Genomic DNA, 55617 nt, shown 5'->3' with positions numbered 1-55617 from the left:
ACGTACCGTTGAAGAAGATATTGTGGAGCAGGCCGATCAAATCGCGGAAGAGGACCGCGCCCAAACCGGTTACCACGCCAAGACCGAGTGCGAGCAAGGTGAGAACGAGCAGGCTAAGCCGGTGGCTTTCTTGGTCTTCCATCCCTGCTCGATGCGAGGCATCTTGCGCGGAAGGTTTGCCGTTGTCTGATTCACCGGTTTTCGACTTGCTGGGCGTTGCTGTGTCGCCACGTGCCATAAAAGATGCGCCTCGGATGGACTGAAAGATGAAGGCCTGGACCTTGCGAACCGAACCCGCTGGGTGATCAAGCTCAGCTTGATATATATGTCATCGAATGACATATATTGGGAGCATTGAAAAGAGTGACGGTGACCGATCCTCCTGCTTTTTCCGAGTCTTCCCGGAGCCTGGATGAGAATGCCTACCAGGGACTGGCTGGATTTCGATCTGCGCTTCGCCGGTTTTTGGCGTTCAGCGAAGTTGCCGCCTCGGCGGCTGGAGTCACGTCGCAGCAATACCAGGCGATGCTGGCTATCCGGGTGCATCCCGATCGGGCCATCATGATCAAGGAACTCGCATTGCAGATGTTGCTTCAACCGAATGGCGCGGTGCAACTGGTGGACAGGCTGGTCGGCGCCGGCCTTGCCGAGCGCCGGCAATCCTCAACGGACCGCCGCAGCGTGCTTGTCGTCATGACGGACAAGGGGGCGGCGCTGCTCGAACGCCTTGCCGCCGATCACCTCCAGGAGTTGTCCAAGCACGAGCCGCTGCTCGCAGAGTCCCTCAGGCGCCTGAGAAGCATGGAACGGTCAGGTGACGCCCCATAGCCATTCTCGCGACCATAACCGGCTGGAGCCCTATAGGCCGCTCGATGTCCTCAAGCCGGTGGCCACGGATGTCTGGATTGTCGACGGACCAGAAATCGAGTTCGGCCTCGGCTGGCTGAAAGTGCCGTTCACCACCCGAATGACGGTTGTTCGGCTTCGTTGCGGCGATCTGGTTCTTCATTCGCCCGTGCGCCACACAGCCGCCCTCCAGGCCGCGGTTGAGGCGTTGGGGCCAATCCGGTTTCTCATCGCACCGAATTCGCTTCACTATTGGTGGCTGCCGGACTGGAAAGCCCGTTTGCCGGGCGCAACGGTGCTCGCGGTACCCGGCCTGCAAAAGCGAGCCAAGCGCCGTGTCGTCGTCGACATGGAACTGACAGGGCAGGATACGCCCTGGCCGGACGAAATCGACATGCAGGTCGTCAGCGGCGACGTGCTCACGGAGGCGGTATTTTTTCATCGCGCTTCGCGAACCCTGATCCTCACGGACCTGATCGAGAACTTCGAGCCGAAACGCATCCATGGCTGGTTCTATCGAGCCCTGATGAAAATCGGTGGCGTTATGGACCCGGACGGCAAAGCCCCATTCGACATGCAATTGAGCTTCTTCCGGCATCAGAAATCATTGCGGTCGGCCGTTCGCCGCATGATCAACTGGCAACCCGAGCGCGTGATCATCGCACACGGGCGTTGGTACGAGGCCGGTGGCGTCAAGGAACTCAAGCGCGCCTTCCGCTGGGTTTTGTGACGGCGGACGCCCGTTCGGCAGGTGCCCGACGTTTCATTTTGGCGGAAGCCGCCGGCGTTTCGACCGCCCCTGCCGTACAAAGGCAGAACTCCATGCCGGACGAAACTATGTCATCAAGTGACATATATCCAACCAAAGTTGTATTGACGGCCACGTCCCCTTCCTGCGGTACTGGTTCGGCCACTCCTGAACAGATCGAGCGGTTGGCACACGTAAAAATCCAACAGGACGACAGAACGGCAGGGAGGAAGAAATGGGTTTCGAAATCGGGCGTACCGGCATAGGCCGGATTTCGCGCCGTGAGGCGTTGATGCTCGGCGCAGGTGCCGCTGGGAGCGCGCTGCTGGCGCCATACATGATGCTGCCTGCGCAGGCAGCCGACCATCCGGCGCTTGGCACTTATCCGGAAGGGTCATCGGGCGATTCAGTCTTCGTCGGCATCGCCGTGCCGCGCACCGGCACCTACGCCGCCCAGGGCGAGGACGAGATCAAGGGCTACGAGCTCGCGATCGAGCACCTCAACAACGGCAGCGAGTTGATGAGCAAGATCTCGTCCAACATCAAGAAGGGTGTACTGGGCAAGCAGGTCAAGTACGGCATCGCCGACAACGAAGCAAAGCCCAACACCGCCGTGCAGGCGCAATCGCGCTTCATCAGCGAGAACAAGGCTGTGATGATCACCGGGTCGGTCTCGAGCGCGGTGGCGGTGGCCATCAACAAGCTCGCCCAGAAGGAAAAGGTCATCTACCTGCCCTGCATCTCCGGCTCCAACGACACGACCGGCAAGGACTGCACGCGATATTCCTTCCGCGAATGCTTCTATGCCCAGACGGCGGCGCAGGCGATCGCGCCGATCCTGGTGAAGAACATAGGCAAGGGAAAGAAGATCGCTTTCCTGACACCCGACTACACCTATGGCCACACCGTCCGGCAATCGATGGAAGAGGCTCTCGGCAAGCAGGGCGAATGGACGGTGGCGACCAATCAGATTTCGCCACTCGGGACGACGGATTTCTCGACCTATCTGCTCAACGTCGCCAACAGCGGGGCGGACGTGATCGTCAACATCAATTTCGGCCGCGACGCCGTGCTGTCGATCAAACAGGCCAAGCAGTTCGGCATCCTCGACAAGATGACGTTGGTCATGCCCTACAACACGCCGTTCATCGCCGAGCAGGTGGATCCCGACACGATGGCCGGAGTCTATGCCGGCACCGACTATTGGTGGACGCTGGCCAACGACGAAAAATATCCCCTGGCGAAGATGTTCAACGACGCTTTCAGCGCGAAGTACGGTTCCAACCCCGAATGGGGCGCCAACGCCGCCTATATGCAGATCGCCATGTGGGCCGATGCGGTCGAGCGTGCGGGCTCCTTCTATCCGCCGGACGTCATCGCCGCCTACGAGAAAGGCGTCGAGATTCAGTCCACCGTCGGCCCGGTCAAGTTTCGCCCTGAAGATCACCAGCTCATTCGGCCGGTCATTATCGTCAAGGGCAAGAAGGCGGCCGACATGAAGGGCAAGGACGATTTCTATGACATCGTCGAGGTCGTCGACGGCGGGCCGCTGATGCAGGCACCGGATGCCTTCGGCTGCAAACTCGGTGACGCAGCCTGATTCAAAGCAGGGCCAAGCCATAGCCGCATGGCTGGCTTGCCCTGTCGGAAAACCACCCCGCTCGTCGCCGGCATTGTCCGTCGAGGGGCGGGGGTTTTGTGGTCGCGACGCCGGAATTGGGGACGGACTTGCTGAGTTGGGCTAATTTCATTTCGCAGATGTTCAATGGGCTGGTGCTCGGCGTCCTTCTGGCGCTGATCAGTTCCGGCCTCACCATCATCTATGGCACGCTCGGCGTTCTCAACCTCGCCCATGGCGCCATGTTCATGCTGGGCGGGTATGCCGGCTACGCGGCCTATCAGGCGACCGGCTCATACACGATCGCGGTAATCGCCGGCACTCTGTTCGTGGGCATTGTCGGGATCGTCATGGAGCGCGGCATCATCCGCCACTTCTACAGCCGACCCCAGGAGGATCAGATCCTCGTCACATTCGGCGTCGGCATCGTCTTCGTCGAACTGGTCCGGCACTTTTTCGGCAGCCTGGCACTGAACGTGCCGGCCCCCGGCTGGGCCTCCGGCATCACTTCGCTTGGCTTCATGATCTATCCAACCTATCGCCTTGCCGTGGTGGGGATCGTGGCGATTGCGCTCGTCGTGCTTTACATCGTGCTTTACCGCACCCGGCTTGGCTTGATCGTGCGCGCCGGCATAGAGGATGCCGGCATGGTCGATGCGCTCGGCATCGACGTCTACGGGGTTTTCATGATCGTTTTCGGTATCGGCGCGATGGCCGCTGGCTTCGCGGGCATCGTCAATGCTCCGGTCGCGCCGATAACACCCGACATCGGCGAAGCCATCCTGGTGCAGACCTTCGTCGTCGTCGTCATCGGCGGCGTTGGTTCGTTTCCAGGCGCAGTCCTTGGAGGGCTCATCGCCGGCGAAATCCTGAGCCTGACCTCGATGATCAATCCCAGCTATTCGCAGGTCATGCTGTTTGCCGTCATGACCCTGGTGCTGGTGGTCAGCCCACGCGGCCTGCTCGGCTCGCAGGGACGCGAATGACCATGGCGCGGCGTTCCTCTTCGCTCCAGTACTGGTGGCCGGACGTGCTGACCGCGATCGGGCTGCTGGTCGCACCCTATGTGCTGCCGTCGTTGGGCTTCTCCCAGGACACGATGAACCGCATCCTCGTGTTGGGCCTGTTCGGCATCGGTTTCGACATGCTGTTCGGCTATATGGGGCTGCTGTCGTTCGGACAGTCGGCCTTCTTCGGTACGGGCGGCTTCGTGACGGCATATCTGCTGACCAGCACGGGCCTGAGCAGCGTCGTGCTGGGGCTGCTCATCGGCACGATCGCCGCGGCGATCGTCGGGTTTCTCGTCGGGCTGATCGCGTTGCGGCGCACCGGCATTTATTTCGCGATGATCACCGTCGCTATCGCGGAGGTGTTCTTCTTCCTTGAGAACTCGCCGCTTTCGGCGTTCACCGGCGGCGAGAACGGATTGCCCGGCGTCCCGGCGCCGACCTTCTATCTTGGCTTCACCACGATCAAGGTCGGCAGCGGCTGGTCCATGTACGGCTTTCTCGCCGCCTGTTTTCTGATCGGCATGGTCATCGCACGGCGGATCATGGCTTCGCCAATCGGCCACATCATGGTCGCCATCCGTGACAATCCGCTTCGTGCCGCCGCGGTCGGGCATGACGTGAAGCGCTACAAGCTGCTGGTCTTCGTGATTGCCGCCGCCTATGGCGGTCTTGCCGGCGGTCTGCTCGGTGTCATGCAGGGCTACATGCCGCCCGATGCCTTCACCTTCGACACCTCGGGACAGTTGGTGATGCAGACGGTGATAGGCGGCCTCGGAACCCTGTTCGGCCCTCTGGTCGGCGCCGCCATATGGCTTTACCTGCGCGATTTCCTGCAAGGAACGCTCGGGCTCGGTGCGAGCTGGAAGCTGGCGCTCGGCGTCATTTTCGTGCTGCTGGTCTGTTTCCTGCGCCGCGGCGTCATCGGCGCCTTTGTCGATCTGGCGCGGTCGCTGCGCGGCAAGCGGACCGCTGACGATGAAGAGCCGGGGGTGATCCCGGAACAAGTCGTGACCGGCCTTGAGCAGTCCCGCCCGATGGTGGCGGCACGCTCGCTGTCGGCGGCGTCGGACGCCGCGGACCCGATCCTGCAAACCAGGGCCTTGAGCAAGCGCTACGGCGGCCTGGTTGCCAACGACAGCATCGACTTCACCGTCCGGCGCGGCGAGTTGCGCGGCATCATCGGACCGAACGGCGCCGGCAAGAGCACCTTTTTCAAGATGCTGACCTGCGAAATCCAGCCCAGCAGCGGTAGCATCGTCTTCAACGGCTCGGATATAACCGGCTTCGGCGTCACCAGGGTCTGCCAACTTGGCTTGACCAAGAGCTACCAGGTCAATCAGCTTTTCAGCGGTCTTTCCGTCCGCGAAAATCTGACGATCGCCGTCGTTGCGGAATTGCGCGGACCGTTTCGCCTCGACATGCTGCACAGGGTCGAGAATGTGCCGGGCCTCGATGAGCGGGTTGAGGAAGTGCTTACGCTCGTCAATCTTTCCCGGCGTGCGGATGTGCCGGTCTCGGGCTTGGCCTATGGCGAGAAGCGGCGTCTGGAAATCGGTCTTGCCCTGGCGACCTCGCCCAGCCTCCTGCTGCTCGACGAACCGCTCGCCGGCATGAGCCCGCAAGAGCGGGCGGAGACCGTCCAATTGCTGAAATCGATCCGTCAGGGACGAACCATGGTCGTCATCGACCATGACATGGACGCCATCTTCGAACTGGCCGAACAGATCACGGTGCTGGCCGAAGGCGCCGTGCTGGTGGAGGGAACGCCCCAGCAGATCAAGAACAACGTCACCGTCCAGGAGGCCTATCTCGGCGGGGTGCACGAAGCATGAGCTTGCTCGAGGTCAAATCGCTCAACAGTTACTATGGCGATTCCCATATCCTTTTCGACGTGGACCTGCGCGTGGAAGCGCATGAAGTGGTCGCGCTGCTTGGCCGAAACGGCGCCGGCAAGAGCACCACGCTCAAAAGCCTGATGGGGCTGGTGCGTCCGCGCACGGGAATGGTGCTTTTCGACGGCGAGGACGTGGCCGGGCGTCCCGCCCACGCCATCGCCCGGCGCGGCATGCAACTCGTGCCGGAAGACCGGCGCATTTTCGGCAGTCTCGATGTCGAGGAAAACATCGTGCTGGCGACACTGACGGCAGCCAACAAGTGGCCACTCGACCGGGTCTACGGCATCTTTCCGCGCCTGGCGGAACGCCGCCGCAGCCGGGGCACCGACCTTTCGGGCGGCGAGCAGCAGATGCTCGCGATCGCCCGCGCGCTCGTGCGCGACCCCAAGATCGTGTTGCTCGACGAGCCTTTCGAGGGCCTGGCGCCGGTGATCGTCCGCGACCTCATGGAGGCTTGCCAAAAGCTGGCGGCGGATGGCCTGACCATCATTCTGGTCGAACAGAATCTCGCCGCCACATTGGCCCTGGCGCACCGCGCCTATATCATCAACAACGGCCACGTCGTGCATGAAGGACCGGCCGACGAGATCAGGTCGACGCCGGAAATCCTCAAAAGATACCTCGGGGTCTGAATCGGGTTCCTGCTTTGTGCATTGCCGGACGCGGAACGCGTCCGTGCCTATAGCAATTCCAGGAAAAGTGCGTAGCGGTTTTCCGTCCGGAATTGCGTGGAGATAAGGAGTTAGAGCGGTTCAGCGATTCTATCAAACGTTGAACCGCTCTAGTGGTTTTGCGCCACGGCGGGACTGATTGGACTGACGTGAGCCCCGTAACGGTCGACCATGGTGCCGCTGGCTGCATTCAGACCGACGACATCGATCTCATGGCCACGCCGGCGTGCTTTCAAGAAACACGCAGGTCGTTTCGGAACAGCACGATGATCGGTGCGGGGTTTGATATCGTCATCCGGCTCGGTCCCGTTCCATGTGATCAATCCACGAACCGACCGACGAGGGAACGGACGCATGAGGAGATCGCGACTTCCAACCTGCGAAATCGCGACGACAGAGGTCACGACCATATAACAATACAGATTGTACGCATTACGCATTGCGAGCGGCTTTGGATCATGCCGGGTGAGACGTCCGCAAGCGCCGCTCGTCGAGGCCGCCACCCGCCTTTTTAACCTTCCTTGTTGGATGTCGCCCGCGCCGGGCGTAATAGTCGCCACGGAATTCGTGAGGAGGAAGAGATGACGGTGAATTTCGACCCCAGGGCGACGGCCACGACGCTCTACCACGGCGAATTCCGGCCCATGTTCATCGGCGGCAAGTGGGTTGCGGCGCGGTCCGGCCAGGAGATGCAGGCACTGAACCCGGCGACCGGCGAGGTGCTGGCGACCGTGCCGCGTGGCGGAGCCGCCGATATCGACGCGGCGGTGGCGGCAGCGCGTACGGCGTTCGAAGGGCCCTGGTCGAAATTCTCGCCCTATGAGCGGCAATGCGTGCTGCTCAGGGTCGCCGACCTGTTCGAGGCCCATTGGGATGAGCTCAGCGTCTCCGACACGCTCGACATGGGACTGCCGATCACGCGCACGCTGGCCAACCGGCGCCGCGTCATCGGCATGCTGCGCTTCTATGGCGGCATGGCAACCGCGCTGCACGGCGAGGCGATCGACAATTCCATTCCCGGCGAGATCGTCACTTTCACCAGGCGCGAGCCGGTGGGCGTCGTCGGCGCGATCATTCCCTGGAATGCGCCGACCGCGGCCTCGATCTGGAAGATCGCGCCGGCGCTCGCCACGGGCTGCACCATCGTGTTGAAACCCTCGGAAGATGCCTCGCTGACGCCGCTGCTGATCGCCCGGCTGATGCAGGAAGCCGGTGTCCCCGACGGCGTCGTCAACATCGTCACCGGTACGGGGGCCGAAGCGGGTGCGCGGCTCGCCGAACATCCCGACGTCAACAAGATCGTCTTCACCGGTTCGACGCTTACTGGTCAAGCGATCGCGCGGGCGGGCGTGGCCAATCTCAAGCGCGTTTCGCTGGAGCTCGGCGGCAAGTCGCCAATCATCGTCTGCCGCGATGCCGATATCGACAAGGCGGTTCCGGTCGCGGCGATGGCGGTGTTCGTGCATTCGGGCCAGATCTGCATTGCCGGCTCGCGGCTGTTCGTGGCGCGCGAAATCCATGACGAGTTCGTGCGTCGGCTCGCCGAGTTCGCCGGCAGGCTGCGCATCGGGCACGGCATCGAGGCGGAGACGGAGATCGGGCCGCTCATCAATGCCAGGCAAGCCGGCAAGGTGGAAGGCTACATCAAGGCCGGCAGCGACGAGGGCGCCAAACTGGTTGCCGGCGGCTCGCGGCTGACGGGCAAGCTTTATGATGGCGGCAATTTCATCGCGCCGACCGTCTTCGGTGCGGTGTCGGACACCATGACCATCGCGCGCGAGGAGATCTTCGGGCCGGTGATCTCGGCGATGCCTTTCGACACGCTGGACGAGGCCGTCGCACGCGCCAATGCCACGCCTTATGGCCTGGCGGCCGGCATCTTCACCAGCCATCTCGGCACCGCGCACAAGCTGGCGCGCCGCGTCAAGGCCGGCTCGGTCTGGGTCAACATGTACCATGCCATCGACCCGGCCGTGCCTTTCGGCGGCATGAAGATGTCGGGTTATGGCCGCGAGGGCGGGGTCGAGCATCTGCATGAGTATCTGGAGACCAAGTCCATCTGGATCCAGACCGACTGAGGGTGTGGCGAAATTCAGGTAAGGCGGCCCGCGAAGGGCGGCCTTGATGCGCTGTGGCGACACCGTTGCTCAGGAACTTTTCGTCACCTGACGATTTGGATATAAGATGAAATCCAAACAGAAGGGTTTGCCGATGACGACCAAACGGTTAGCGATCTGCGCTGTTGCCCTGGCAATGGGCTTCGGCATGTCCTCTTCGGCATTCGCCGGGGCCAGGCATCGGCACCACCACGAAGAACAGGAACGCTATGTTCCAGCCAGCGACGATCTCATCGATTTCCTGTTCGGCGGCCCGCGCTATTACGACCAGCAATTGTTCACGACGGCCGCCGGGGCCTGCTCCTACGACCGGACAGGACCGGACGGCTTTGCGATAAACAAGATCAACGATCACCACTGCGGGAAATGATCGGCTGAGCCCCGCCTGCCGGCGGGCCGGCACGTTGCGAAGGTGATCCGCTCTGCCGGCGCGGACATGCTGCGGGCGTGATTGGTAGCGTCTACGAGGGTCGTATCAGCTTGCCGTAGCGCTTGATCAACCGGTCGCGCCTGAGGCGCATCAGCCTTTGCGTCCAGAACAGCCCGTCGAGTTGATCGATCTCATGCTGGTGGCAAACCGCCAGCAGACCTTCGGCGTCCTCGAACCGCTCGTTGCCATCCAGGTCCTGATAGCGGACGCGTATGCGGGCGTGCCGCTCGATGTCCTCGGTGAAGCCGGGCATCGAAACACTGCCTTCCGCATGACGGATCATCTCGGTCGACGCCTGGATGACAGATGGATTTGCGTAGAGACCCGGCTTTGCTGCGGAAGGAAGCTGGATGACGACCAGGCGTTTCAAGATGCCGATATGCGGGCCGGTGATGCCGATCCCAGGTGCCGCGTGCATGGTGTCGATGAGATCGCCGGCCAAACCGTGCAGATCGCTGTCGAACAGGTCTATAGGCTCCGCCACGGCGCGGAGGAGGGGATTTGGGAATCTCAGGATCGGTCGAACCGCCATGAACCTTGTCCTATCCGCCAATCGTCTCGGTGGTAAGCCGCAGGTGACCGGCGAACACCGGCACAGCCTGGCACGATGCCATCACGGTCCCGCCAGGCCCGCGCGGATTTCGGCATCGTGTTCGCCGCGCGCCGGGCTTTTGGCCGACGTCTTTTGTTCCCATCCGGAAAAGCGCGGCGCTGGCGCCGCCTGCAGCACGCCGTTCGCTGTCAGCCATGTGCCGCGTGCGGACATGTGCGGATGCAGGGCGGATTCGTGTGGACCAAGCACCGGGCCGACGCAGGCGTCGGAGCTTTCGAACAGTTTGCCCCATTCGTCGCGAGGTTTCGTGGCAAAGATCGCCGCCAGCCGGTCGCCGAGTTCCGGCCAGAGATCGCGATCGAACTGGCTGGCGAATTGCGGATCGGCGGCGAGGCCAAGCCTGTCGAGGAAGAGCGCGTAGAATTTCGGCTCGACGCACTGGACGCCGATGAAGCCGCCATCGGCGGTGCGGTAGACGCGGCACCAATGCGGCCCGTCGAGTAGGCTGCGGCCGCGCCCGGCGGCAAGCGCGCCGGACTGGCCGAGCGACATCAGCAGGTTCATCATGTGGGCGGAGCCGTCGACGATCGCGGCGTCGACCACCGTGCCTTCGCCGCTGGTGCGTGCGTTCATGATCGCGGCCAGCATGCCGATCACCAGATAGAGCGCGCCGCCGCCTATGTCGCCGACAAGCGTCGGCGGCGCCATGGGCGGCTCGCCGGGCAAGGAGGCGTACCAGAGCGCACCCGACAGGCCGATATAGTTCAAGTCGTGCCCGGCGGTGGCGGCCAACGGTCCGTCCTGACCCCAGCCGGTCATGCGGCCGTAGACGAGGCGCGGGTTGACGGCGAGGCAGGCCTCCGGGCCGAGCCCGAGACGTTCCATGACGCCGGGCCGGAACCCCTCGATCAACCCGTCCGCGGTGGCGATCAGGCGTATCAGCACGGCCACGTCGTCTTCGTTCTTCAGGTCGAGCGCGATGGAGCGCTTGCCGCGATCGAGCAGCGAGCGCTCAGGCGCGCCTGGCATCGACTTGCGGTGGACGACGATGACATCGGCGCCGAGATCTGCGAGCAGCATGCCGGCGAAGGGCCCCGGCCCAAGCGCCTCGATCTCGACGATGCGGATTCCCCTGAGCATCCCATCCTCCACAGCGGTCAACCCCTTAGTGCCTTGCTAGTACGAACTTTCAGTGTCGGGAGGGCGACGGTGTGTAACCCCGCGCTTTCGCCATTGAAGCACGTGCCGCGCGCATATACTTCAGGCCCATGAAGAAAATCGGTTTCCTGTCATTCGGGCACTGGACGCCCTCGTCGCAATCGCAGGTGCGGTCGGCATCGGACGCGCTGCTGCAATCCATCGATCTCGCTGTGGCGGCCGAGCAGCTCGGTGCCGACGGCGCCTATTTCCGCGTCCATCACTTCGCCCGCCAACTCGCCTCGCCGTTCCCGCTGCTGGCGGCGATCGGCGCCAGGACCAGCCGCATAGAGATCGGTACGGCCGTCATCGACATGCGCTACGAGAACCCGCTCTACATGGCCGAGGACGCGGGCGCGGCCGACATCATCGCCGGCGGGCGGCTGCAACTGGGCATCAGCCGCGGCTCGCCCGAGCAGGTCATCGACGGCTGGCGCTATTTCGGCTACGCGCCGCAGGAAGGCAAAAGCGACGCCGACATGGCGCGCCATCACGCCGAGGTCTTCCTCGACACGCTGCGCGGCGATGGCTTCGCGCGGCCCAACCCAAGACCGATGTTTCCCAACCCGCCCGGCCTGCTCAGGCTCGAGCCGCATTCGGAGGGCTTGCGCGAGCGCATCTGGTGGGGCGCGGCCACCAACGCCACCTCGGAATGGGCGGCGAAGCTCGGGATGAATTTGCAGAGCTCGACGCTGAAATTCGACGAGAGCGGCAAGCCGTTCCATGTCCAGCAGGCGGAGCAGATCCGCATCTATCGCGAGGCCTGGAAGGCTGCCGGGCATGAGCGCGAACCGCGCGTTTCGGTCAGCCGCAGCATCTTCGCGCTGGTCGACGACCGCGACCGCGCCTATTTCGGGCGCGGCAATGAGAGCCGCGACCAGATCGGCTTCATCGAGGAAAACACGCGCGCGATCTTCGGCCGCAGCTACGCCGCCGAACCCGATGTGCTGATCAAGGAACTGGCGCAGGACGAGGCGATCGCCGAGGCCGACACGCTGCTGCTCACCGTGCCCAACCAGCTCGGCGTCGACTACAACGCCCATGTCATCGAGGCGATCCTGACCCATGTCGCGCCGGCGCTGGGGTGGCGCTGAGGGCCGCGCCGTGTAACCATCGGCCACCGCGGACAGGTCTAGGGAGATGCACGGCATGCCGAAGAAGGCCATGGTTGCCTGGGGCGGCTGGGAAGGCCACACACCTGAGCGCAGCGCCAATGTCGTGCGCGACATGCTGGAGCGCAACGGGTTCGTGGTGACGCTCGGCCACGGCACGGCGATGTTCGCCGATCCGGACCTTGCTTCATTCGATCTCATCGTGCCTGTGATCACGATGTCGACGATCGAAAAAGCCGAACTGAAGAACCTGACCCAGGCGGTTCGCCAGGGGAGCGGGCTTGGCGGCTTTCACGGCACGATGGGCGACAGTTTTCGCAACGAGCCCGACTACCAGTTGATGACCGGTGGCCAATGGGTCGCGCATCCCGGCGACATCATCGACTATCGTGTCGTCATCACCCGGCCGGACGATCCGATCACCAGCGGCATCAGCGATTTCGCCTACCGGTCGGAGCAATATTACATGCATGTCGACCCGAGCAACGAGGTGCTGGCGACGACCACCTTCACCGACGCGCATTTCCCGGGCATCGGCGGCGTCGTCATGCCGGTCGTCTGGAAGCGCAGATACGGGGCGGGGAAGGTGTTCTACAGTTCGCTTGGACACACGGCGGATGAGTTCGCCGTGCCGGAAATGGCGCGGATTGTCGAGCGCGGTTTGCTCTGGGCGGCGCGCTAGCCGTAAGCGCGGTTTCATGAAGTTCCGGGGGCTAGGGTCGGAGGAGATGCGCGGAGACGGTCATGGACAGGCGAGATAGCTGGTCAGCGTCCGAAAAGAAGATCGCGCGCCGGGCGTTCGATGCGGCGCTGGAGTTGGCGCTGGCAAAGATGATGGCCGAGTTCAAGAGCAGGGCCAGTGCAGCGACGCAACCTTCGGAGATGTGGGAGGTCGAGGATTTTTTGCGTGAACAGCGACGGAAGATCGACTGGATGTTCGACTACCGTTACTCCCAGCTTCTTGACGTGTTTACCCGTCTGATTCTCGCAGGGCATATGGACGAAGCTCTCATCGCCGGCTTGTCGCAAGACAAGCTGGAAACGATCCGCTCACACCTTGCCGATGCCGCAAAGCGTTAAATCTCGATCAGGCTATACCGGCCGGCAACGCGGTCGCTGATGAAGCGTTGCCTGGTCGAAGGCTATCGCACTACTATACGGAAAGCATGGGGGGTGGGAATGGTCGAACAGTGCACTGTGTTCCTGATTGGTGGAGGTTCTATTGGTGACGACGAGCAAGCCGTATTTACTTTGCACGTCGATGGCACCGTCTGCAGTTTGACGTGCCGCTATCGGGACAAGGTGATCAAGGCCGATGAGGAAGACTTTTTCGAAGCCCTGTTCCAGATCCGCCAAGAGCTGGAAGTCGATGGTTTGCTGCCCTTCTGTTACGGAGCAAGTGCCAACGTCTATCCCGAAAGCACGGTGATGGAGAGAAGCCGCGGATTGATTGCCTGCAAGGTGAAGATCGGGCAACTTCCTCAAAGCACCGATCTGGTCGACATATTCGATGATGGTCCCGACGTGGTGCCTGTTTTCGTGCACCTGCAACAGGAGTTTTGGGAAGAATGGCTGGCTTCGCTGCCCTCGTAGCGGCCGGCATTCACCCAATCCCGCCGGCAACCGCATACGCGCCGGCGGCGCGCCCGTCGTCCAGCCGCACCACCGCAGTCACGATCGAGCCGTACGAGCCGCGCCAGACACTATGAAACCGCCGATGCTCGGCGGTCGGGACAAGCACCCGCCCGGTGAACCGCGTGCCGTTTTGCTGCATCTCAACGGCCTGCCCATTGACATGGACCTTGATGCTGGCCGTTTCAGTTGTTTCGCCAACCATTTCGAGGGTGATGGCGACCTCGTCCTCATCGCCCGAATTGATTGCCTCGGCCGCAAGCTTGATGGCGGGCGCAGGCGCCTTGCCATCGCCTGCTTGGGCGCGGTTGCGCGAAAAGACATCGTCGGCCAGTTCCGGCGTGCGCGGCGGGCGGGTGCGGCGCTGCGTCGACCGTTCGTAATCCCCGGCCATGCGCAGCAGCCTTTCGTCGTCATAGGCCTTGCCGGCGAAGGTGAGGCCGACCGGCATGCCGATGTCGGCCATCGTGCCCATCGGCACGGTGACGGTCGGGATGCCGAAATGGCGCCAGACCAGATTGCCGTTGGCGACCCAGGTGCCGTTGCGCCAGGCAAGGTCGGCTGACACCTCATTGATGTCGGCGTCGGCCGGGCCAACATCGGCGGCGGCGGGCAGCACGGCGGCGTCGAGGCGGTTGGCGTCGAGCCAGTCCTCGAAGTCGATGCGCCTTGTTGCCTCAAGCCCCCTGATGCCGTCTTCGATCGTGGGGATGTCGGCCAAGGGCCTGACGCCGAGCTTTGCCCGCTCGACATATTCCAACAGATCGAAGCCGCCGTCATAGCGGTCGGCAAGCGTGCCCGGCGGCCGCGGAAAGATTTTCGGGCCGTCGACCGAGGCGAGATCGGGCAGGGCAGGGTCGGCATTGGCGCGCAGGAAATCGTCCCAGCCCCAGATGCAGAGATCCCAGAGTTCGCGCTCGGCGAAATCCTCAGGCACCAGCCCGCGCTCGACCATGGTTTGCGTGCCGGGCCGGTCGCGCTCGTAGTTGGAGACGACGGGAAAATCGACCTCGACCACCTCGGCGCCCAGCCGTCGCAAATCCGCCGCCGCCTGCTCCCACAAAGCAAGCACCGAGGCGCGGGTTTCGATTGGGCGGTCGTTTTCTGTATCCCGGCCGATATACATCCTGGGCACGCCTAGCCGCTTGCCCTTGAGTGACCCCTCCAGCGCCAGATCCGTATAGCGGGGCGGGCGCGTCACGGAGCTTTTCGGCAACGCGACCCAGGGCTGGGCGCGCCAGAAATCGCCTCGCGTTTCCGGATCGTCGGCGACGATAATGTCGAGCAGTTCCAGCATGTCTGGCACGCTGCGCGTATGCGGCACCACCACGTCCATGGTCGGCACCAGGGGCCAGTTGCCGCGCACGGAGATGACGCCGCGCGAGGGCGTGTAGGCGACCAGGGCGTTGTTGGTGGCGGGCGCGCGGCCGGACGACCAGGTCTCCTCGCCGAGCCCGAAGGCGCAGAAGCTGGCCGCCGTCGCGGTGCCTGAGCCGTTGGAGGAGCCCGACGCGAAGGCGGCGGTCAGATAGTCGGCATTGTATGGGCTTTCGGCGCGGCCATAGACGCCGCGCTGCATGCCGCCGTTGGCCATGGGCGGCATGTTGGTGAGGCCGATCAGCACCGCGCCGACGGCACGCAGCCGGGCGATGGTGAAGGCGTCCTCGTTGGCGACGAGTTGTTCGAAGGCCGGCGAGCCGGCGGCGACCGTCAGGCCTTTGACCTTGTAGCTGTCCTTGGCGGTGTAGGGGACGCCGTCGAGCTGGCCGAGCAAGGTGCCCGCGCGACGCCGCTGGTCGGAAGCGGCGGCCTCCTCGAACATGTCCGGGTTGAGCACGGGGACGGCATTGAGCGCGATGCCATGGCGATCAAAATGCGCAATGCGCCTGAGATAGGTCGCGACCAGTTCGACACTGGTGACGAGGCCGTCATCAAGTGCGCGGCGCAGTTGGTCGATCGTCGCTTCGACGAGGTGAAGGCTGGCGTCGTTCATCATCGGTCCCGGACGGTCGCTGGATCGAGCGCCATGGATGGAGGCGGCCGCCGGCTTCGGCAAGAGCCAATCGCAATTCGTTGCGGGCCAGGTGGCTCAGCCGCGTGCCTCGGCGTCGCCTCGACGCCTGACATGGTCGATGAAGGCGCGCAGCTTGGGCAGGACCTGACGCTTCCCCGGATAGTACAGGAAAACGCCCGGCAAGGTCACGGCAAACGGTTTCAGCACCTCCTGCAACCGGCCATCGGCGACCGGCACGCTGGCGAGCGGTCGGGGCACCTGGGCAAGCCCGGCCCCTTGCATCGCCGCGCCCAGAAGCGTCGGATAATCATGCGCGATCAGCGGCCCGGAGACGATGGCCTCGACCGACTTGTTGCCGTCGACAAAGGGCCAGGGCGCGATCGATCCGTTCGAGCGGCGCATGCGCAGGCAGGCATGGCCACGCAGATCCTCGATGCGCCGCGGCGGCGTGCGGTCGCGCAGATAATCGGGACTGCCGACGACCACGAATGGCAGCGGCGGCGTCAAGCGTATCGCGATCATGTCGGCGGCGACAAACTCGCCGGGCCGGATGCCGGCATCGAAGCCCTCGGCGGCAAGATCGACGAGTTCGCCACTGGCGACGATCTCCAGCTCGATTTCCGGATAGGCCTGGCAGAAAGAGGCAATGAGCGGCTCCAGCAGGATCGGTACCACCGACGGTGGCACCGAGAGGCGCAGCAGTCCGGTCGGCCGCTGGCCGAGATCGCGCGCCACTTCGCTCGCGGCGATCAGTTCCTCGAATGCCGGTCCCGCGCGCGAGAGAAAGCGCTCGCCGGCTTCGGTCAGGCCGACGCTGCGGGTCGTGCGGACGAAGAGCGCGGCGCCGATGCGTGCCTCGAGCGTGCGGATCGCCTGGCTCATCGCCGACGGCGTCACCTTGAGCTCGGCGGCCGCCTTGCGGAAGTTGCGGTGCCGGGCCACGCTCAGGAAAGACTCGACACCGTCGAGCGCGCCCTGCCTGACTGTGAAGTTCTGCTTCATGACGCATCGACATTATCGCGGATAGTCGCGGTTCGAAAGCGGTCCTATGTCTTCGGCAAGGACACAAGCAGAGGAACCAGCAATGACAGACAATCTCGACGGCGTGCGCGCCCACTATCGCGCCAGCGGCCTGACCGAGCGCCTCAAGGTGGCGCTGGCCGCCCTCGGACCAGAGGACCAGCGGCTCATGCCGGATCAATTGGCCGGGCTCGACCAGTTCCACACCCGCGGGCTCGCGGCGACCGCCGAGCTTGCCGGGTTGGCGGGGATCGGCCCGGAAACGATGGTGCTCGATGTCGGGTCGGGGCTTGGCGGGCCGGCCCGCTTCCTGGCCGCGTCCTATGGCTGCGGGGTGACCGGTGTCGACCTCAGCGAGCCATTCGTCGAGGCGGCGGACTACCTGACTGAACGAATGGGACTGGGCGCACAGGTGGCATTCAAGGCCGCCAGCGCGCTGGCGCTTCCCTTCGATGACGGCCGTTTCGATGTCGTGCTGCTGCAGCACGTGGCGATGAATATCGCCGACCGGGAAGGGCTCTATGGCGAGATCAGGCGGGTGCTGAAGCCGGGCGGCCGGTTTGCCACCTATGATGTCGTGTTGAATGGCGGCGAGCCTCATTATCCCGTTCCCTGGGCACGAAGCCCGGCGGAGAGTTTCTTGCTCACCGCGGCTGAAACGCGGGCGCGGATCGAGCGGGCAGGCTTCGAAACCCTGGTGTGGCAAGACGACACCGAGGCAGGCAAGGCGTGGTTTTCGCAGTTGCGGACGTCCGGACCGCCCCCTTCGCTCAATCTCGGCGTCGTCATGGGGCCGGACTTCGCCGGGCTCGCCGCCAACCTTGGACGCAATCTCGGCGAAGGCCGGCTGGGCATCCTGACCGCCGTCTTCGAAGCCATTCCGGGCAAGGCCTGAGAGGAGGCGCAAATGTCGCCGGCAATGATCTTCGATATTCATCTCGCCTTGGGCTACGTGCCATGGTTGCTGTGCTTCGGCCATTATGTCTGGCCGAGGCTCAAGTCGATGGACCGCCTCGAGGCGCAACGCGCCATCGCCACGCTGCACAGTTTCCGCTTCTTCGGGCTTGTCTTCATCCTTCCGGGAGTCGTCGGGCCCAATCTGCCCGCCGGTTTCACGGTCTTCGCCGCCTACGCGGACTTCGCCACCGGATTGCTGGCCATGCTGGCGCTTGTGACCGCAAGGGCTCCCTCGGTCTTCTGGCCACTCGTGGTCGCCTTCAACCTCGTGGGAAGCGTCGACATCGTCGTCGACTATTATCATGGGGTCCAGCTCGGCCTTCCCGATCTGGCAGGAGAGTTGGGCGCCGCCTATGCGATCCCGATCATCTATGTGCCGCTGCTGATGATCACGCATGTTGCCGCATTCTATCTGCTGATGGGTCGCCAGTCCGAGGCGGTTCAGGGCTCCCACCCGTGACGAGGACGGTGCGAAGCCACCTTGATGTTGATGTCGATGCCGGGAGGATGATCAGCGCCTCGGTGGCTTCCAGGGCTTTTCGCGAGCCTAGTCGCGCGCGCGGTAAAAAATCTTATGCAACTTCCTGATGAACGGGAGCGTTACTAGCCCCTCAAGGGAAGGTGAGGTTTGCGATTTGGACCGTTTCGAGATCCTGAACGAGCCGACAGGCACGTATTCCATTTTCGACAGAGATACCGACTTGCCGGTGATGGTGGAAGGCAGGGCTTTCATCGGGCTCCGTCGGCACGAAGTGCCGCTGGCCCTGCTCGCCGCCATTGAGCCCGACCATAGCGGCATGTCGCTCGCGGGGGTCAATCACCCGAACGTCGGCCACCCGAACATCAGCGACGCGACTTGCAACCGTGAATGAATGCTCTCATAAGTTGCGGAAAGGCACGCAGCATGAAAGAAAAATGGTGCCGTTCTCACCGCATGTAGGGGAATCATGCCTGACCAGGATGCGCTTATCCGCGCGGCGATCGCACTGCTGCTTTCGGAGAAAACCGGAGCCGCGGCCCTTTCCATGAAAGAGAGCATCGCCGACCTGCTGGCGACAACCGGTGTTGCGCCAACCGTCGACACGCTGCAGGACATGCTGCTGGAGATGGCCGAGGTGCGCGGCATGATGGTCGTACTCGACGTTTAGCGCGACCCTAAAGCATGATGCCGAAAAGTGTGAAGCGGTCATCCGGCTCTAGGCGGCTGGTAGCCGCTCGGACGGGGCGGGACCAACGCGTTGGGCTTTCCGCGCCGGCGCAAGGGTACCATCGCCGTAGATCATGCGGCCGGCGCGGAAGGTGGCGCGCACACGTGGCACCGGCTGGCGGTCCGCGACAACGAGATCGGCCAGAAGCCCAGCTTCGATGGCGCCGCGATCGGTGAGCCCGAGGGCTGCGGCCGGATTGGCGCTTGTCAGCGCCGCCGCTCTCGCCAGGCCGCCGTCGCGCAGCTCCGCCAGACCGAGAATGGCCGGCAGGATCGAGGCCGGGTGATAATCGCTGGCCAGCATGTCGAGCAGCCCTGCCTCATAAGCCTGCCGGGCGGAAAGGTTGCCGGAATAGGACTCTCCGCGCAGCGCGTTTGGCGCGCCCATTGCGGTGTGCATGCCGAGCCTGCGGGCTTCGCGTGCCGCCTCCAGGGTTACCGGGAATTCACTGAGTGCGGCGCCCAGGCCGTGGACGAGTTCGACCTTTTCCAGCGTGTCGTCGTCATGCGAGGCAAGCACGATGCCGCGGGCCCTGGCGCGGGCCGACAGGTCCTGCAGCGCGTTGAGCACATCGCCCTGGTCTTCGCGACCGGCCATGCGCTTGCCGACGACCTCGGACGCCGCGGCGACGGACATGCCGCGTTCCTTGGCGATGCGGGCGATATAGAGTTCGACGTCGCGGTACTGCCCCTGCCCAGGCGTGTGATCCATCAGCGAGATCAGGTGCAGCCTGCCGGCGTCCATCAGCTTTTGCAGCATGGCGATGGCCGGCGCGAAGGTTACTTCGAAACGGGCATGGATGCGATGATCGACCAGGAGGTCGTCCTTCATCCCGGCAATGGTGTCGATGATCGCCGAGGTATGGTCTTCCGAGCGCAGCACGCCGCTGGTGACGCTGGCGCCGATGAAGGAGAGCGCCGCATAGGCCGTGGTGACGCCGCATGAGGCGAGCTTCTTGTCCAGTTCGGCGATGCCGATCCGCATCGGCACGTGCACGCCGATGCGCGGCTCGACTTCCTTCTCCACCATGTCGCCATGCATGTCGATGAAGCCCGGCAGCAGCAGGCGGCCGCCGCCCGACAAGTCGGCGTTCTCGACAGGTTGGTCGCGGATCTCGGCGATGCGGCCGTCTACGATCCTAACAGCCCCGTTCGGGATGACATGGTCGCGCAGGACGATCTCGAATTCACTCAGCCACAGATCCTGTTTCTTCGGCTGATCCCCGTGGGGCAAGGCGCTGACTGTCCGCTCAAGCATGGTCGTCTCCGAAGGCACATTTCGTATTTCCGGATCGCCCTCCGGCGAGGCGGTTTCAAGGCGTGTCATCCGAATGTTTCATCTCCGATGACCGGATAAGCTGGCTTGGTGACAGCGCTGTGATCTCCTTTTGCGAAGTCCGCCTTTCTGGTCGTCAATCACACGTGGCCACGGCCTTGAGCGCTTCGGCACGGGCCGGTCCGGGCAAATCCGCGATCCGCCGGACTGAAGCGTAGAACCTCGGATAATTGGCGGAGCACAGGTCGAACAAGCGAAGAAACGCCGGAACCTGTTCGCCGTAGACAGCGGTCGCCGCGAGCTTTGCGTTGTTGATCGGGGCATCGAACCAGGCGTCGTATCCCCGGTATCCGGCCCAGCGTCCGTCGCGCGTTTGCCGGTAGCGCATCCGCAGCGTGTCGAGCGTGGCCGCCTTGGCCGCCGCCATCTCAGCCGGGGTGCGGGAGCTTTGATAAACCCGCTTCAACTCGTCGCGCGTTTTCGACACCAGTCCGAGAAAATCGGCGCTGCGCCGGCGATCGGCTTCGTAGCGGCGCAGTCCGGCGCGATCGCCGGCCGCGCGGAGCCACTTTCTTGTGCCTGACACCTCGACGGCAACCGCGAAAGCCTCATTGAATGCGGAATCGCCGTTCACATAGAGGCGCTGATGCGCCAGTTCATGAAAGATGAGACTTGCCAGATAGGTATCGTCCCGGCGGAGCATGGTGCTGAGCAGCGGGTCGCTCGACCAGCCCAGCGTGGAATACGCGGTGACGCCCGTGACATAGACGTCCAGCCCCAGCCGATGAAGTTCGACAGCGCTTTCCGTTGCCGATTTCCGATCGAAGTAGCCCCGGTACGGAACGCAGCCGAAAACCGGAAAGCACCATGTTTTTGGCGTGAGCGAGAATTGCGGAGCGGCAAAAACGGCCCAGGTCACCGCGTCCCGGTGGATGTCGACATAGCTGTGGTAGCTGCTGTTGTCGGGCAGTGCCAGCTCGTCTGTCGCGAACCGCCTGATAGCGCTCGCCGACGTCAACCTGGCGCGCAATGCCTGAGGTGTCGAAGGGGCCTTGATCAGCTTTCCGACGTCCTTGCGCGCGGCCATGATCCGCACATGACCCTCCAGCGATTGCGCGAAGTAGGAAATGCTGGTGCAACCGCTCACCGCGGACGCCACGACCGCCGCGGCGAGCAATCGAAAAACACGCTTCACTTCTTCCCCATCACTTCGTTGCCGCCCCATGGAGCACATGTGCGGCGGACCGTCCACTGGGCATGCCCTTGAAGCTGCCGGACTGTCGCCGGCCCAAGCCATATGGCTGCTATGCGCCCAATCTCGGTCGTTTGGGATCAAGGCCGGACACTCCTGGCAGCGGACCGGCAGCTTTCCCATTGTCGCCGGCCCATCGGCAACCCGCCAGCCCGGCGGTTCCGCTGTCAGTGGAAATCAACGATCGGAAGACCTCCTTGCGAAATCTAAGCTCGATCGTCTCCTGTGTGATGACGCAAAGATCGCATCGCCCCAAAAAGGCCCCTTCATCGGCCGCTATTCAATCGCTCGATTTCCAAAATAAGGGCGCTATGGTCTGGGTCTCCTTCATGTTCGGTCAAGGAGCGAAAAAGCTGCGCAACGCAGGTCAGGAGCGGTGCCGAACTCCCGACCGTCTTTGCCGTTGCGAGCGCGTTGTCGAGATCCTTCAGGTGCGTGACTGTCCGCCCCCTAGTGACGAAATCGCGATCAATCATCCGCTGTCCATGCAGATCTAAAACCCGGCTCTCCGCGAAGCCGCCGCGCAGAGCTTCCCGAACCCTCGCGGGGTCGGCTCCGAGCCGAGACGCAAAGGTCAGCGCCTCAGCCACGGCCCCGATGGCTATACCGACGACCATCTGATTTGCGAGCTTGGCCACTTGGCCTGAGCCAATGGGCCCAACATGCACTGGTTTGCCCATCGCTTCGAGCACGGGCTGCGCCCGTTCAAATGCCGTTGCAGTTCCCCCGGCCATGATCGAGAGTGTGGCCGTATCGGCGCCGACGGTTCCGCCAGAGACCGGCGCATCCACATAGGCGACGCCGACCAATGCCAAACGGGCCGCGTGGTCCTTGGCCTCGTTCGGACTGATCGAGCTCATGTCGACGACGAGCGCACCGTCTTGAAGACCATATGCGGCCCCACCCTCGCCGAACAGCACCTGCCCGACGACGGACCCGTTTTCCAACACGGTGACAACGATGTCGGCATCTCTGGCCGCTGCTTCCGGCGTTGCCGCCACCCGTGCGCCATCGATGACCTCAGCCTTGGCGCGCGTGCGGTTCCACACGGTCATGGGATAGCCCGCCGCAACCAGACGGCGGGACATCGGCTGGCCCATCAACCCTGTGCCGAGAAATGCGATGTGCGCAAGATCACTCATCGAATGGCTCCATGCAGGAAGGAACGGGGCGTTATGTAAGCCCTTTGCGCCAGCCAATGGGGGAGGTCTATTGACCGTAAAATATGCCTACCAGCCAGAGCGACACCGCCGGCACGTACGTAACCAGCAGAAGAACGGTCACCAGGACGCCTATGAATGGAAGGTTCGTTCGCGTCGTGCTCCAGATGTCCGTCTTGGCGATAGCACACGAAGCCATCAGAACGCTGGCGACCGGCGGGGTCTGCTGGCCCAGAGCAATGTTCAGCGTCAGCAGGATGCCGAACTGGATCGGATTGATGCCCAATTGATGGACGAGCGGCATCAAGATCGGCACCGTCAGGATGATTGCAGCGGCGCCGTGCAGCACCATGCCGACGAACAACAAGAACACGTTGATGATCATCAGGACCATGAGCTTGTCCGTGGTGACAGAGGTGATCCCCTGCGCGAGGTGCTGAGGAAGCTCCGCCTGCGTCAGGTAAAGCCCCAGAACGGCGGACGCCGCGACCAGCAACATCACCGTCGCAGTCTGCAGCACGCCGTCGACAAGGGCCACGTAGAGACGCTTTAGATTGAGCTCGCGATAGACCAGGCCACCAATCAGGAGCGCGGCGATGACGGCTAGGCCGGCTCCTTCCGTCGCGGTGACTATGCCGCCGAATATTCCGCCCAGGATGATCACCGGGAGGACCACCGCCCAGACTGCATCCTTTGCGGCCGCCCAGAGACGACCAAGGTTGAAACTCTCCTCGCGCGGCAGATCATAGCGCACCGCAAGATAATAGCTGAGTCCCATCAGCAGGATCCCGCCGATCAGGCCGGGCACGATCCCGGCGACGAAAAGTTTAACAATCGAAGTGTCGGACATCGCACCATAGAGGATCATCGGAATCGATGGTGGGATGATGATGGCAAGCGACGCGGAAGAAGAGGTTATCGCCGCGGCGAATCGCGGGGAATAGCCCTTTTGCTTCATCGCCGGTATCAAGACCGAGCCCAGCGCGGCAACGTCTGCCACCGACGAGCCCGAGATTTCTGCAAAGAACATCGACGCGCCAACTGTTACCATGGCGAGGCCGCCGCGAACAAAACCGATCAGCGCCGATACGAAGGCAATCAGCCGGCTCGATATGCCTCCGGTATTCATTAGGGCACCGGCCAGAATAAACAGCGGTATGGCAATGAGCGGGAAGCTCGTGGCCCCGTCGTAAAGGGACAGGGCTGCGTTGAGGAAACCAAGATTCCCATCCAACGCCCAGGCACCAATCAAGGCGCTGCCGAGGATAGCGACCGCGATTGGCAGCCCAACCGCAATCATCAGGAACATCGAAAGCAGTACCAGCGCCGCTTCGGTCATCTCAGTTGCTCCCCGTTGGCCCGAGCCAGTTCGGCTTCCGCGCGTGCGATTTCAAATTCAATTTCCTGGCCATCCGGATTCCGGCCGGCGCGCACGTCGCCAAGCCGTTCCGGTAAGGTGACAATGCGGCAAACAATCATCAGGACGGCACTGACAGGAACGATCGACTGGACCAGGCTGCGCGGGACAAAGCGAAGCGTCGTCATCGTCTCGGTTCCGAAGAGGCTCAGGATGCTCCAGCCGGCCCATGCCACGATAGCGAAAATCACGAGGAAGATAGCTTCTGTCGCCCAAAACAACGCGATGCGGCCGGGGGCCGGAAGGCCGAAAAGCAACCCGTTGAACCCCAGATGTGTATTACGCAGTGCCGCAAGCGGCGCGCCGGTGAAGGTTATCCAGGCAAGCAGCACGGCGGCCACTTCATCATACCAGATCAGCGAGTTGCCAGTGTACCTGAAGACGACCGCGAGGAGCACGACAGCCGCCAGGACGACGATCATGGCGATGGTTGCGACCTGAAGCGCAAGATCCAGCCAATCTCTGATGCGAGTGAGCATGTTCGGTTCCCAATCGATAGAAAAAAGGGCGACACACGGCTATGTCGCCCGATTGCTGATGCGGGTTAGTTGGAACTTTTGCTCAACGAGAGAACCTGGTCGATCATGGCCCGGCCGTTTGGCACCTCTTCGGCAAACTTGGCGTAGAGGGGGGCGGAGGCATCGACGAAGGCTTGGTGGTCGGCCACGTTGACTTTCATGCCGGCAGCTTTCAACTTTTCCAGCAACAGGTCATCCTGCTCCGCTCCCTGCGCCCGGGCCCAGTTTGCTACCTCCTGTGCGGTTTCAGTCAGAACCTTCTGCACTTCGGGATCGAGTTTCTTGAACGCGGCCACACCAACCGTCGGGTAGGCGGGCGAATAGACATGTCCGGTCATCGACAGGTACTTCTGCACTTCATTGAGTTTGGCGCCGTCTATGTTGGTCAGCGGGTTCTCTTGCCCGTCGACAACACCGGTCTGAAGTGCGACGAAGAGCTCCGAGAACGCCAACGGCGTTGGGTTAGCCCCGTATTCCTTGAACATCGCGACGCGCCAGGACGAATTTGGCGTGCGGATCTTCAGTCCCTGAAGATCCGCGGGAGTGTTGACCGGGTGCTTGTTGTTGGTGATTTGTCGGAACCCGTTCTCCCAGGTGGCCAGCGGCTCGTAGCCTTGTGCCTCGGCTGCCGGCACCAGGACATTCTTGAACAGCGTGTGGTCGATTTTCGCCAGTTGATCTCGGTCCTTAATCAGGAACGGAAGATCGAAAATGGCAAATTCGGGGGCAATTTCAGGCATCGTCGACGATGGCAGTGTAATATTTATCGTGCCAAGCTTGACCTTCTGCAGCATATCCTTGTCTTTGCCGAGCTGCGAATCGTAAAAGACCTTGACAACCGACTTGCCAGCCAGCTTCTCGTTGGCTCGGCGGGCAAACTCAGCGGCCGTTTGTCCTTGCAACGAAGCCGCTTCGGCGCTGATGCCGAAGATGATGTCCTGTGCATTCGCGGCCACTGGGCTAATGGCGGCAACCACGGTTGCCAGTGCCAACAGTGCATTTTTTAGTTTCATGACTGAACTCCTCCCTTCAGTTGACTCGATGCCTGCCACGTCTGTGGCAAAACAGACATCACATTCGCCAGCTCTCTTCGAGAATCCTGGAGAATTGCTCCGGCAGCGCAGCGCGCCGTTCCGGATCCGGCCCGCTGTTCATCTCCATGCCGGCAAGCTTGCGGCCCAGGGCAACGGCATTGAACGTAGCCCCAGTATCGGCCTTGCCCCGACCAGCGATGTCGTAAGCAGTGCCGTGTGCCGGAGTGACGATTGGAAATGGATACCCCGCAATCAGCGTCACGCCGCGATCAAACCCCAAGAGCTTCATCGCGATCTGGCCCTGGTCGTGGAACATCGTCATCACGGCATCGAACTCGCCCCTTATCGCCCGGACAAACACCGTGTCCGAGGGGATCGGACCTGTGACTGCCATTTCGGCTTTTTGTGCCCGCCTGACTGCCGGCAGGATGATGTCTTCGTCCTCGTCTCCGAAATTGCGGCCATCGCCGGCATGTGGATTGAGCGCCGCCACCCCGATGCGAGGGCGGGTGAACCCTGCCTTTTCCATCGTTTCAACTGTCAGGCAAAGACTGCTGAAGATGCGGTCTTCGGTCACCGCATCGGCGACGGCGCGCAACGGAATGTGGGAAGTCACCCGTGCGTTCCAGACCTCCTCGAGCACGTTGAATTCGCGGCCGCTGCGGGCGGCACCGATCGTTTCATCGATAAATCCGATTTCATCGACATAGTCTGACTTGGCCATTCGCATGGCTTGCTTGTTGAAGGGGGTGAAGAACACAAATCCGGCTAGCCCGGCATGTGCTGTCAGCAATGCCGTTCGAAAGTTCTGCAATGATGCGCGTCCCACCCCACGAGACGCCTTACCAGGCGTCACCGCCGCCGGATCGCAGTTTTGCATGTCGACGAAAAGCGAACCGTCCGGCAGATCTCTCGCCAATGCCTCAGGGCCAATAACAGGCAAGTCGATCTCAACACCAGCGTGACGTGCACCCATGTCGAGGATTCGCTTGTCGCCAATTACAATCATGTCGTTCTCGTTGACGGCTGCGTCGGCTAGGACACGGGCCGCCAACTCCGGCCCGATCCCAGCGGCATCCCCAAGAGCGAAAGCAACTCGACCGTTCATGGATTTTCCTTTGGTGTATCTTGTATACAAAATACACACGTTTTATATTTCTTACAAGAGCAGAATCCCGTAGGATGTGGAAAAGGGGAGCATGCGCAAAAGATGTCGGATTACGTGGATCACGAGGTCGGCAATCCAATCGCGATCAAGAAGGAATCGCTGCACGATCAGGTGGCGACGAGGATTCGCGACCTGATCGTTGAGGGCTACCTCGAACCGGGAAGCCGCATCGATGAGGGCCACCTGATCGAACAACTGGGCGTGTCGCGGACGCCGTTCCGTGAGGCGTTGAGGACCCTTGCGGCTGAAGGCCTGGTCATGGTGCGCCCATCGAAGGGCAGCGTGGTGCGCAAACTGTCGCCGGAAGACGTCTTTTCCATGCTTGAGGTGCTTGGACGTCTTGAGCAACTTGCAGGAGAACTCTCCTGTGAACGCGCCACCGACGAAGAAGTCGAAGCCTTGGTGCGCCTTCACAATCGCATGCTCAAACTCTATCAAAAACGTGACCGCATGCCGTACTTCAAATTGAACCAGGAATTTCACACTGGCTTGGCCGCACTTTCCAGGAATCCCACCCTGCAGGAAATGCAGAACAACATTCAGGGCCGGCTAAAACGGATCCGTTTCATTGGCAACAATTCCGCGGACGCTTGGGCGGCAGCGGTTTCTGAGCATGAGAATATGGTCGAAGCTTTGAAGGCGCGTGATGGCAAGCGCCTCGGTGGCATAATGGCAGAACACCTCCGCAAGACATGGGAGCGCGTTCGGGACAGCATTTAGCCAATGGCTGCGGCGACTCAAACGAAACAGCCTTCAGAAAACCCGGTGCGGTTCCGCACGCCAAGCCCATAAGGCCTACTTGGGTTCGTCGACGGAGCGGCAGCCTGATGACAGGATTACCCCGAAAGCTGCCAGTCCGCTCCCGCCCCATATTGGCGGCGTCATGTCCAGACACCATCACCAATCTCGCCCCCCTGACTCTTTTCCCGATCCTCGAACGTCTTAGCTACAGTGAAACACTGGAGCAGGATCCAATGAGCCTCAGGGATAAGAATGTCGTGGTCACCGGTGGCAGCCGTGGGCTTGGCCTCGGACTGGTCGAAGCGCTGGTCGAGCAGGGGGCCAGCGTGACCGTGGTCGCGCGCGGCGCCGAGGCGCTGGACGCTGTCGGCGCGCGGCTTGGGGTCGCCACCATTGCGGCTGACGTCACCGACGAGGACGCGGCCTATCGTATTCTTGGCGAGGTGCGCCCTGACATAGTGGTGCTGAACGCCGGCGCCACGCCCCGGATGGGGCGGCTGGACCGGTTGACGTGGGAGGATTTCTCCGTCGCCTGGGAAACCGATGTCAAGGCCGGGTTCTACTGGCTGCAGGCGGCGCTGAACCTGCCGCTCAAGCCGGGCAGCCGCGTGTTTGTGGGGTCGAGCGGTGCCGCCGTCACCGGATCGCAGATGTCGGGCGGCTATGGCGGCTCCAAGCGGATGCTCTGGTTCATGGCCAAATACGCCAATGGCGTGGCGCAGGAAAAGAGCCTCGGCATACGCTTCCAGGCGATCGTGCCGCGTCAGATGATCCTCGGCACCGGGATCGGCGACGCGGCGGCCGGCGCCTATGCCGGCTCGATGGGCATCACACCCGAACAGTTCGTCACCCGCTTCGGCGCGCCAATGCCGCCCCGGGCGTTCGGCGACAGGGTGGTTTCCGTGCTCGAGGACCCGCAATATGCCGACGGCGTCGTCTTCGGCCTCAACGGCGACGCGGGCGTGACGATCATGGAGGGCGCGGGTCCTTGAGCGACGGAAAGCCAGCCGTGGAGCGCGACCGGCAGGAAGGGCTGCTTGCCCTTGCCGCCGCCTTGCGGCCGGAGCTGCACCGCTATTGTTCGCGCCTCATGGGATCGGTCATCGACGGCGAGGATGTCGTGCAGGACACGTTCGCGCGCGCCTTCGTTGCGCTCGACGAATTGTGCGAGGTGCCGCGGCTCAGGCCCTGGCTGTTCCGGATTGCTCACAATCGCGCGCTGGACCTTTTGCGCAGCCGCGCGATCCGCGCCGCGGAGCCCATCGAGGCGGCGCTCGAGATTGCCGACGGGGCCGATCCGGTGGAGATGCTGATGCGCAGGCAAGCCGTGCAAACCGCCGTGTCGCGCTTCGCGGAGCTTCCGGTGCCGCAACGCAGCGTGGTCATCCTCAAGGACGTGCTCGACGAGCCGCTGGCCGACATCGCCGCCTTGCTTGGCATCACGGTCGATGCGGTCAAGGCGCATCTGGCGCGCGGCCGCGCCCGGCTTCGTCAGATCAACGCCGAGGCCAATCCGCTCCCCGATGCGCGCATCGCATCGGCGGTAACCCTGCGCTACGTCAATCTGTTCAACCAACGCGACTGGGACGGCTTGCGCGCGCTGCTTGCCGACGATGTGAGGCTCCATCAGTCCATGCATCCGCCGCGGGCGGGCGCCGCCGACGTCGGCGTGTTCTTCACGATCTACGCCAAGAGCGACGGCTTGTGGCTCAAGCCGGCATGGCTCGAGGGCCGCGAGGTGATCGCCGTCTTCGGTGACCGGACCGCCCCGAAGCCGGATCATTTCATGTGGCTGGAATGGCGCGAAGGCCGGATCAGCTTCATTCGCGACTACCGCTATGTCAGGTACGTTCTCGACGACGCGGAACTGGAGCTGGCAAGGGAAGCTGGCTCTTCCAGCGGTGGCGGTGGACACCGATAGGCGACAATCGGCGCGTGCCGGATCAGTGCCTGACGGCAGCGGGCGCGGGCCGCCGCACCAGGGCGAGGCGTCGAGCCTTCACGACGGAATCAGGGCGGAGACGTCGCGGTCGGAGGGGCGCTCGCTGGCGGCCAGCCCCGCGACCACGCCGGCGCGGTCGGCGGCGTTGCGGTTCTGGCTCATCTTGCGCTTGCCTTCGAGCCTCGTGACCGGCATGCGCAAGCCGACAATGCCGCGAAGCTGCGACTGGATGAAGTCGGGCGGCGCATCCGACACCGCCCAGGGCGCGGCGCGCACGCCCTCATGCAGGTTCGTCAGCCGGGTGACGACCGCCAGCAGCCTGTCGGCATCCTCGAAGAACTCGACCGGCCCGTAGGCGTGGACCGCGGCGTAGTTCCAGGTCGGCACGACCTTGCCGGTTTCCTGCTTGGTGGCGTACCAGGCGGGCGTCACATAGGCGTCCGGCCCCATGAAGATGGCGAGCCCGTCGCCGATCGCCGGAACGCGCCACTGGGGGTTGGCCCTGGCCAGATGGCCATGGATCACGCCATGCTCGCCCTCGGTCTCGTCGAGAAAAAGGGGCAGGGGGGTGGCGAGCGGCCCGTCCGCCGTGGCGGTGACGAGGTTGGCGAGCCGCGCGGCGCGGATCGTCGCGATAAGACTGTCCTTGTCGTCGTCGCGGAAGGCGGGTGGCGTGTACATTTTCGAACTCCTCGCGTTGCAGGGAGAGATGCCACAAAATCCGGGCTGTTGGAAATATCCAGTTCGAAAAGTCGGGTCGTCCAGCCGGTCGGGGCGGAGCCGTCAAGCCTTTCAGCGCCGGCAAGCCGGCGCCGGTGCTGGCCTGGCTCCGCTGCGATCAGCCGAGAAGGTTGCGCGCCGTGCGCATGAAGATCCTCGAGCCGATCGGGATCAGGTCGTCGGGAAAGTCATAGTCGGGATTGTGCAGCGCCGGGTGGCGTTCGCCGGCGCCGAGGAAGAACATCGCGGACCTGGCGCTGTGGCCGAACAGGCCGAAATCCTCCGAGGCGCGCATCGGCAGGGCTTCCTGCCCATGCACGACGCCTTCTTCGTCGAGGGCGCGTTGCAGGTGTTCGACGGCGTCCGGCGCGTTGACGCTGGCGACGAAGATCTCGTGATTGTCCCAGCAGGCGGCGAGGCCGTGGCGGGCGGCGATCTCCTTGACCAGGGCCTCGGCGGCGGCACAGAGGTCGGCCATGCGCTCGTCGCGGCGGGTGCGCAGCGTCGCCCAGACCTCGGCATGGGCGGGCGCGATGCCAAACACCGCTTCGCCCATCCGCGCATGGGTGACGGTGACCATGGAGAAGTCGTCATCGGCGAAGGTCGCGCGGCCGAGCGCGGGCAGGGCCGGCATCAACGCGCTGATCGCGAGCATGGGCGAGGTTCCGGTTTCGGGCATGGAGGAATGCGCGGTCTTGCCCTCCAGCACGACGCGCATGCCGCGCGAGGCGCAGTTGACCACGCCGGGCTTGAGCCTGACCTCGCCGAACGGCACACCGGGCAGATTGTGCAGCGAGAAGGCGAAATCCGGCGCGATCTCGCCGAAGCGCGGATCGGCGACGACGCCGGCCGCGCCATTGCCGGTTTCCTCCGCCGGCTGGAACATCAGCACGACGCGGCCGCTGGCCGGCCGCTGGCGGCCGAACTGGCGGCCAAGCGAGGCGATGATCGCGGTGTGGCCGTCATGGCCGCACATATGCGACTTGCCCGGCACCTGCGAGGCATGCGGCACGCCGGAAAGCTCCTCGATCGGCAGCGCGTCGAGTTCGGAACGAAACAGGACGGTCGGTCCGTTCTTGCCGCTGTCGTAGATGGCCGCGACGCCATGGCCGCCGAGGCCGGTCAGCACTCTGTCCGGCCCGGTGTCGGCGAGGAAGGAGACGACCTCCTTCGCCGTCATCTCCTCCTCGTTCGAGATTTCCGGCTGCCGGTGCAGCTTGCGCCGCCACTCGGTCAGTTCGACGATGTCGCGATTGGTCAGGGTCATGCTTTTCGCCTCGGTTCCATTCCCGTGCTAGCGATATACGGCCGTGACCGCCACGGTCCAACGCCCAGGCTTCGGCGGGCCAGAAACGTTTGCGCCCGGCCTATTTCACGCGGTTGGGGCAGAGCGCCTTGAACTGATCGAGCGTGTAGCCGTAGCCGGACGCGCCGGAGCCATCGAGCACCACCTTCTCGTCGACGGCGGTGATCCGGTAATCGGTTGTCACGTCGGTGCCCTTGTTGCGGCCCTGGAACAGCATTTTTGCGCCATAGAAGGTGGTGAACTCGCCGGTCTTGCAGTTGGCGGTGATTTCGAAGTGCAGCGGCGCCTTCATTTCCGCGTCGACGCACTCCTCGGTGAAATCATGGCCATATTCGCGGCAGTAGACGCGGGCGTTGCGCCTGCTGTGTTTGGCCGGGATGCTGGCGTGCGCGGAGCCGATGCCGGACTTCTTGACGATGGTAAGCTCCATCCCGACCCTGGCGCCGTAATAGAGCGTCGCGGCGCCGGCCGACGAGGCCAGCGGCACGGCGCAAAGCACAGCCAAGACACGTCGCATGGAATTCCTCCCCTGGCGGGCAAGGATCGGCGCGCGGCGCGGGGCGGTCAAGCCCCAAATGCACCGCCCTGTGCCGACGCTTCCCGGGGGTGCCTGGCTTCATGTGGACCGCATTTTGCCGCACCTGGCCCAATCGCCTCGGCCCACGAACCGGATGGTCATTATGAGGAGACCGTTTATAACGGTCGCTGAAATCGCGATACCAAGGGGAGACGATGCGCTACATACGTCCGCTTTCAATCGAAGATGCCGTCGGCCAACTGGCCGGAGCGGCCGGCCCGGCCGCCATCCTTGCCGGCGGCAGCGACCTGCTGGTGAGGATGAAGGGCGGCTTTGTCGAGCCCGAACTGATCATCGACATCAAGTCGATCGCCGGCTTGCGCGACATCAGCGAAACCGCCGACGGCTTCAGCATCGGTGCCGCCGTGCCCTGCGCCGTGCTGGGCGAGAACGCCGCGCTGAAGAAGGCTTGGCCCGGCGTGGTCGAGGCGGCCAAGCTGATCGGCTCCAAGCAGGTGCAGGGTCGCTGCACCATTGTCGGCAATCTGTGCAACGCCTCGCCGGCGGCCGACAGCGTGCCGGCGCTGGTGGCGGCGGGCGCGAAGGCGGTGGTCGTCGGCCCGTCGGGCAAGCGCACGATTGCCGTCGAGACGGTGCCGACCGCGCCGGGCAGGACCTCGCTCGCCAAGGGCGAGATCATCGAGGCGATCCTGCTCGGCAAGCGCGCGCCGCGTTCGAGCGACGCGTATCTGCGGTTCATTCCGCGCACCGAGATGGACATCGCCGTGGTCAGCGCCGGCGTCAACCTGACGCTGGACGAGGCGGGCGTGGTGACGGCGGCCCGCGTGGCGATCGGCGCCGCCGCGCCGACCGTGTTGCTGGTGGAAGAAGGGGCCGAGGCCCTGGTCGGCCGCAAGCTCGACGAAGCGGCGCTGGAGCGGCTGGCCAAGGTCTGCGCCGGGGCCTGCCGGCCGATCGACGACAAAAGAGGCACAATCGAATTCAGGCGCAAGGTTGCGGGCGTGCTGGCCAGGCGGGCCGCAATGACCGCCTATGCACGCGCGGGAGGCAAATAATGGCTGGTGTAGCGGTTTCAACCACGATCAACGGCGACAGCGTCGAATATCTCTGCCAGCCCGACGAGACGCTGCTCGACGTGCTGCGCGACCGGCTCGGGCTGACCGGCGCCAAGGAAGGCTGCGGCACGGGCGACTGCGGCGCCTGCAGCGTCATCCTCGACGACCGGCTGGTGTGTTCGTGCCTGGTGCTGGGCGCGGAAGCCGAGGGCCGGCGCATCGAGACCGTCGAGGGCATGGCGCATGGCGACAAGCTGCACCCGCTGCAGCAGAAGTTCCTGGAGCACGCAGCGCTGCAATGCGGCATCTGCACGCCGGGCTTCCTGATCGCGGCCAAGGACCTTCTGGCCAAGAACCCCGACCCGACCGAGGAGGAAATCCGCTTCGGGCTGGCCGGCAACCTCTGCCGCTGCACCGGCTATGACAAGATCGTGCGCGCCGTCCAGGACGCCGCACATGTGATGAAGGGAGCCTGAGATGAATTTCGATCCGCGTTTTTCCGGGCGTAAATTCGCTTCCGTCGGCACGCGCCCGATCCGCCCCGACGGTGTCGACAAGGTGACCGGCCGCGCCCGCTACGGCGCCGACTTCAACATGGCCGGCCAGTTGGTCGGCCGCGTGCTGCGCAGCCCGCACGCGCATGCCAAGATCCGCAAGATCGACACCTCGAAGGCGGAAGCGCTTGCGGGCGTCAAGGCGGTGATCACCGCCGCCGACCTGCCCGATCTCACCGATGGCGATGCCGCCATGTACGACATCCTCGACAATTGCCTGGCGCGCACCAAGGCGCTCTATGACGGCCACGCGGTGGCCGCGGTCGCCGCTGTCGATGCCCACACCGCCAGGCAGGCGCTGAAGCTGATCGAGGTCGACTACGAGGTGCTGCCGCATGTCACCGATGTCGACGAGGCGATGGCGCACCACGCGCCGCTGATCAACGACACGGTCTTCACCGAGGGGCTGGAGGAAAAGCCGGTCAAGCCGTCCAACGTCACCAAGCGCTCGCAGTTCGGCCATGGCGACGTGCATCAGGGTTTCGGCCACGCCGATTTCATCGTCGAGCGCTCGTTCAAGACCGAGCAGACGCACCAGGGCTATATCGAGCCGCATGCCTGCGTGGCGAGCGTCTCGTCCGACGGCACGGCGGAGCTGTGGGTGTGCACGCAGGGCCATTTCGTCTACCGCCAGCACTGCGCGCAATTGCTTGGCATGGAAGCCTCGAAGCTGCGCGTCACCTCCTCGGAGATCGGCGGCGGTTTCGGCGGCAAGACCCATGTCTGGGCCGAGCCGGTGGCGCTGGCGCTGTCGCGCAAGGCCGGCCGCCCGGTGAAGCTTGTTATGACCCGTGACGAGGTGTTCCGCGCCTCCGGTCCGACCAGCGCCACCTCGATCGACGTCAAGATCGGCGCCCGCAAGGACGGCACCATCACGGCTGCCGAAGCGACGCTGCGCTACAGCAGCGGCCCCTATGCCGGCGCCTGGGCCGAGGTCGGCGCCATGACGGCGTTTGCCTGCTACAAGCTCGATAACGTCAAGACGGTCGGCTACGAAGTGCTGGTCAACCGGCCGAAGACCGCCGCCTATCGCGCGCCCTCCGCGCCGATGGCGGCGTTCGCGGTGGAAAGCGCTGTCGACGAGCTCGCCAAGGAGCTCGGCATCGACCCGGTCGAGTTCCGCATCAGGAACGCCGCCCAGGAAGGCACGCAGTCCTCCTACGGCCCGGTCTACGGGCCGATCGGCATCGGCCCGACGCTGGAAGCGGCCAAGAACCACGCGCATATGAAGGCGCCGCTGAAGAAGAACCAGGGGCGCGGCATGGCCTGCGGCTTCTGGTTCAATTTCGGCGGCCAGACCTGCACCGATTTGAACATCGGCATGGACGGCTCGGTGTCGCTCGCCGTCGGCACGGTCGATGTCGGCGGCTCCCGCGCCTCGCTGTCGCTGGTGGCGGCGGAGGAGCTCGGCATCGACTACAGCCAGGTCAAGGCCATCGTCGCCGACACGTCGAGCCTTGGTTACAACGACATGACCGACGGCAGCCGCGGCACCTTCTCGTCGTCGATGGCGACGATCTCGGCCGCCCGCAACGCGATCAAGACGCTGCGCGAGCGCGCCGCGCAGATGTGGGATATCTCCGTCGACGACGTCGCCTGGGAACAGGGGCACGCGGTCGCCAAGGGCGAGAAGCACGGCAATCTCGGCAAGCTGTCGCTGAAGGAGATCGCGGCGCAATCCGGCAAGACCGGCGGGCCGATCGCCGGCCACAGCGAGCTCGTCGCCGACGGCGCCGGCGTCTCCTTCGCCACCCATATATGCGACGTCGAGGTCGACCCCGAGACGGGTGCGACCAGGGTGATCCGCTATACGGTGGTGCAGGATGCCGGCAAGGCGGTGCACCCGACCTATGTCGAGGGCCAGTACCAGGGCGGCGCGGCGCAAGGCATCGGCTGGGCGCTCAACGAGGAGTATATCTACGGCAAGGACGGCCGGCTGCAGAACGCCGGCTTCCTCGACTACCGCATCCCGGTGTGCTCCGACCTGCCGATGATCGACACGCAGATCCTGGAAATCCCCAACCCCAACCACCCCTATGGCGTGCGCGGCGTCGGCGAAACCTCGATCGTGCCGCCGCTGGCGGCGATCGCCAACGCGGTCTCGAACGCCGCCGGCGTGCGCATGACCCACATCCCGATGTCGCCGCCGCGCATCCTGGCGGCGATCGAGGCGGAACGGGAAGGCTAGGGCATGATGAAGGCCTTGCTCTAATGGTCGAAGTCACGCTCTGGGGCGCACTGGCTGCGACCGCCGGAGGCCAGAGCAAGGTCGAGGTCGAGGCCAAGGACATCAGGGAGCTGTTCAGGAAACTGGCTGAACAGTATCCCGGCCTGGAGCCATGGATCGACCGCGGGATCGCGGTGGCGATCGACGGGACGATTTATAGGGATACGTGGAGCAAGGAGCTGCCGCAGGGGGCGGAGATTTTTCTGCTGCCGAGGTTGGCTGGGGGGTGAGGGTCAGCGCCGGCTCACCGCCATGCTTAGCCCGCCGAGCACATGGCCCTGTGCCGCGCGAAAGACCTCGAAGACAGCGGAAATCTCACCGACTTTTGCCGGCGTGTTGTCGGACCGGTCTGGTTTCGAACGTTCCTGGGATAGCGCGCTATCAGAGGAGGCAGCCATGACCTACAGAACACTCCCCACCATCACCGTCTTTGAACGGTCGCCTGATGGCGGGCAGGGACTGGCGCGTGACATGCCCGTTCGCTGGGCGCTCGAAGAAGCGGGGCAGCCTTACGAGGTACGCCTGGTTTCGTTCGAGGCGATGAAGCAGCCCGCGCATCGCGCGCTTCACCCCTTCGGGCAAATCCCGACCTATGAGGAAGGCGAGCTCGCTCTGTTCGAGTCGGGGGCGATCGTGCTCCATGTCGCGGAGCGCCATGCGGGCCTGTTGCCGGACGATGCCAATGCCCGCGCACGCGCGATCGCCTGGCTGTTCGCCGCGCTGAGCACGGTGGAGCCGCCGATCATCAACCGGGGCGTCGACGAGCCTTGGTACGAGCAGCGCCGGCCTCTCGTGGAGGAAAGCATCCGCAACCGATTGGGCGACCTATCCAGCCGGCTTGGCGATGCCGACTGGCTCGACGGCGCCTTCAGTGCCGGCGACCTGATGATGATGTCGGTGCTGCGCCGGTTGCGGCGATCCGGCATTCTGGACGAATACCCAAACCTCTCCGCCTATGTCGCCCGCGGCGAAGCGCGCCCCGCCTTCAAACGCGCCTTCGCCGCCCAACTGGCGGTTTTCGCCGCCGCATCGGTTAATTAATCGAGATTGATCGCGAACTCGCAGTTGTCTTGCGAGCGTTTGTCCAGTCGGTCGGAGGCAGGACCAAGGTGAGATCGTTGATCGACCGTGGCATCGCGGTGGCGATCGACGGGTGATCTATCGCGATACGTGGGGGAAGGAACTGCCGCCGGGGGCGGAGATTTTTCTGCTGCCGAGGTTGGCTGGGGGGTGAGAGGCAGGAAGCCGACATCGGCTAGCGCCAAGATCTCCATCACTGACATGCGCTGGCCAGTATGCCAGCGGTCGCTTCATTCGAAAATGCCATCCAGCCTAAATCGGCTTGAACATGCTTTCCGCTGAATCAGATTTCAGGCGCGCCCAAAATTCCATTGCATAGCGATCGGTCATCCCAGCGACGAAGTCACAAACATCTCTGGCCTTCACACCAACGTTGGGTGCTGTCCGTACGCGTTCCCGCACGTCGGCTGGCATCAAAATAGTTCCCCGATCGCTCATCAGTGCGTCGAAAATGTCCCGCACCAAGTCGAAACCTCTGTATTCTCCGATCTTTACGCGCGGTGCATAGATCGCCGCTTCGAACGTGTACTGCTTCAGAACCTCCTGCTGGAGCCGTTCCCGATATGGCAACTTTACAGTGCTCAGGGCGGGGCAGTCGGCATTATATTCGAGCTCCACCGACGAAATGAATCTATGCACAAGCTCGGATGAGAAAGCTGTGCGCTCATAACCGTCTTCGCTGTTCAATCGGGATGCCCGATACGCGCCGATGAAATCTTCGAATTGCTGGTCTTTGGTCTCCGATGTGGCACTTAGTGTCCCTGGGGCGCCTGCTCGCTTTTCATCTGTCGACATGCCGCTATGAGCTAGCGCCTGCTTATCACCTGCTTTTTCTTCGACCCCAGCCGGTTCTTCGTCAGTAGGCTTGAAGACACTAGCGAAAATGTCGACAAGGGCCGCAAGAACCGCACCAGAGCCAATGGGCGGGTCCAGCTTCATTTCTTCTGAAACGCGTTGAGCAACCTTGCTGAGCAGGGGTTCTTCAGACGCAACTATTTCTGCTGCTGTGAGGAAGCCAACCTTCAAGCAATCTTCCAAGTCGTAGACCGAATAAGCGATGTCATCGGCCAAATCCATTATCGAGCATTCGAGTGTCTTGAACTTGGCAGGCGCAACGATCTTGTAGTCGCCGAGGATGGACTTCTTCACGCTCTTTACAATCTCGGCTTCGGAGGTGTAGTAGCCCTTGACGATCTTCTCGTTGTCGCCACGGATTGGTGGGATGCATTTGTCGTATTTCAGCACAGCCGCAAGAGTTCTGTGGCAAAGGTTCAGCCCTGCCCTGATGTCCCCGCTTATTGGATCGTCGTAGCGCTCTTTCTTTTCAAGCCTCGTGAGAATTCTCAAGGTCTGAGCGTTGCCTTCAAAACCTCCATACTTCCGCATGGCCGCGTCGAGAGCACGCTCTCCATTATGTCCGAACGGGGGATGGCCAATGTCGTGCACCAACCCCGCGGTGGCGCAAATGCGCCCGTTGATTTCGGCACCCAACTTGGCGGAATATGCGTACGTAGCTCGCTCGGCAATGCCTTGCGCGATCTGCGCGACTTCGAGCGAATGTGTCAGGCGATTTCTGAAAAAATCAGATTCACGACTCGGGAAAACCTGGGTCTTTCCCTGTTGCCTGCGAAAGCTTGCACTGTGGATTATTCGACCGTAATCGCGCGTATAGTTGTTTCGCCATGGAACATCGTGAGAGTCATCGCGTTGAACTTCCCGCCGTTCGTCGTTCTCTTTGTTATAGAGCTGTCTTGGCTCGTTTGACTTGCTCGGGAGTGCTGTGCTTTTGCTCGGCTTCACCATAGTACCCGCGATTTTCCTTCTGATGCTCGGCGCGCAGGCGCAAGGCCTCTTTCAAGACTCCAAGCTGGGACTCTGCTCTCTTACGAGTGTTTTCAAGAGAGGTCAAAACCATCGTTCAATCCTTCGCGTTGTTTCTTGTTTATACTATGAGGCCTTGGATGTTCTCATTATGTTCCGATTTTCCGCCTGGGTCAATCGGTCTTCATGCCGCGATCTATCCTCAGCCGCGTCGGGACAGATGCTTTTCTGACGACGTCGGCGATGTGACTTGTCAGACCTACTTCCCCCTCCAGCAGAAGGCCATGACCCGCAGGAATCAACTCGATGGCTTTACGTAGCGCGTCCAATCCCAGACGAACATCAAAAACTTTCCACATCACGGCATTACCTGGAACGATAGTCGATCCCGACGAAACGCTGCGCCCTTTGTGCAGTTGCACCAGCCACGCGGTTGCTCCGTCGTAGACCCATTCAAACCTGACAGGTCCCAGTTGATCTGAGAGTCGTTGATAGAGCGTTTCAACGGCTTCAAAAACTTGCGCTGGCAATGGTGAGGGCGGAACCTCGCCGAGCATGAACACATCGCCGGTGCCGGCAATGCCTTCGACCTGCAACTCGCCATCAGCATCGACAAGTGCCGCACCTGACCATTCAGCGGCCACGCCTTCCTGGCACAGGACGGCAGCGATGAACCGGTGGTCAGGATCTTCGGAACTCAGCAATTTGAACGGATCGTGCCAGCCGCGAGCCGTGGTGAAGCGGCCGGGCATCTGCTCCCTCGGACATGTTCGTGTCCAAACTTCGCCGGAGCCGGTGCTTTCGCCGAACGTGAATGGCGCAACGCGCCGCGAGATCACGGTCGTCCGAGGAACCGGCGCACCGGCAAGATGGCCAATGAGGAGACCATAGGTCTTGTCTCCAATCATCTGAGAGAACCCGTTCGGCCATCGGAGATGAATGTCCGAAGCATGTGGAAGCTCCTGCTGGCCGAACTCCCAATAGATGACGTGTGCGCGGCGATAGCCGCGAGGTCTTGGATGCAGGCTGAATTCTAGCCGGGCATTACGTGCGGCGGCAAAGTCAGGAACGAACCCATAGACGATCTGGAACATGTGCTGCGCCCACAAAGCGGGCAAGGCGGCAAATCCAGCTTTCTCCACGCCCCTCGGCGTGACGTCGGGACCGAACTCCACGACATTGCCAAGGATAACCCCAGATACGCCGCCGTCGCCAACGTCGATCGTCTCATTTACGATTGTATGCCAGCCGTCAGCAGAAAGACGCGAGACAGCAGCTATCACGTCATCGGGCGAGGAGAGGCCGTACAGAAACTCGGCGCTTTGAGGCTGATTCTCATTGAAGGATCGGACATTTAGCGTTCCCTCGACGCTTTTCGCGAACATCGCGACAACAGCCTCCTCCAGGCTTTTGAACCGATGATCTGGCGGCAGGTCGGCGATACGGGCGAATTGTTGGACTGGGCCATCTGAGCCCGGCGCGAAACTGACGAACTGTGCGACATTGAAGTCATCTGCAAGACGCGCGAGTCCAACGTCCTTGCGAAACGCTGACTGTGATTGATTCATGTCACTCGATCGGTGGTTTGGCATGCCAGTCGGTTCGTTCTGTCCGCCCATCACGAGAATTTCGAGAAGGTGTACCTATTCACCTTAGCGCCTTTCGTTCGATCTGGGCCAGCGGTTGAGGCTTTTAGGTGTGGAAAGACGTCGCCCCATTACAGCCAATAAACCTGCGAAGGCATCATTCGTCAGGACATCTCCACAAGGCCTCGAAGAATATGCATAATATGCATTCTTTGCTTGGGCTTCGCTCCCGCCAGGCGGCGAATTATGGTTTCCACCTCCTCACTTGAAATCTCATTCTTTGAGGGTAAGCGAGACAGCCACAAGACAAACTCTCGTTCCAGATTTTCCGTAAGTTTTGCGCGATTATTCAATATCTTACTAACGTAGGATTGCGTGTATCCGCACGAAGATGCGAGCTTGGCTTGGCTGATCCGAAATCGGCCCATCGCGTCTCGAACTTCATCCAGGATCATGGGGTCCGTGCTTGTCATTTCCACCATAACTTAATATGAATAACATGAATACAATTCGGATTCGAAAGATGCAACAGGTGATATCGCTGAGGGACGGGAAACCGGTATTCCTGCACCTTCCAGAGGCTGATGCAGAGGTTGTGCCGTCGGTACCGTGGGGAAATTTCGCGGCGGTATTCACTCCGGCATTCTGGGCAACTCAGGTGTGGATGGAGACGATGAATGCTCAGAAGAGCGAGACGGGGCTTGGAGAGACGCTAATCGAAGAGGTGCTGGCCTGCCTGCTTGGCGGACATGGAGCGCCGGCGGAAGTCGGCCTTGCTGCGTACGATCGGGTTCGCGCCTATCTACAAAGGAATGGCACGGGACTATCGCTTGCCGAGGCTGAGGCATTGCTCTCCGAACCTTTGTCGGTTCGCGGAAGAACCGTGCGCTACCGTTTCGCCAAGCAACGTGCCCGCTATCTACACGGATGCCTTTCCGGCCTGTCGAATCTTGATGAAGGGTCACTTGCTGATCGAGAGCTACGCGACAGACTGTGCCACTTGCCGGGTGTTGGTCCCAAAACAGCGTCATGGGTGGTGCGCAACCGACGCCGAAGCGACAACGTCGCAATACTAGACGTTCACATCATTCGCGCCTGCTGCCATATCGGCATATTTCCCGCCAATGCAAATCCGGCCACGGACTATTTCGGCTTGGAGAGAAAATACCTTGATTTCAGCTCTGCGGCAGGCGTGCGAGCGTCAATACTTGACGCTGTAATGTGGAAAATCATGCGAAGCGTTCATCCGCGGTTGATTCAGAGATTGATGAATTGTCAGAATCGCGCTTTAGTCTACTCGCATCAAGCGGGAGGCGAACGATGAGCGGCGGTGGCGGTGGTGGTGGTCGCGACGATCTGGGGCCTGTCGTCGATGATGGATTCGACCAGTGCAGCAGAAGCTACGAAGCTCCGATTAACAGCCCAAAGCCTTCCGTTTTAGGACCACTAAATGTCGGTGACGTCTTGGATGTCCTGGTGGTTCCAACGGGAAGCTCCTCTACCCTAGCGGTGATGGACTCTAAAGGCAGTATTGGCGGTTCACTTACATTTTTCGGATACCTGCAAGTGATCAATTGCATCGTACAGCAGGCTGTGACTTACAAGGCTGAGATCCTGTCGATCGCTGGTGGTGTTTTCATCGTCAGGGTGGCTCCCGTTTGAGCCGCGATATAACTGTAGTAGGGGGCGTGTATCACGAGCGCTGTCTGCAACCGGTCTGGGATCGGGTGTATGGCTCGGCTGGTCGCGCGGCTCTGGCTATCGCGCAACTGGCAAGCGGACGCGTGCGCTTGCATGGCTACGCCAACGAAAAGTTGCAAGACAGGATCGCGTTCGAGGCGTCGCTTGCTGATGTAGAGCTTGATCTGGTTGAGACGGAGCAGCCGATAATCTTCGACTATGTCCATACGTTAGCCGTGCCGTTTATAACGCCGCCGCCCGCGATCTTGAGAAAACTCCCGACTCTCACAGTCGAGAATGATGTCGTTATCCGCTATGGAATGATGGAAGCCGACGCCGTCGTAACAGCAAAGGTAGCCGTATACGATCCGCAATCCGCGTTTCAAGCAAAGCCGTTTCGAGAAAACGGCTCGTCGGCGGCAAGGCTTGGTGTGGTGCTGAATCGATTGGAGTTGCTATCCATCACCGGGAGCGACGACCCAAGGGTCGGTGCCGACTGGCTATTCGAGCACGATGATGCGGAAATCGTTGTCTTGAAGATGGGCGCGATGGGTGCTCTTGTACTTACGCATAGCGCCGAGCACCCAGTGCCGCTCTACTCTTCTGACACTGTTTGGAAGCTTGGCTCAGGTGACGTCTTTTCTTCGATGTTTGCGGGGTTTTGGGCCATACAGGGGATGGATGCCGTACAGGCCGCTGACTTGGCATCGCGCGCAACTGCCTGGTACTGCAATGAGCGGACGCTTCCGCCTCCCAACGCTGCTGGGTTGAGAGCCACTGGGGCGACGCCGATCAAGGCAGGCAAAGGACGTATCTACCTAGCTGCACCATTCTTTGATCTCGGGCAGCGTTGGCTTGTCGAAGAGACACGTCTCGCGCTGATTGATGCTGGCGCAAAGGTGTTCTCTCCGATTCATGAGATCGGGCCAGGCAAGGCGGATGTCGTCGCGCCAGCGGATCTATTGGGATTGGAGAGTTGTGACGTCCTTTTTGCTATTCTTAATGGCATGGATCCTGGCACGGTGTTTGAAGCGGGATATGCGAAGAAAAAGGGGATTCCGATCGTCGCGTTGGCCGAGAATGAGAAGGAAGAAGACCTGAAAATGTTCGTTGGATCTGGTGCAATTATCGCGAAGGATTTCGTCACCGCCGTCTACAAGGCGATCTGGAGTCTTCCTTCTTGAAGACGGCGTTGCTCTTATCCGGTGGAATGGATTCCGTCAGCATTGCATGGTGGAAAAGACCGGATGTCGCCATTACTATTGACTACGGTCAAAAGGCTGCTGACGCCGAGATTGAGGCTGCTGGGCATGTTGCCCGACTTCTCAACATCGCTCATGAAATCATTCGCGTGGACTGCTCCAAGCTCGGATCCGGCGATATGGCTGGCACCGATCCATCGGCGGTCGCGCCGGTCTCGGAGTGGTGGCCGTTTCGGAATCAACTGCTGATAACATTGGCGGGGATGGCGGCAGTGCGAAGCGGGGTGCCGCGCCTACTGATTGGCGCCCTGGCCACGGACAAAGTTCACGCCGATGGCCGAGCGGAGTTCGTGGAGGGAATCTCGGACCTCATGGCTCTGCAGGAAGGGGGTATCGTTGTCGAAGCGCCCGCGATCAAGCTGAACGCCGTCGAACTGGTAAAGGACTCGGGCATCGACCAGGATATCCTTGCCTGGGCTCATTCGTGCCACGTCGGCAACTACGCTTGCGGGCGGTGTAGGGGTTGCCTCAAACATTACAACACATGGTCTGCACTTGGCTGGACTCCTCACTGACGAACCGGTACCACACGCAGCCCCGAGCGGCTGGAGCGCATGGTTACCTGCGGGCGCAATCATCGAGGCGCTGCAAGTTCCGCGAACTGTTGATGGCAAGCTTTTCCACGAAGTGTTGGAAAGCCGACGCTCGCGGGTCGGCTCGGCGGTGAGCTGGTCCGATGTTGAGAAGCTGCTCTGGTACGGCTGCAGAACCATTCACAATCGAGGTATCGGCAGAGCAGGTATTCCAATTGAGTGGCGTAGGGCACCATCAGCGGGCGGGCTTCATGCGGTCCAGATAATATGCCAGATGAACTATGGCGACCTCAGTCCGCGAATCTACCTTCCGGCTCGTCATGCATTCGCGCTGATCGCCTCCGCCACCGAAGCGTACAAGCAGAACTGCAAGGACGTACAGGCGGTTCTGGGGAGGACCACCGGGTGCACCCTGCGACTGATCGCTGACATCCGGAAAATAGATGCAGCATACCAAAACGGAGAAAGCCTGGCTTGGCGAGATTCAGGGTCATTGGGCGCAACACTTTGCCTAGTTGCCGAATGGCTAGGGCTGAAAAGCACTATCCTGGGGTTCGCGGGAAACAGCTACCTGAAAACGATCGGCTTTCCGGACAACCGCTTTCTCGCCGTAGGGGCTGTCCAACTCACCAGCTAGCTTTGCTTCTCCGCCCGTGCGGCTGTTTTGCCGTGCCAATTGCCGAGGCGCACGCGGAAACGTTCGGGGGGCGCAGCCATTCGGCGCCGCTCGGTTTGCCCCGACGCAATCCCGAACCCAACACCGCTTCGCGCTCTCCCGCTTTACGCTCCAACCCACACCGCCGCCTGCGCGCGGCCATAAGCAAGGGCGGCCACCGCCAAATCCCCCACAGCCAGCCCTCGAAAAACAAACGCCGTCGTCTCCTCCGGGCTCTTCCGCCCCGCAAAGTCCCCACAAACCAGCCCCGTCAAATCTCCGGCGACCATCGCCGGATCGACCATCGGTTTGGCCATGTTCCTCTCCTGCTCCAGGTCGTCGACGATGATGCGGTCGAAGCGGGGCATCGTCTCGGGTAGCCAGGGCAGGGCCTGGTCGGTCATCACGGTGAAGCTGCCGGGCTTCAGCCAGTTGGCGTCGAGGAAGGGGGTGGGCCTGGGGACCAGGGGCACCGACGTCACCACCATGTCGGCGCCTTCGACGGCCGCCCTTGCGGTGTCGCATGGCACGGCCCGCAGTCCGCGCGATTGCGCCAGGCGGCACAGCGCGTCGCGGTTGGCGGTGCCGCGGCCGTAGGCGCGGATTTCGCGCAGGGGGAAGAGGTCGGCGAAGGCTTCGAGGTGGCCGCGCGCCTGCACGCCGCAGCCGATGAAGGCGATGGACGACGCCTCGCTTGCCGCCATGCGCCTGGCGGCGACGGCGCTCAAGGCGGCGGTGCGTTTCTCCGTCACCCAATTGCCGTCGACCAGGGCGAGCGGCAGGCCGGTCTCGGCGTCGAGCAGCGTGATCAGCGAGTTGATGGTGGCCAGTCCGCGCTCGGCGTTACGGGGGTTGACGACCAGCGACTTGGTGGCCAGCACCGGCGGCGTGGAGGCGACGCCGAGCGTGGCCATGATGTAGCGGTCGTCGCCCGGCAGCACGACCGCCTTCGGCGCGCACCAGACCTCGCCGCGCCTTTGGCCGACGATCTGGCGTTCGATCTCGTCGACCATGTCGGCCGTGGAGATCGACAGGCGGTCGAGATACGCCGAAGACAGATAGGGCAAGGTATCGGCGGCCAAAGTATCGGCGGCCAGAGTATCGGCGGGCAAGGGTTTCATCCTGTCATTTCCCATGGGACCATCAAACCCGCGCGAGGGCCGGACGGCGTCCCCGTCGCGGGCACTCACGCCTCCAGCGTCGGCTGCGTGTTCACCTCCAGCGCCTCTTCCGCCTCGTCCTCCTCGCCAAGCACTTCGCCATGCACCTCAAGCGTCCGGCCGATCCAGATCGGGTCGACCAGATGGTCGCGCTTCGGGTTGGTGGTGTTGGGGTGGATGAGGATGCTCAGGCCCTGGTGGTTCAGCATCAGCCAGGGCACCAGCGTGGCGAAGATTTCGGGGGCGAAGGAGATCTGGTACATGGCCTGCCCGTGCGGGCCGACCGGTTTGTCATGCCAGTTGCCCAGGCGCACGCTGAAGCGTTCGGCGATGCGCTGGCGCAGCCATTCGGCGTGCCGGCGCTCGGCCTGCCCGTCATAATAGACATGGGCGTGGTAACTGGCGATCTCGGCGAGTTGCCTTGGATTGGGCGGCCTCGGCTGCCCGGCCGGCGTCGAACCCACTTCGCTCATCTCGATGCTCCCCACTTTGGTATCGCTCCCGGCGAAACTCTAGCCGAAGCGCGGGCGGCTTGTCTTTAGTGGTGATCGCTGCCTTCGAACACGGCGCTATGTGAGGCGCGAAGGCGCCTAAGCAAGCAGGCCGTTGATGGTGGCGGCGACGGCTGCCGGCGCGTAGGGCTTGGGCAGGAAGACGCCGCCGCTCGGCATCGCGTCGCGGGCCGGCTGCTGCTTGCCCGAGGTGATGATGATCTTGACCGGCGGCCAGCGGTCGCGCACGGCGGCCGACAGGCGCAGGCCATCCATCGAACCCGGCATGTCGATGTCGGTGAACAGGATGCTTATGTCCTGCCGGCTCTCCAGCACGCGGATCGCCTGGTCGGCGTTGCTCGCCTCCAGCACGTCGAAGCCGACGTCGCGCAGTTCGTCGGCGATGGCGAACAGCAGAAAAGCTTCGTCTTCGACGACAAGGACGGTGACGGGGGGCTGACTGGTCATGGCATGCTCCATGTCGTCAGTAAGGTGCTGTCGGCAACTGCGGCGCCGGTGCGTTCAACACGCATTCGACGCCATCGGGTCGGTAGTCGATCTCGACGGCGCCGCCGAAGTCGGTGCCGAACACGCGCTCGATCAGGAAGCGGCCGAAGCCGCGCCGGCTGGGCGGCGTCACCGGCGGGCCGCCGCTTTCGCGCCAGCGCCAGATCAGCCTGGTGTCGTCGGGCTCGTCCTTCGACGGCCGCAGCGACCATTCGATGTCCACCTTGCCCTGGGCCGTCGACAGGGCGCCGTATTTCAGCGCGTTGGTGGCAAGCTCGTTGACGGCGAGCGCCAGCGTCAGCGCCATCTTCGGGTTGATCGGCAGAGCAGGGCCGGACACCGAGATCTGGCCAACCGGGAAGGCGGCGATGGTGTTGTCGACCACTTCGCGGATGGAGGCGCTGGTCCAGCGGGTCTTGTTCAGGATGTCGTGGGCGTTGGCCAGCGCGCGCAGGCGCTCGTTGAAGGTGGCGCTCGCGGTGGCGATATCGGTGTTGCGCAGGGTTTGCGAGGCGATGGCGGCGACCATCGCCAGGATGTTCTTGATGCGGTGCTCGAGTTCGTGGGTCAGCAGTTCCTGCCGCGCCTGCGCCTCGCGCCGGTCGGTGACATCCTGCATGACGCCGAACATCTTGATGGGCTTGCCGGTCTCGTCACGGACGAAATCGATGTGGCGCGACAGCCAGCGCAACTCGCCGGTGTCGGGCCGCCTGATGCGGTACTCCACGGCCGGCGTGGCCGTGCCTTGCATGCGCGTCTGGGGGGTGGAGCGGACATCCTTGTCTTCCGGGATGACGATATTTTCCAGCACGCTGATATGGACGCTGTCGCGCGGCGAGAGTCCCCAGAGGCCCCAGAACCCCTCGGAGCCGACCACGGTGCCGGTGGCGATGTCGAGTTCGAGCGCGGCGATGCCCGCCGCATTCTGCGACAGCTGCAGGCGGCGCTCGCTTTGCAGCAGCGCCTGCGCCACCTGCTTCTGGTCGTCGATATCGGTGTTGGTGCCGATCCAGCGCAGGATGGCGCCATCGGTGTCGCGGATCGGCACCGCGCGCGCGATGAACCAGCGGTAGACGCCGTCGTGCCGGCGCAGCCGGAACTCCGTCTCGTAGAAAGCGCCTGACGCCAGGCCCTGTTGCCACTTTTGCGCGGCGGCAACGACGTCGTCGGGGTGTACGATGTCGCCCCAGCCGTGACCGTCAAGCGCGCCCGGCTTGGCGCCCGAATAGTCGTAGACGCGCGGGTTGAACCAGTCGAGAAGCCCTTGCGGCGTCGCCGTCCAGACGTGGTTCGGCATCGCCTCGGCGAAGGTGCGAAACTGGGTCTCGCTCTGGCGCAGGGCCTGTTCGGCGATCAGGCGGTCGGTGACGTCGACGCCCTGCACGAAGATGCCGAACACGTCGCCGGCCGGGTTGCGCACCGGCTGGTAGACGAGGTCGATGAAGCGGTCTTCGATCCTCGCGCCTGGCGTGCGCTGCAGCTCGGCCCTGAGCGCATAGCCGATGAATGCCTCGCCGGAGGAGTACACCCGGTCGAGCAATTCGAAAAAGCCCTGGCCTTCTATCTCGGGCAAGGCCTGCCGGACCGGCAGGCCGATGATGTCGCGGTGGCCGACAAGCTGCATGTAGGCGGCATTGGTCAGCTCGACGACATGCTGGGGGCCGGTCAGCATGGCCATGAAGCCGGGCGCCTGCTCGAACATCTGGCGCTGGCGGTCGCGCTCGCCGGCGCGCCAGCGTTCGACGGCGACCCTGGCGGTCGTCTCGATGACGATGGCGACGACGCCGGCCGGCTCGCCGCTCTCGTCGAGAATCGGCGAATAGTCGAGATCGAGCCAGACCTGTTCGGGCCTGCCGGTGCGGTTCAGCGTCAGTTCCTGTGCGCGATAGGCGAGCGTGCCGCCGCCCAGGCACACCTTCATGATGTTGTCGTTGAAGTCGGCCACCTCGGGCCAGCCTTCGCGCACCTTCGAGCCGAGCAAGCGCGGATGGCGGCCGCCGGCGAATTGCGAATAGCCGTCATTGTAGATCATGACGCCGTCCTCGCCCCACAGCATCACGATCGGCACGTTGGAACGCAGGATCAGCGATACCGCCGTCTTGAGGCTCTGCGGCCAGCCCTCGAGCGGCCCGATCGAGGTCGAGGCCCAGTCGAAGGCGGCGATCAGGCGGCCGAGCTCGCCGCCGCCCGACAGGAAAGCAAGTTGACGATCGCCTGCGGTCGTGGTGCTTGATTGCGGCATGAAGTCCCGTGGATCGGCCGGCGTTGGTTCGAGAGTCGATCGATACTGGCTAATATGTCGGATACCGTCGCTGCGCGACCGAACTCGACGCCAAGACCGAGGCGAGCGTAACCGTGCGTTAACCCAGCTCGCCTGGTTCGGCGCTTCGGCTAGACAATGGACAGGCAACTCCCCATTGGCCAAAACCCGGCACAGGCCATTCGGTTCCCGATACCTGCCGATTTCCTTCGGTGCTTTAACCTGAAAGGGCCAAAGCCGGCTATTCGACCGAATTTCTTTGCGACTCGTTAAGGCGGCCATGTCGTAAATAAGCATTCGCTAATTAATCGATCGAGAGGTGGCAATGACCAAGAATCTCGGCAATGCGCGCTACGTGCCGCCCAGGGACACGAAGATTTCCTTCTTCAGCAGGTTGGCCCCGGCGCTGTTCCCGCTGGTCGTGGCGGCGCTGGGCTACATGATCGGACGGCAGTTCTTCGGCCTTTAGCAGGATGATGCCGAAAACTGCGAAGCGGTTTTCCGTCCGCAATTGCGTGTAAACGCTGACAGCGGTTCGGCGAGCCGGGTCACGGCGAAAAGGGCATCAGCTGCCGGTCTCGGTTGCCGCCTCTTCGGCGCCGGTTTCCGCCCGCTTGACGCGATCGGTGGCCAGAAGCACGACCGGACAGCCGGCGGCGCCAAGCACGGCGGTGGCCGTGTCGCCGAAGAACAGCTCTTCGCCCGGCCGCTGGGTGACACCCATCACCACCATGGCGGCGCCCTTGGCCGCCTCCCTGGCGATCGCCTTGTCCGGCGTGGCGCGGGTCCTGATGGCGGTCTCGACGGCGACGCCATAGCGGTCGGCGAGATCGGCGACATCCTTGAGCACGGCCTCCTCGCGGCGGTGCGAAACCGAGCTTGGCGGGCTGCCCTTGCGGGCCTGCGGGACATAGAGGACTTTCACGCGAGCCCGCTGCGGCCGCGCCAGCGCGAGCGCGAAATCGGCCGCGCGCCGCGCCACCTCGGTGCCGTTGACGGGCACCAGAATGGTCGCGCCGGCGCGCAGCAACGGCATCTTGCCGCTGGACTTGGCGCCATTCAGCACCAGGCAGAGCGGGCCGTCGAAGCCGCTGGTGATATCGTTCAGCGTGCCGCTGAAGGTGCCTTTGTCGGTCAGCGCGTCGTCCAGTCCGACCAGCAGGAGGCCGTAGCCCTTGCGGGCTTCCGCGGCGATCGTCTCGGTGGTGGCTTCAAGTTCGGTGCGGGCCGTGAGGTGGACCTTGTCGACCGGGGTGTCCTCGGCCTTGCTGACGGCCCTGGCGCTTCTGGCCGCGCCCTTCTTGACCTCCTTGGAGGCGCGCTCCGGACCTTTGACGCCGGCAGGCCTGGGCAGCTTGCCGCCCTCGAGGTGGAGCAGCGTGGTCGGCATGCCGCTGCCGCCGCCGACGAGACCGGCGAGATAGGCGGTGAACTTGCCGACCGGGCTGTCGTCGACGAGCAGCAGCAACCGCTCCAGCTTCGAGACGAAGCCGCGTTCGTCGAGCAGTTCGCGGTCGACACGCTGCTTTTCCGCATTGCCGACCGGCAGCCGGCCGAGCGCCCAGCGCAGCATCGGCGGCATGGCCAGCGTGGTGATGACGGCCATGGTGACGATCATGGTGAACAGGTTGTGGGAGAGGATGTTCATCGAGAGGCCGATCGAGGCGACGATGACCTCGGTCGAGCCGCGCGCGTTCATGGCGCTGCCAACGGCGATCGCCTCCTTCAGCGACATGCCGGCCAGCCGGCCGCCGAGGAAGGCGCCCGAGAATTTGCCGATGCTGGCGATCAGCACCAGCGCCAGCGTCAGCAGCGCCAGCGTCGGGTCGGCAAGCACGGTCAGGTCCGCCGACAGGCCGGCCATGCCGAAGAAGACCGGCATGAAGAGCGCGGTTATGACGCCGCGCAGCTGGCCCTCGATATGCTGGGACAGGATCGGCGATTCTCCCACCAGTATGCCGGCGACGAAGGCGCCGAGCACGGTGTGCACGCCGATCAGGTTGGTGATCAGCGCCATCACGCCCATGATGATGAGGATGACCGATATGACGGCGTATTCGCTGCGGAAGGAGTCGTTGCTCCAGCGGATCAGCGTGAACACCAGGCGGCGGCCGATGGTGAAGGAGAACACCATGAACAGCGCCACTTCGGCCACCGTCAGCAGCAGTGGCAGCACCTGCACGCTGCCATTGGTGGCGATGCCGAAGGTGACGGCGATGATCAGCCAACCGATCGTGTCCTCGATGATGGCGGAGGAGATGATGATCTGGCCGAGATTGCGGCGCATGAAGTTCATTTCGCGCACGACCATGGCGACGATCTTGACCGAGGAGATCGACAGCGCGGTGCCGAGGAACAGTCCGGCGACGATGCGCTCGGTCGGCTCCGGCAGAAGCGTATCCGGCAGGACCTGCGCCAGCGCGAAGCCGCAGGCAAAAGGCACGACGACGCCGGTGATCGAGATCGAGAAACAGGCCGCGCCCACCCGCCGTACGAGGCGCAGGTCCGTCTCCATGCCGGTGAGCAGCAGGAGCAGCAGAATGCCGAGCTGCGAGACGGCATCGATCATGCTTTTCTGCGACGGGTCGTTGGAAAAGATCAGGTGCTGCGCGTCGGGCCATATCCACCCGAACAGCGACGGGCCGAGCAGGATGCCGCCGATCAGCTGGCCCATGATCGCCGGCTGGCCATAACGCTGGAAGATTTCGCCAAGGCCACGGCCGACCAGCAGGAGAAGAACGATCTCGGCGACGAACAGCCCCTCGGCCGAACCGCCCATGCCCGAGGCATGGCCGGCGGGCTGCGCGGCAAGCGCGTGGCTTGCGTGGGCGAGGGCGAGAATGGCCAGCGAGAGAGCGGCCACAATTCCGCGTGACCTCGTTGCCGGTTGACGGTCCATGGATTCCCTCAAGACGCCGCGACGGACTGACAGCACAACGCGCGGCTGGCGTTTGCGTTGCAGCCACGTCAGACCGTGGACGTCGATGCCAGAATAGGCTCAAGGCATCGAGCTCAGACGTGGACGTCGCCGAAGGAGAGTTCGCCGTCGTCGCCTGGTGTCAGGAAGGCGGCGGCCAGCAGGCCGGCATAGAGGAGTGCAACCACGGCGACGATGGCCGCGCCCGGAATGGGACCAAGCGCCGCGGCGCCGACGGCCTCGCGCAACGTGCCGACAAAGCCGACCGGCGCGGCCTGATCGATCAGGCTCGGGGTCGACAGTTTGAGGATCCAGGCGAGCAGCAGGATCAGCATCATGTGGAGGTAGTTGCGGCGCAAACGGCGCGCCAGCGCCACGCGTTGCGAAACCAGGAACTTTGGCGTCCGCAGGCTCTCGCCGACGACCAGCAGCCAGTCGGAGGCGAAGTCGGGCTGCGGCGAGAAGATCTGCGCGAAATAGTGGCGCTCGAACTGGCGCACACGGGCGCGGTAGACATCGAAGAAGCGGTAGCGGCGCGCCTCGATCCACAACAACAGCAGCACCAGCAGCATGGCGAACAGCAGCACGCCGTGGTGGGCGCTGGCCGTCGACAGCGACACCGACAGCATCGCCGCGACAACGGTGATCGCCCAATTGCTGGTACGGTCGAGGCGGTCGCGCCAGCCAGCCATGCGGGCGATCTCGGCGCGATGGAAATGGGACATCACGGTCACCAGTTCGCCTGGCGAAAGCGTCGAGCCGACGGGCATTGCCGGCGCATCGTTCATGATTTCCTCCCAGCCCGGTAAAACGTTTCGGGAGCGATGTCGTTCCATGGCGACCGTGGCCCGCATCAGAATGGGCGGGCGGTCGCGAAGCCGGGTTTCCCGCGCAGTGTCGCGGCATCGCGGAATTCGTTCAGGTCTTGCTCCGACGCCCCGGCAGCCTCTTGAGTATCTCTCCTCGCTGCGCAAGATAGCGGCCATGGTTGAGGCGCAGGAATGAACAAGCCGATTTCCGTCGTTTCGCGCAGAACACCGATGGCACTGACCGAGGCGCTGGTGGCGCGCACCTTGCGCGCGGTGGAGGATGCCGGGCCGACGCCCGGCATGGTTCATATGACGGATGCCGACTACGCGCGTTTTCGTGACGGGATCCTGGCCTCGGCGCCGGCCGGGCCGCTGAGACTGTTCGCCTACGGCTCGCTGTTGTGGAAGCCGGCCGGCGAGGTCAGGGGTGGGGAACGGGCGGTGGCGCGGGGCTGGCACAGGTCGTTCTGCTTCACCGTGCAGCGCTTTCGCGGCACGCTCGAACAGCCCGGCCTGATGATGGCGCTCGACCGCGGCGGCCAGTGCCAGGGCATGGTGTTCGAAATCGCCGAACCGGTTGCCGCCAACCTGGAAGCGCTGTTGCGCCGCGAAATGACCATCCTGCCGGCCGTCAACGTGCCGCGCTGGCTGCGGGTCGGGACCGAAGGCGGGATGGGGCAGGCGCTGGGTTTCGTCGTCGATCCCGCCAATCCGCGCTACGCCGGCAAACTCGACAAGCCGGCGGTCGCGGCGACGCTGGCAAGAGCCGTCGGCCATTGGGGCTCGGGCGCCGAATACCTGTTCGAGACGATCCGCCATCTGGACGCCTGCGGCATACGCGACCGCAATCTGTGGCAGCTACAGGAACTGGTGGCCGAAGAGATCGGCCGAACCCACGCCGCCGTCTAGCGACGTTTTGACCAATCTCTCGCGTTGATTGTCGTCGACAATGATCAGAAACAGCTTCGTCATCCTGGGGCGAAGCAGGAGCGAAGCTCCGTCGCGGAGACCCTGGGATGACGACGTTTGGTGCCTCGGCTAACCATCCACGATACTGACCAAAATACCTCTGTAGCTGGCCGTCCGCGGGCACTCAGGACATTGCCCGATCCAGGAAATCTCGAAAGCTTTCCGGCCGCGTGCCCGTGAGCAGGGCGAAGTCGCCGGAGATTCCGCTGTATCTTCCCGAGGCGATCGAGGCGCCGAGGCTGGAGAAAGCCAGCGGCCATGGCTTGTCGAGATACGCCGACGCCAAGGCCAGATACTCGGCGATGGAGCAGGGGCGATAGCGCAGGGGCTTTGCTGTCGCTTCGGCACAGGCGGCTGCGATTTCGTTGAAGCTTAACGCCTCGCCTCCCGTGATCGTGTAGGGGGCGCGGGACGTGTCGGCCTTGACCGCCGCCGCGATGACGGTCCGCCGCAACATCATCGCGCGAAACGGGCGCCATCAGGCCGTGTCCGGCCGGCAGCACGAGTTCCCCCGGTTCCTGGGCGGGAGCAAGCCATGTGTCGAGGATGAAGTCGCTGTAGAGGCCGCAGCGCACAATGGTCGAAGGCACGCCGCAGGCGGCCAGCCGGCGCTCCGCGTCGCGGTAGGCTGGCGCGTAGTAGAAGGGTGAGCCCTCGCCAACGTCGATGATGCTGGTGAAGGTGATGCGGCGGATGCGAGCCGCCCTTGCTGCCTCGATGACGTTGGCATGATGGCGCATGATCGCGTCCGCATCGCCATCGCTGGAAATCAGCACCAGTTCGCCGATGCCGGCGAAGGCTTTTTCCAGCACGGAGGTGTCCTCGTAATCGCCAATGCGCAGAGGCATTCCCCGGGGCAGGCGTCTTCGCGCCGCCTCTGCATCGCGAACCAGCGCGGCCACCTCCTGCCCAAGCGATGCCAGCCCCGAGACGACGGCATTCCCGACATGGCCGGTGGCTCCGGTGACGAGGATCATCGGCACACTCCAATCTTCCGCTTGACGAACATATATCTCTGTGGTTATACGTCAACCAATAGCCAATGGGTTATGGATTTCAGATGCCGGATGCTTATGACATGCTCTTCAGGACGCTCGCCGACCCGACCAGGCGGGCGATCTTCGAGCGGCTGTGCCGGCAGGGGGAGCAGACGGTCGGGGCGCTGACCAGCCAGTCCGGCGTCTCACAGCCCGCGGTGTCGAAGCATCTTGGGGTGCTCAAGCATGCCGGGCTGGTGCGCGACCGCCATGAGGGCCGCCAGACACATTACAGCGCACAGCTCGGTGCGCTGGCGCCGCTGATGGACTGGACACGCGAGATGGCGGGGTTCTGGGAGAGCCGGTTCGACGACCTCGAGGATTTGCTCAAAAGGATGGACCAGTGAACGATAGTGCCAACGAGACCCGCGCTGTCGTCGTCGAGCGGGAAATCTCCCATCCGCCCGAAAAACTCTGGCGCGCATTGACGCAACCGCATCTGATCGAGGCGTGGCTGATGAAGAACGATTTCAGTCCGGTGGTGGGCCATCGGTTCAACATCAGCGCCGACTGGGGCGGCGTGCTGGACTGCGAGGTGCTTGCCGTCGAGCCGCACAGGACGCTGTCCTACACCTGGAATCTATCGCATCGGGACCCGGCCTTCGATCTCAGGAGCGTGGTGACCTTCACGCTTACCCCGACACCGGCGGGAACCCATCTGCGCATGGAGCAGGCCGGTTTCCGGCCCGACCAGAGGCGCGCCTATGGCGGCGCCAAGGTGGGGTGGCCGCAATTCCTGGAGAAGCTGGAAGAGCTTCTGGCGCGCACGGACTGAGGTTCTCGGTCAGGCAAGCCACAGCAATTTAACCGGGCGGTTTTCCGCCCACAAAATCCGTGGAGAAAAAGCGATGAAACTCAAACTGACCAGCATCTATGTCGACGATCAGGAAAGGGCGCTCGCCTTCTACACCGGCG

58 protein-coding genes and 1 pseudogene (2 of these 59 cut by a window edge) are annotated in these 55617 nt (G+C 63.1%); 35 read left to right on the top strand and 24 right to left on the bottom strand.

The features are described 5' to 3' along the window. Positions 1-142, bottom strand: partial view of a chloride channel protein gene (locus LB556_RS27600; RefSeq protein WP_224570738.1) — the beginning only. Its footprint begins 1634 nt before the window's first position; 142 of the gene's 1776 nt are visible here — the first part of the coding sequence; it begins with the start codon at positions 140-142; its stop codon lies off the left edge, out of view. A gap of 221 nt (positions 143-363) precedes the next feature. On the opposite strand from LB556_RS27600, the gene LB556_RS27595 reads away from it, so the two are divergent. The 8 genes from LB556_RS27595 (at position 364) to LB556_RS27560 (ending at position 9275) form a co-directional block, all read left to right on the top strand. Next, the gene (locus tag LB556_RS27595; protein ID WP_224570737.1) at positions 364-828 is read left to right on the top strand and encodes a MarR family transcriptional regulator; all 465 of its coding nucleotides are present in this window, start codon (positions 364-366) and stop codon (positions 826-828) included. Between the two features lie 58 nt (positions 829-886). After that, positions 887-1576 carry a DUF4336 domain-containing protein gene (locus LB556_RS27590; protein ID WP_224570736.1) on the top strand — a complete coding sequence of 230 codons (690 nt, stop codon included), beginning with the start codon at positions 887-889 and terminating at the stop codon, positions 1574-1576. A 253-nt stretch (positions 1577-1829) separates the two neighbouring features. After that, entirely contained in the window at positions 1830-3194 is a 1365-nt protein-coding gene (locus LB556_RS27585; RefSeq protein ID WP_411908621.1) for a substrate-binding protein, read from the top strand. A gap of 128 nt (positions 3195-3322) precedes the next feature. Beyond that, entirely contained in the window at positions 3323-4198 is an 876-nt protein-coding gene (locus LB556_RS27580) for a branched-chain amino acid ABC transporter permease (protein ID WP_224570735.1), read from the top strand. A 2-nt stretch (positions 4199-4200) separates the two neighbouring features. Continuing rightward, on the top strand, positions 4201-6054 hold the full coding sequence (locus LB556_RS27575) for an ABC transporter permease subunit (RefSeq protein WP_224570734.1): 1854 nt from the start codon (positions 4201-4203) through the stop codon (positions 6052-6054). Then, positions 6051-6749: an ABC transporter ATP-binding protein gene (locus LB556_RS27570; RefSeq protein WP_224570733.1), complete on the top strand. Its 699-nt coding sequence runs from the start codon at positions 6051-6053 to the stop codon at positions 6747-6749. The genes LB556_RS27575 and LB556_RS27570 overlap by 4 nt, the downstream gene beginning before the upstream one ends. Before the next feature lie 620 nt (positions 6750-7369). Beyond that, entirely contained in the window at positions 7370-8866 is a 1497-nt protein-coding gene (locus LB556_RS27565) for an aldehyde dehydrogenase family protein (protein WP_224570732.1), read from the top strand. Positions 8867-8999: 133 nt separating this feature from the next. Beyond that, a complete protein-coding gene (locus LB556_RS27560; RefSeq protein WP_224570731.1) occupies positions 9000-9275 on the top strand; it encodes a hypothetical protein in 276 nt (91 codons plus the stop codon). A gap of 91 nt (positions 9276-9366) precedes the next feature. Here LB556_RS27560 and LB556_RS27555 read toward each other — a convergent pair whose 3' ends face one another. Both LB556_RS27555 and LB556_RS27550 read right to left on the bottom strand, forming a co-directional pair. After that, positions 9367-9867 (bottom strand): peptide deformylase, encoded by a 501-nt coding sequence (locus LB556_RS27555; RefSeq protein ID WP_224570730.1) that lies wholly within the window; start codon positions 9865-9867, stop codon positions 9367-9369. A gap of 81 nt (positions 9868-9948) precedes the next feature. Continuing rightward, the gene (locus LB556_RS27550; RefSeq protein WP_224570729.1) at positions 9949-11028 is read right to left on the bottom strand and encodes a CaiB/BaiF CoA transferase family protein; all 1080 of its coding nucleotides are present in this window, start codon (positions 11026-11028) and stop codon (positions 9949-9951) included. Positions 11029-11156: 128 nt separating this feature from the next. Here LB556_RS27550 and LB556_RS27545 point away from each other — a divergent pair, with 128 nt between their 5' ends. From LB556_RS27545 to LB556_RS27530, 4 genes are all read left to right on the top strand, one after another. Beyond that, on the top strand, positions 11157-12179 hold the full coding sequence (locus LB556_RS27545) for an LLM class flavin-dependent oxidoreductase (protein ID WP_224570728.1): 1023 nt from the start codon (positions 11157-11159) through the stop codon (positions 12177-12179). Between the two features lie 55 nt (positions 12180-12234). Further along, positions 12235-12879: a ThuA domain-containing protein gene (locus LB556_RS27540; protein WP_224570727.1), complete on the top strand. Its 645-nt coding sequence runs from the start codon at positions 12235-12237 to the stop codon at positions 12877-12879. Between the two features lie 62 nt (positions 12880-12941). Further along, the gene (locus LB556_RS27535; RefSeq protein ID WP_224570726.1) at positions 12942-13277 is read left to right on the top strand and encodes a hypothetical protein; all 336 of its coding nucleotides are present in this window, start codon (positions 12942-12944) and stop codon (positions 13275-13277) included. Positions 13278-13376: 99 nt separating this feature from the next. Beyond that, positions 13377-13790 (top strand): hypothetical protein, encoded by a 414-nt coding sequence (locus tag LB556_RS27530; RefSeq protein WP_224570725.1) that lies wholly within the window; start codon positions 13377-13379, stop codon positions 13788-13790. Positions 13791-13800: 10 nt separating this feature from the next. On the opposite strand, the gene LB556_RS27525 is transcribed toward LB556_RS27530, so the two are convergent. Next, positions 13801-15822, bottom strand: coding sequence for an amidase (locus LB556_RS27525; RefSeq protein WP_318011328.1), 2022 nt, complete (start codon positions 15820-15822; stop codon positions 13801-13803). Positions 15823-15918: 96 nt separating this feature from the next. Then, positions 15919-16845 (bottom strand): LysR family transcriptional regulator, encoded by a 927-nt coding sequence (locus tag LB556_RS27520; RefSeq protein ID WP_224570723.1) that lies wholly within the window; start codon positions 16843-16845, stop codon positions 15919-15921. 82 nt (positions 16846-16927) lie between these two features. On the opposite strand from LB556_RS27520, the gene LB556_RS27515 reads away from it, so the two are divergent. The 4 genes from LB556_RS27515 to LB556_RS27500 all read left to right on the top strand — a co-directional run bounded on the left by LB556_RS27515 (position 16928) and on the right by LB556_RS27500 (position 18968). Further along, complete coding sequence (locus LB556_RS27515) at positions 16928-17758, top strand: class I SAM-dependent methyltransferase (RefSeq protein ID WP_224570722.1); 831 nt, start codon at positions 16928-16930, stop codon at positions 17756-17758. Positions 17759-17770: 12 nt separating this feature from the next. Continuing rightward, positions 17771-18280, top strand: coding sequence for a hypothetical protein (locus LB556_RS27510; RefSeq protein WP_224570721.1), 510 nt, complete (start codon positions 17771-17773; stop codon positions 18278-18280). 175 nt (positions 18281-18455) lie between these two features. Then, positions 18456-18692 carry a hypothetical protein gene (locus tag LB556_RS27505; RefSeq protein WP_224570720.1) on the top strand — a complete coding sequence of 79 codons (237 nt, stop codon included), beginning with the start codon at positions 18456-18458 and terminating at the stop codon, positions 18690-18692. Between the two features lie 75 nt (positions 18693-18767). Continuing rightward, positions 18768-18968, top strand: a complete 201-nt coding sequence (locus LB556_RS27500; RefSeq protein ID WP_224570719.1) for a hypothetical protein — start codon at positions 18768-18770, stop codon at positions 18966-18968. A gap of 48 nt (positions 18969-19016) precedes the next feature. Here the strand turns inward: LB556_RS27500 and LB556_RS27495 are convergent, their stop codons facing one another. The 7 genes from LB556_RS27495 to LB556_RS27465 all read right to left on the bottom strand — a co-directional run bounded on the left by LB556_RS27495 (position 19017) and on the right by LB556_RS27465 (position 26792). Beyond that, positions 19017-20228 carry an alpha-D-ribose 1-methylphosphonate 5-triphosphate diphosphatase gene (locus LB556_RS27495; RefSeq protein ID WP_224570744.1) on the bottom strand — a complete coding sequence of 404 codons (1212 nt, stop codon included), beginning with the start codon at positions 20226-20228 and terminating at the stop codon, positions 19017-19019. Between the two features lie 211 nt (positions 20229-20439). Continuing rightward, positions 20440-21498, bottom strand: coding sequence for an aminopeptidase (locus tag LB556_RS27490; RefSeq protein ID WP_224570718.1), 1059 nt, complete (start codon positions 21496-21498; stop codon positions 20440-20442). A gap of 323 nt (positions 21499-21821) precedes the next feature. Continuing rightward, positions 21822-22697 carry an NAD(P)-dependent oxidoreductase gene (locus tag LB556_RS27485; RefSeq protein WP_224570717.1) on the bottom strand — a complete coding sequence of 292 codons (876 nt, stop codon included), beginning with the start codon at positions 22695-22697 and terminating at the stop codon, positions 21822-21824. A 67-nt stretch (positions 22698-22764) separates the two neighbouring features. Then, positions 22765-24054 carry a TRAP transporter large permease gene (locus tag LB556_RS27480; RefSeq protein WP_224570716.1) on the bottom strand — a complete coding sequence of 430 codons (1290 nt, stop codon included), beginning with the start codon at positions 24052-24054 and terminating at the stop codon, positions 22765-22767. Next, a complete protein-coding gene (locus tag LB556_RS27475; RefSeq protein WP_224570715.1) occupies positions 24051-24611 on the bottom strand; it encodes a TRAP transporter small permease in 561 nt (186 codons plus the stop codon). Before LB556_RS27475 ends, LB556_RS27480 begins: the two co-directional genes overlap by 4 nt. A 65-nt stretch (positions 24612-24676) precedes the next feature. Further along, positions 24677-25663: a TRAP transporter substrate-binding protein gene (locus LB556_RS27470; protein ID WP_224570714.1), complete on the bottom strand. Its 987-nt coding sequence runs from the start codon at positions 25661-25663 to the stop codon at positions 24677-24679. Between the two features lie 58 nt (positions 25664-25721). Further along, the gene (locus LB556_RS27465; protein ID WP_224570713.1) at positions 25722-26792 is read right to left on the bottom strand and encodes a 4-hydroxythreonine-4-phosphate dehydrogenase PdxA; all 1071 of its coding nucleotides are present in this window, start codon (positions 26790-26792) and stop codon (positions 25722-25724) included. 102 nt (positions 26793-26894) lie between these two features. Here LB556_RS27465 and LB556_RS27460 point away from each other — a divergent pair, with 102 nt between their 5' ends. The 3 genes from LB556_RS27460 (at position 26895) to LB556_RS27450 (ending at position 29514) form a co-directional block, all read left to right on the top strand. Beyond that, complete coding sequence (locus tag LB556_RS27460) at positions 26895-27572, top strand: GntR family transcriptional regulator (protein ID WP_224570712.1); 678 nt, start codon at positions 26895-26897, stop codon at positions 27570-27572. Positions 27573-27826: 254 nt separating this feature from the next. Then, positions 27827-28585 (top strand): SDR family NAD(P)-dependent oxidoreductase, encoded by a 759-nt coding sequence (locus LB556_RS27455; protein ID WP_224570711.1) that lies wholly within the window; start codon positions 27827-27829, stop codon positions 28583-28585. Next, entirely contained in the window at positions 28582-29514 is a 933-nt protein-coding gene (locus LB556_RS27450; protein ID WP_224570710.1) for a sigma-70 family RNA polymerase sigma factor, read from the top strand. Before LB556_RS27455 ends, LB556_RS27450 begins: the two co-directional genes overlap by 4 nt. Before the next feature lie 78 nt (positions 29515-29592). Here the strand turns inward: LB556_RS27450 and LB556_RS27445 are convergent, their stop codons facing one another. The 3 genes from LB556_RS27445 to LB556_RS27435 all read right to left on the bottom strand — a co-directional run bounded on the left by LB556_RS27445 (position 29593) and on the right by LB556_RS27435 (position 32078). Further along, the gene (locus tag LB556_RS27445) at positions 29593-30216 is read right to left on the bottom strand and encodes an FMN-binding negative transcriptional regulator (protein ID WP_224570709.1); all 624 of its coding nucleotides are present in this window, start codon (positions 30214-30216) and stop codon (positions 29593-29595) included. Between the two features lie 157 nt (positions 30217-30373). Further along, positions 30374-31522 carry an amidohydrolase gene (locus tag LB556_RS27440; protein WP_224570708.1) on the bottom strand — a complete coding sequence of 383 codons (1149 nt, stop codon included), beginning with the start codon at positions 31520-31522 and terminating at the stop codon, positions 30374-30376. A gap of 100 nt (positions 31523-31622) precedes the next feature. Next, positions 31623-32078 carry a hypothetical protein gene (locus LB556_RS27435; RefSeq protein ID WP_224570707.1) on the bottom strand — a complete coding sequence of 152 codons (456 nt, stop codon included), beginning with the start codon at positions 32076-32078 and terminating at the stop codon, positions 31623-31625. A 215-nt stretch (positions 32079-32293) separates the two neighbouring features. Here LB556_RS27435 and LB556_RS27430 point away from each other — a divergent pair, with 215 nt between their 5' ends. The 6 genes and pseudogenes from LB556_RS27430 to LB556_RS31920 form a co-directional block, all read left to right on the top strand. Further along, positions 32294-33154, top strand: a complete 861-nt coding sequence (locus LB556_RS27430; protein WP_224570706.1) for an FAD binding domain-containing protein — start codon at positions 32294-32296, stop codon at positions 33152-33154. Next, the gene (locus LB556_RS27425) at positions 33154-33630 is read left to right on the top strand and encodes a (2Fe-2S)-binding protein (RefSeq protein ID WP_224570705.1); all 477 of its coding nucleotides are present in this window, start codon (positions 33154-33156) and stop codon (positions 33628-33630) included. The genes LB556_RS27430 and LB556_RS27425 overlap by 1 nt, the downstream gene beginning before the upstream one ends. Before the next feature lies 1 nt (position 33631). After that, the gene (locus LB556_RS27420) at positions 33632-35896 is read left to right on the top strand and encodes a xanthine dehydrogenase family protein molybdopterin-binding subunit (protein ID WP_224570704.1); all 2265 of its coding nucleotides are present in this window, start codon (positions 33632-33634) and stop codon (positions 35894-35896) included. A 23-nt stretch (positions 35897-35919) separates the two neighbouring features. Then, a complete protein-coding gene (locus LB556_RS27415; protein ID WP_224570703.1) occupies positions 35920-36165 on the top strand; it encodes a MoaD/ThiS family protein in 246 nt (81 codons plus the stop codon). 166 nt (positions 36166-36331) lie between these two features. After that, a complete protein-coding gene (locus tag LB556_RS27410; RefSeq protein WP_224570702.1) occupies positions 36332-36976 on the top strand; it encodes a glutathione S-transferase family protein in 645 nt (214 codons plus the stop codon). A gap of 80 nt (positions 36977-37056) precedes the next feature. Further along, positions 37057-37169: pseudogene (locus LB556_RS31920) on the top strand (MoaD/ThiS family protein); the annotation flags it as partial. Between the two features lie 98 nt (positions 37170-37267). Here LB556_RS31920 and dgt read toward each other — a convergent pair. After that, positions 37268-38818: a dGTP triphosphohydrolase gene (gene dgt, locus LB556_RS27405; protein WP_224570701.1), complete on the bottom strand. Its 1551-nt coding sequence runs from the start codon at positions 38816-38818 to the stop codon at positions 37268-37270. Between the two features lie 191 nt (positions 38819-39009). Further along, positions 39010-40455, bottom strand: coding sequence for a hypothetical protein (locus LB556_RS27400; RefSeq protein ID WP_224570700.1), 1446 nt, complete (start codon positions 40453-40455; stop codon positions 39010-39012). Between the two features lie 490 nt (positions 40456-40945). On the opposite strand from LB556_RS27400, the gene LB556_RS27395 reads away from it, so the two are divergent. From LB556_RS27395 to LB556_RS27375, 5 genes are all read left to right on the top strand, one after another. Next, positions 40946-41746 carry an endonuclease III domain-containing protein gene (locus LB556_RS27395; RefSeq protein ID WP_224570699.1) on the top strand — a complete coding sequence of 267 codons (801 nt, stop codon included), beginning with the start codon at positions 40946-40948 and terminating at the stop codon, positions 41744-41746. After that, positions 41743-42084 carry a hypothetical protein gene (locus LB556_RS27390; RefSeq protein ID WP_224570698.1) on the top strand — a complete coding sequence of 114 codons (342 nt, stop codon included), beginning with the start codon at positions 41743-41745 and terminating at the stop codon, positions 42082-42084. Before LB556_RS27395 ends, LB556_RS27390 begins: the two co-directional genes overlap by 4 nt. 122 nt (positions 42085-42206) lie before the next feature. Then, the gene (locus LB556_RS27385) at positions 42207-43286 is read left to right on the top strand and encodes a PfkB family carbohydrate kinase (RefSeq protein WP_224570743.1); all 1080 of its coding nucleotides are present in this window, start codon (positions 42207-42209) and stop codon (positions 43284-43286) included. Continuing rightward, positions 43283-43879, top strand: coding sequence for a 7-cyano-7-deazaguanine synthase (locus LB556_RS27380; RefSeq protein ID WP_224570697.1), 597 nt, complete (start codon positions 43283-43285; stop codon positions 43877-43879). The genes LB556_RS27385 and LB556_RS27380 overlap by 4 nt, the downstream gene beginning before the upstream one ends. Further along, positions 43860-44534, top strand: coding sequence for a hypothetical protein (locus tag LB556_RS27375; RefSeq protein ID WP_224570696.1), 675 nt, complete (start codon positions 43860-43862; stop codon positions 44532-44534). Before LB556_RS27380 ends, LB556_RS27375 begins: the two co-directional genes overlap by 20 nt. 143 nt (positions 44535-44677) lie before the next feature. Here LB556_RS27375 and LB556_RS27370 read toward each other — a convergent pair whose 3' ends face one another. The 4 genes from LB556_RS27370 to LB556_RS27355 form a co-directional block, all read right to left on the bottom strand. Continuing rightward, positions 44678-45673, bottom strand: a complete 996-nt coding sequence (locus LB556_RS27370; protein ID WP_224570695.1) for an ornithine cyclodeaminase family protein — start codon at positions 45671-45673, stop codon at positions 44678-44680. Positions 45674-45738: 65 nt separating this feature from the next. Beyond that, the gene (locus LB556_RS27365) at positions 45739-46185 is read right to left on the bottom strand and encodes a DOPA 4,5-dioxygenase family protein (protein WP_224570694.1); all 447 of its coding nucleotides are present in this window, start codon (positions 46183-46185) and stop codon (positions 45739-45741) included. A gap of 117 nt (positions 46186-46302) precedes the next feature. Further along, entirely contained in the window at positions 46303-46671 is a 369-nt protein-coding gene (locus LB556_RS27360; protein WP_224570693.1) for a response regulator, read from the bottom strand. Positions 46672-46687: 16 nt separating this feature from the next. Beyond that, positions 46688-48952, bottom strand: coding sequence for a PAS domain S-box protein (locus tag LB556_RS27355; protein ID WP_224570692.1), 2265 nt, complete (start codon positions 48950-48952; stop codon positions 46688-46690). Between the two features lie 343 nt (positions 48953-49295). On the opposite strand from LB556_RS27355, the gene LB556_RS27350 reads away from it, so the two are divergent. Continuing rightward, the gene (locus LB556_RS27350; protein WP_224570691.1) at positions 49296-49439 is read left to right on the top strand and encodes a hypothetical protein; all 144 of its coding nucleotides are present in this window, start codon (positions 49296-49298) and stop codon (positions 49437-49439) included. Positions 49440-49535: 96 nt separating this feature from the next. Here LB556_RS27350 and LB556_RS27345 read toward each other — a convergent pair whose 3' ends face one another. Further along, complete coding sequence (locus tag LB556_RS27345; protein WP_224570742.1) at positions 49536-51749, bottom strand: cation:proton antiporter; 2214 nt, start codon at positions 51747-51749, stop codon at positions 49536-49538. Between the two features lie 233 nt (positions 51750-51982). Continuing rightward, complete coding sequence (locus tag LB556_RS27340) at positions 51983-52675, bottom strand: DUF2270 domain-containing protein (protein WP_224570690.1); 693 nt, start codon at positions 52673-52675, stop codon at positions 51983-51985. A 213-nt stretch (positions 52676-52888) separates the two neighbouring features. Here LB556_RS27340 and LB556_RS27335 point away from each other — a divergent pair, with 213 nt between their 5' ends. Then, on the top strand, positions 52889-53605 hold the full coding sequence (locus tag LB556_RS27335; protein WP_224570689.1) for a gamma-glutamylcyclotransferase: 717 nt from the start codon (positions 52889-52891) through the stop codon (positions 53603-53605). Between the two features lie 59 nt (positions 53606-53664). Here the strand turns inward: LB556_RS27335 and LB556_RS27330 are convergent, their stop codons facing one another. After that, entirely contained in the window at positions 53665-54642 is a 978-nt protein-coding gene (locus LB556_RS27330; protein ID WP_224570688.1) for an NAD(P)H-binding protein, read from the bottom strand. Between the two features lie 83 nt (positions 54643-54725). On the opposite strand from LB556_RS27330, the gene LB556_RS27325 reads away from it, so the two are divergent. From LB556_RS27325 to LB556_RS27315, 3 genes are all read left to right on the top strand, one after another. Then, a complete protein-coding gene (locus tag LB556_RS27325) occupies positions 54726-55049 on the top strand; it encodes an ArsR/SmtB family transcription factor (RefSeq protein ID WP_224570687.1) in 324 nt (107 codons plus the stop codon). Next, positions 55046-55477, top strand: coding sequence for an SRPBCC domain-containing protein (locus tag LB556_RS27320; protein ID WP_224570686.1), 432 nt, complete (start codon positions 55046-55048; stop codon positions 55475-55477). Before LB556_RS27325 ends, LB556_RS27320 begins: the two co-directional genes overlap by 4 nt. Positions 55478-55550: 73 nt before the next feature. Further along, positions 55551-55617: the beginning of a VOC family protein gene (locus LB556_RS27315; RefSeq protein ID WP_224570685.1), read on the top strand. It continues 326 nt past the right edge of the window; only the first 67 of its 393 coding nucleotides appear in the window; it begins with the start codon at positions 55551-55553; the stop codon falls past the right edge of the window.

This window comes from Mesorhizobium sp. ES1-4 (assembly GCF_020164745.1).
Taxonomy (GTDB): domain Bacteria; phylum Pseudomonadota; class Alphaproteobacteria; order Rhizobiales; family Rhizobiaceae; genus Mesorhizobium.
This window is presented reverse-complemented; position numbering and strand designations above follow the sequence as displayed.

What these genes read in the sequence shown, in the direction of transcription:
- LB556_RS27585 (WP_411908621.1), top strand. Translation starts at nt 1,830, where the DNA reads ATGGGTTTCGAAATCGGGCGTACCGGCATAGGCCGGATTTCGCGCCGT.
- LB556_RS27575 (WP_224570734.1), top strand. Translation starts at nt 4,201, where the DNA reads ATGGCGCGGCGTTCCTCTTCGCTCCAGTACTGGTGGCCGGACGTGCTG.
- LB556_RS27570 (WP_224570733.1), top strand. Translation starts at nt 6,051, where the DNA reads ATGAGCTTGCTCGAGGTCAAATCGCTCAACAGTTACTATGGCGATTCC.
- LB556_RS27565 (WP_224570732.1), top strand. Translation starts at nt 7,370, where the DNA reads ATGACGGTGAATTTCGACCCCAGGGCGACGGCCACGACGCTCTACCAC.
- LB556_RS27560 (WP_224570731.1), top strand. Translation starts at nt 9,000, where the DNA reads ATGACGACCAAACGGTTAGCGATCTGCGCTGTTGCCCTGGCAATGGGC.
- LB556_RS27555 (WP_224570730.1), bottom strand. Translation starts at nt 9,867, where the DNA reads ATGGCGGTTCGACCGATCCTGAGATTCCCAAATCCCCTCCTCCGCGCC.
- LB556_RS27550 (WP_224570729.1), bottom strand. Translation starts at nt 11,028, where the DNA reads ATGCTCAGGGGAATCCGCATCGTCGAGATCGAGGCGCTTGGGCCGGGG.
- LB556_RS27545 (WP_224570728.1), top strand. Translation starts at nt 11,157, where the DNA reads ATGAAGAAAATCGGTTTCCTGTCATTCGGGCACTGGACGCCCTCGTCG.
- LB556_RS27540 (WP_224570727.1), top strand. Translation starts at nt 12,235, where the DNA reads ATGCCGAAGAAGGCCATGGTTGCCTGGGGCGGCTGGGAAGGCCACACA.
- LB556_RS27535 (WP_224570726.1), top strand. Translation starts at nt 12,942, where the DNA reads ATGGACAGGCGAGATAGCTGGTCAGCGTCCGAAAAGAAGATCGCGCGC.
- LB556_RS27530 (WP_224570725.1), top strand. Translation starts at nt 13,377, where the DNA reads ATGGTCGAACAGTGCACTGTGTTCCTGATTGGTGGAGGTTCTATTGGT.
- LB556_RS27525 (WP_318011328.1), bottom strand. Translation starts at nt 15,822, where the DNA reads ATGAACGACGCCAGCCTTCACCTCGTCGAAGCGACGATCGACCAACTG.
- LB556_RS27520 (WP_224570723.1), bottom strand. Translation starts at nt 16,845, where the DNA reads ATGAAGCAGAACTTCACAGTCAGGCAGGGCGCGCTCGACGGTGTCGAG.
- LB556_RS27515 (WP_224570722.1), top strand. Translation starts at nt 16,928, where the DNA reads ATGACAGACAATCTCGACGGCGTGCGCGCCCACTATCGCGCCAGCGGC.
- LB556_RS27510 (WP_224570721.1), top strand. Translation starts at nt 17,771, where the DNA reads ATGTCGCCGGCAATGATCTTCGATATTCATCTCGCCTTGGGCTACGTG.
- LB556_RS27500 (WP_224570719.1), top strand. Translation starts at nt 18,768, where the DNA reads ATGCCTGACCAGGATGCGCTTATCCGCGCGGCGATCGCACTGCTGCTT.
- LB556_RS27485 (WP_224570717.1), bottom strand. Translation starts at nt 22,697, where the DNA reads ATGAGTGATCTTGCGCACATCGCATTTCTCGGCACAGGGTTGATGGGC.
- LB556_RS27480 (WP_224570716.1), bottom strand. Translation starts at nt 24,054, where the DNA reads ATGACCGAAGCGGCGCTGGTACTGCTTTCGATGTTCCTGATGATTGCG.
- LB556_RS27475 (WP_224570715.1), bottom strand. Translation starts at nt 24,611, where the DNA reads ATGCTCACTCGCATCAGAGATTGGCTGGATCTTGCGCTTCAGGTCGCA.
- LB556_RS27470 (WP_224570714.1), bottom strand. Translation starts at nt 25,663, where the DNA reads ATGAAACTAAAAAATGCACTGTTGGCACTGGCAACCGTGGTTGCCGCC.
- LB556_RS27465 (WP_224570713.1), bottom strand. Translation starts at nt 26,792, where the DNA reads ATGAACGGTCGAGTTGCTTTCGCTCTTGGGGATGCCGCTGGGATCGGG.
- LB556_RS27460 (WP_224570712.1), top strand. Translation starts at nt 26,895, where the DNA reads ATGTCGGATTACGTGGATCACGAGGTCGGCAATCCAATCGCGATCAAG.
- LB556_RS27455 (WP_224570711.1), top strand. Translation starts at nt 27,827, where the DNA reads ATGAGCCTCAGGGATAAGAATGTCGTGGTCACCGGTGGCAGCCGTGGG.
- LB556_RS27445 (WP_224570709.1), bottom strand. Translation starts at nt 30,216, where the DNA reads ATGTACACGCCACCCGCCTTCCGCGACGACGACAAGGACAGTCTTATC.
- LB556_RS27440 (WP_224570708.1), bottom strand. Translation starts at nt 31,522, where the DNA reads ATGACCCTGACCAATCGCGACATCGTCGAACTGACCGAGTGGCGGCGC.
- LB556_RS27435 (WP_224570707.1), bottom strand. Translation starts at nt 32,078, where the DNA reads ATGCGACGTGTCTTGGCTGTGCTTTGCGCCGTGCCGCTGGCCTCGTCG.
- LB556_RS27430 (WP_224570706.1), top strand. Translation starts at nt 32,294, where the DNA reads ATGCGCTACATACGTCCGCTTTCAATCGAAGATGCCGTCGGCCAACTG.
- LB556_RS27425 (WP_224570705.1), top strand. Translation starts at nt 33,154, where the DNA reads ATGGCTGGTGTAGCGGTTTCAACCACGATCAACGGCGACAGCGTCGAA.
- LB556_RS27420 (WP_224570704.1), top strand. Translation starts at nt 33,632, where the DNA reads ATGAATTTCGATCCGCGTTTTTCCGGGCGTAAATTCGCTTCCGTCGGC.
- LB556_RS27415 (WP_224570703.1), top strand. Translation starts at nt 35,920, where the DNA reads ATGGTCGAAGTCACGCTCTGGGGCGCACTGGCTGCGACCGCCGGAGGC.
- LB556_RS27410 (WP_224570702.1), top strand. Translation starts at nt 36,332, where the DNA reads ATGACCTACAGAACACTCCCCACCATCACCGTCTTTGAACGGTCGCCT.
- dgt (WP_224570701.1), bottom strand. Translation starts at nt 38,818, where the DNA reads ATGGTGAAGCCGAGCAAAAGCACAGCACTCCCGAGCAAGTCAAACGAG.
- LB556_RS27400 (WP_224570700.1), bottom strand. Translation starts at nt 40,455, where the DNA reads ATGGGCGGACAGAACGAACCGACTGGCATGCCAAACCACCGATCGAGT.
- LB556_RS27395 (WP_224570699.1), top strand. Translation starts at nt 40,946, where the DNA reads ATGCAACAGGTGATATCGCTGAGGGACGGGAAACCGGTATTCCTGCAC.
- LB556_RS27390 (WP_224570698.1), top strand. Translation starts at nt 41,743, where the DNA reads ATGAGCGGCGGTGGCGGTGGTGGTGGTCGCGACGATCTGGGGCCTGTC.
- LB556_RS27370 (WP_224570695.1), bottom strand. Translation starts at nt 45,673, where the DNA reads ATGAAACCCTTGCCCGCCGATACTCTGGCCGCCGATACTTTGGCCGCC.
- LB556_RS27365 (WP_224570694.1), bottom strand. Translation starts at nt 46,185, where the DNA reads ATGAGCGAAGTGGGTTCGACGCCGGCCGGGCAGCCGAGGCCGCCCAAT.
- LB556_RS27360 (WP_224570693.1), bottom strand. Translation starts at nt 46,671, where the DNA reads ATGACCAGTCAGCCCCCCGTCACCGTCCTTGTCGTCGAAGACGAAGCT.
- LB556_RS27355 (WP_224570692.1), bottom strand. Translation starts at nt 48,952, where the DNA reads ATGCCGCAATCAAGCACCACGACCGCAGGCGATCGTCAACTTGCTTTC.
- LB556_RS27350 (WP_224570691.1), top strand. Translation starts at nt 49,296, where the DNA reads ATGACCAAGAATCTCGGCAATGCGCGCTACGTGCCGCCCAGGGACACG.
- LB556_RS27345 (WP_224570742.1), bottom strand. Translation starts at nt 51,749, where the DNA reads ATGGGCGGTTCGGCCGAGGGGCTGTTCGTCGCCGAGATCGTTCTTCTC.
- LB556_RS27340 (WP_224570690.1), bottom strand. Translation starts at nt 52,675, where the DNA reads ATGAACGATGCGCCGGCAATGCCCGTCGGCTCGACGCTTTCGCCAGGC.
- LB556_RS27335 (WP_224570689.1), top strand. Translation starts at nt 52,889, where the DNA reads ATGAACAAGCCGATTTCCGTCGTTTCGCGCAGAACACCGATGGCACTG.
- LB556_RS27330 (WP_224570688.1), bottom strand. Translation starts at nt 54,642, where the DNA reads ATGATCCTCGTCACCGGAGCCACCGGCCATGTCGGGAATGCCGTCGTC.
- LB556_RS27325 (WP_224570687.1), top strand. Translation starts at nt 54,726, where the DNA reads ATGCCGGATGCTTATGACATGCTCTTCAGGACGCTCGCCGACCCGACC.